The organism is Paenarthrobacter sp. PAE-2, from assembly GCF_026013155.1.
Classification (GTDB): Bacteria; Actinomycetota; Actinomycetes; order Actinomycetales; family Micrococcaceae; genus Arthrobacter; species Arthrobacter ureafaciens.
This window is the reverse complement of record NZ_JAPDNV010000004.1, coordinates 113466-168316: the sequence shown is the minus strand read 5'-3', so window position 1 is coordinate 168316 and position 54851 is coordinate 113466. Positions and strand designations below refer to the sequence as shown.

General features: G+C 64.1%; 61 protein-coding genes (2 of these 61 cut by a window edge). 12 read left to right on the top strand and 49 right to left on the bottom strand.

Translation table 11 applies throughout. From position 1 onward, the window contains the following. Positions 1–38, bottom strand: the beginning of a protein-coding gene (pheS, locus tag OCL88_RS03945; RefSeq protein WP_062096013.1) for a phenylalanine--tRNA ligase subunit alpha. It extends 1024 nt beyond the left edge of the window; 38 of the gene's 1062 nt are visible here — the first part of the coding sequence; the start codon lies at positions 36–38; its stop codon lies off the left edge, out of view. Between the two features lie 162 nt (positions 39–200). On the opposite strand from pheS, the gene OCL88_RS03940 reads away from it, so the two are divergent. Next, entirely contained in the window at positions 201–644 is a 444-nt protein-coding gene (locus tag OCL88_RS03940; RefSeq protein ID WP_264961696.1) for a hypothetical protein, read from the top strand. Then, the gene (locus OCL88_RS03935; RefSeq protein WP_264961695.1) at positions 641–1273 is read left to right on the top strand and encodes an SIMPL domain-containing protein; all 633 of its coding nucleotides are present in this window, start codon (positions 641–643) and stop codon (positions 1271–1273) included. Before OCL88_RS03940 ends, OCL88_RS03935 begins: the two co-directional genes overlap by 4 nt. 3 nt (positions 1274–1276) lie before the next feature. Here the strand turns inward: OCL88_RS03935 and pcp are convergent, their stop codons facing one another. Then, positions 1277–1918 carry a pyroglutamyl-peptidase I gene (gene pcp, locus OCL88_RS03930; protein WP_264961694.1) on the bottom strand — a complete coding sequence of 214 codons (642 nt, stop codon included), beginning with the start codon at positions 1916–1918 and terminating at the stop codon, positions 1277–1279. Between the two features lie 75 nt (positions 1919–1993). On the opposite strand from pcp, the gene OCL88_RS03925 reads away from it, so the two are divergent. Further along, positions 1994–3085 carry an Rv2578c family radical SAM protein gene (locus tag OCL88_RS03925; RefSeq protein WP_264961693.1) on the top strand — a complete coding sequence of 364 codons (1092 nt, stop codon included), beginning with the start codon at positions 1994–1996 and terminating at the stop codon, positions 3083–3085. A 38-nt stretch (positions 3086–3123) separates the two neighbouring features. Here the strand turns inward: OCL88_RS03925 and OCL88_RS03920 are convergent, their stop codons facing one another. Then, the gene (locus tag OCL88_RS03920; protein WP_264961692.1) at positions 3124–3558 is read right to left on the bottom strand and encodes a (deoxy)nucleoside triphosphate pyrophosphohydrolase; all 435 of its coding nucleotides are present in this window, start codon (positions 3556–3558) and stop codon (positions 3124–3126) included. Between the two features lie 132 nt (positions 3559–3690). On the opposite strand from OCL88_RS03920, the gene OCL88_RS03915 reads away from it, so the two are divergent. Next, positions 3691–4893 carry an MFS transporter gene (locus OCL88_RS03915; protein WP_264961691.1) on the top strand — a complete coding sequence of 401 codons (1203 nt, stop codon included), beginning with the start codon at positions 3691–3693 and terminating at the stop codon, positions 4891–4893. Between the two features lie 3 nt (positions 4894–4896). Here OCL88_RS03915 and OCL88_RS03910 read toward each other — a convergent pair whose 3' ends face one another. From OCL88_RS03910 to infC, 4 genes are all read right to left on the bottom strand, one after another. After that, the gene (locus OCL88_RS03910; RefSeq protein WP_264961690.1) at positions 4897–5808 is read right to left on the bottom strand and encodes a TrmH family RNA methyltransferase; all 912 of its coding nucleotides are present in this window, start codon (positions 5806–5808) and stop codon (positions 4897–4899) included. Between the two features lie 26 nt (positions 5809–5834). Beyond that, positions 5835–6515 (bottom strand): 50S ribosomal protein L20, encoded by a 681-nt coding sequence (gene rplT / locus OCL88_RS03905; RefSeq protein WP_166184027.1) that lies wholly within the window; start codon positions 6513–6515, stop codon positions 5835–5837. Positions 6516–6635: 120 nt separating this feature from the next. Beyond that, positions 6636–6830, bottom strand: a complete 195-nt coding sequence (gene rpmI / locus OCL88_RS03900) for a 50S ribosomal protein L35 (protein ID WP_021474310.1) — start codon at positions 6828–6830, stop codon at positions 6636–6638. Positions 6831–6948: 118 nt separating this feature from the next. After that, positions 6949–7932, bottom strand: a complete 984-nt coding sequence (gene infC, locus OCL88_RS03895) for a translation initiation factor IF-3 (RefSeq protein ID WP_410868072.1) — start codon at positions 7930–7932, stop codon at positions 6949–6951. A 363-nt stretch (positions 7933–8295) separates the two neighbouring features. Between infC and OCL88_RS03890 the strand changes: the two genes are divergently transcribed. After that, complete coding sequence (locus OCL88_RS03890; protein WP_031217149.1) at positions 8296–8682, top strand: DUF1844 domain-containing protein; 387 nt, start codon at positions 8296–8298, stop codon at positions 8680–8682. 127 nt (positions 8683–8809) lie between these two features. Here the strand turns inward: OCL88_RS03890 and OCL88_RS03885 are convergent, their stop codons facing one another. The 8 genes from OCL88_RS03885 to OCL88_RS03850 all read right to left on the bottom strand — a co-directional run bounded on the left by OCL88_RS03885 (position 8810) and on the right by OCL88_RS03850 (position 14980). Continuing rightward, positions 8810–10120 carry an MFS transporter gene (locus tag OCL88_RS03885; RefSeq protein ID WP_264961689.1) on the bottom strand — a complete coding sequence of 437 codons (1311 nt, stop codon included), beginning with the start codon at positions 10118–10120 and terminating at the stop codon, positions 8810–8812. A gap of 53 nt (positions 10121–10173) precedes the next feature. Next, positions 10174–11061 carry an SseB family protein gene (locus tag OCL88_RS03880; protein ID WP_264961688.1) on the bottom strand — a complete coding sequence of 296 codons (888 nt, stop codon included), beginning with the start codon at positions 11059–11061 and terminating at the stop codon, positions 10174–10176. Further along, the gene (gene priA, locus OCL88_RS03875) at positions 11061–11804 is read right to left on the bottom strand and encodes a bifunctional 1-(5-phosphoribosyl)-5-((5-phosphoribosylamino)methylideneamino)imidazole-4-carboxamide isomerase/phosphoribosylanthranilate isomerase PriA (protein WP_264961687.1); all 744 of its coding nucleotides are present in this window, start codon (positions 11802–11804) and stop codon (positions 11061–11063) included. Before priA ends, OCL88_RS03880 begins: the two co-directional genes overlap by 1 nt. Before the next feature lie 30 nt (positions 11805–11834). Beyond that, on the bottom strand, positions 11835–11993 hold the full coding sequence (locus tag OCL88_RS03870) for a hypothetical protein (protein ID WP_021474316.1): 159 nt from the start codon (positions 11991–11993) through the stop codon (positions 11835–11837). Further along, entirely contained in the window at positions 11994–12758 is a 765-nt protein-coding gene (hisH, locus tag OCL88_RS03865) for an imidazole glycerol phosphate synthase subunit HisH (RefSeq protein ID WP_021474317.1), read from the bottom strand. Next, on the bottom strand, positions 12755–13381 hold the full coding sequence (gene hisB / locus OCL88_RS03860) for an imidazoleglycerol-phosphate dehydratase HisB (RefSeq protein ID WP_264961686.1): 627 nt from the start codon (positions 13379–13381) through the stop codon (positions 12755–12757). The genes hisH and hisB overlap by 4 nt, the downstream gene beginning before the upstream one ends. 60 nt (positions 13382–13441) lie before the next feature. Continuing rightward, a complete protein-coding gene (locus OCL88_RS03855; protein WP_264961685.1) occupies positions 13442–14545 on the bottom strand; it encodes a histidinol-phosphate transaminase in 1104 nt (367 codons plus the stop codon). Between the two features lie 78 nt (positions 14546–14623). Beyond that, entirely contained in the window at positions 14624–14980 is a 357-nt protein-coding gene (locus tag OCL88_RS03850; protein WP_264961684.1) for a LysM peptidoglycan-binding domain-containing protein, read from the bottom strand. Between the two features lie 340 nt (positions 14981–15320). Between OCL88_RS03850 and lexA the strand changes: the two genes are divergently transcribed. Then, a complete protein-coding gene (gene lexA / locus OCL88_RS03845) occupies positions 15321–16067 on the top strand; it encodes a transcriptional repressor LexA (RefSeq protein ID WP_264961683.1) in 747 nt (248 codons plus the stop codon). On the opposite strand, the gene OCL88_RS03840 is transcribed toward lexA, so the two are convergent. Both OCL88_RS03840 and hflX read right to left on the bottom strand, forming a co-directional pair. After that, positions 16064–18121, bottom strand: a complete 2058-nt coding sequence (locus tag OCL88_RS03840; RefSeq protein WP_264961682.1) for an ATP-dependent DNA helicase — start codon at positions 18119–18121, stop codon at positions 16064–16066. The genes lexA and OCL88_RS03840 overlap by 4 nt on opposite strands. Beyond that, positions 18114–19676: a GTPase HflX gene (hflX, locus tag OCL88_RS03835; protein ID WP_264961681.1), complete on the bottom strand. Its 1563-nt coding sequence runs from the start codon at positions 19674–19676 to the stop codon at positions 18114–18116. The genes OCL88_RS03840 and hflX overlap by 8 nt, the downstream gene beginning before the upstream one ends. 550 nt (positions 19677–20226) lie before the next feature. On the opposite strand from hflX, the gene OCL88_RS03830 reads away from it, so the two are divergent. Beyond that, complete coding sequence (locus OCL88_RS03830; RefSeq protein WP_264961680.1) at positions 20227–20841, top strand: class I SAM-dependent methyltransferase; 615 nt, start codon at positions 20227–20229, stop codon at positions 20839–20841. On the opposite strand, the gene dapF is transcribed toward OCL88_RS03830, so the two are convergent. The 6 genes from dapF to OCL88_RS03800 form a co-directional block, all read right to left on the bottom strand. After that, on the bottom strand, positions 20822–21790 hold the full coding sequence (gene dapF, locus OCL88_RS03825; protein WP_264961679.1) for a diaminopimelate epimerase: 969 nt from the start codon (positions 21788–21790) through the stop codon (positions 20822–20824). The genes OCL88_RS03830 and dapF overlap by 20 nt on opposite strands. 37 nt (positions 21791–21827) lie before the next feature. Further along, the gene (gene miaA, locus OCL88_RS03820) at positions 21828–22751 is read right to left on the bottom strand and encodes a tRNA (adenosine(37)-N6)-dimethylallyltransferase MiaA (RefSeq protein WP_264961678.1); all 924 of its coding nucleotides are present in this window, start codon (positions 22749–22751) and stop codon (positions 21828–21830) included. Positions 22752–22765: 14 nt separating this feature from the next. Next, positions 22766–24334, bottom strand: coding sequence for a tRNA (N6-isopentenyl adenosine(37)-C2)-methylthiotransferase MiaB (gene miaB, locus OCL88_RS03815; RefSeq protein WP_410868071.1), 1569 nt, complete (start codon positions 24332–24334; stop codon positions 22766–22768). Then, positions 24334–24876: a regulatory protein RecX gene (locus OCL88_RS03810; protein ID WP_410868070.1), complete on the bottom strand. Its 543-nt coding sequence runs from the start codon at positions 24874–24876 to the stop codon at positions 24334–24336. The genes miaB and OCL88_RS03810 overlap by 1 nt, the downstream gene beginning before the upstream one ends. Then, a complete protein-coding gene (gene recA, locus OCL88_RS03805; protein ID WP_166184007.1) occupies positions 24866–25906 on the bottom strand; it encodes a recombinase RecA in 1041 nt (346 codons plus the stop codon). The genes OCL88_RS03810 and recA overlap by 11 nt, the downstream gene beginning before the upstream one ends. 256 nt (positions 25907–26162) lie before the next feature. After that, a complete protein-coding gene (locus OCL88_RS03800) occupies positions 26163–26384 on the bottom strand; it encodes a DUF3046 domain-containing protein (protein WP_043426191.1) in 222 nt (73 codons plus the stop codon). A 41-nt stretch (positions 26385–26425) separates the two neighbouring features. Here OCL88_RS03800 and OCL88_RS03795 point away from each other — a divergent pair, with 41 nt between their 5' ends. After that, positions 26426–26971, top strand: a complete 546-nt coding sequence (locus OCL88_RS03795; protein ID WP_264961676.1) for a MarR family winged helix-turn-helix transcriptional regulator — start codon at positions 26426–26428, stop codon at positions 26969–26971. An 85-nt stretch (positions 26972–27056) separates the two neighbouring features. On the opposite strand, the gene OCL88_RS03790 is transcribed toward OCL88_RS03795, so the two are convergent. The 7 genes from OCL88_RS03790 to OCL88_RS03760 all read right to left on the bottom strand — a co-directional run bounded on the left by OCL88_RS03790 (position 27057) and on the right by OCL88_RS03760 (position 34755). After that, positions 27057–27491 (bottom strand): helix-turn-helix domain-containing protein, encoded by a 435-nt coding sequence (locus OCL88_RS03790; RefSeq protein ID WP_021472656.1) that lies wholly within the window; start codon positions 27489–27491, stop codon positions 27057–27059. Between the two features lie 137 nt (positions 27492–27628). Further along, on the bottom strand, positions 27629–28138 hold the full coding sequence (locus OCL88_RS03785; RefSeq protein WP_264961675.1) for a CinA family protein: 510 nt from the start codon (positions 28136–28138) through the stop codon (positions 27629–27631). Next, positions 28135–28737, bottom strand: coding sequence for a CDP-diacylglycerol--glycerol-3-phosphate 3-phosphatidyltransferase (gene pgsA, locus OCL88_RS03780; RefSeq protein ID WP_031216628.1), 603 nt, complete (start codon positions 28735–28737; stop codon positions 28135–28137). Before pgsA ends, OCL88_RS03785 begins: the two co-directional genes overlap by 4 nt. A 23-nt stretch (positions 28738–28760) precedes the next feature. Beyond that, a complete protein-coding gene (locus OCL88_RS03775; RefSeq protein WP_264961674.1) occupies positions 28761–31628 on the bottom strand; it encodes an FtsK/SpoIIIE family DNA translocase in 2868 nt (955 codons plus the stop codon). Between the two features lie 90 nt (positions 31629–31718). Next, complete coding sequence (locus OCL88_RS03770) at positions 31719–33410, bottom strand: ribonuclease J (protein ID WP_264961673.1); 1692 nt, start codon at positions 33408–33410, stop codon at positions 31719–31721. 27 nt (positions 33411–33437) lie between these two features. Then, positions 33438–34349 (bottom strand): 4-hydroxy-tetrahydrodipicolinate synthase, encoded by a 912-nt coding sequence (gene dapA / locus OCL88_RS03765; RefSeq protein ID WP_021472651.1) that lies wholly within the window; start codon positions 34347–34349, stop codon positions 33438–33440. 61 nt (positions 34350–34410) lie between these two features. Further along, the gene (locus OCL88_RS03760) at positions 34411–34755 is read right to left on the bottom strand and encodes a hypothetical protein (RefSeq protein ID WP_166184000.1); all 345 of its coding nucleotides are present in this window, start codon (positions 34753–34755) and stop codon (positions 34411–34413) included. Between the two features lie 118 nt (positions 34756–34873). Between OCL88_RS03760 and OCL88_RS03755 the strand changes: the two genes are divergently transcribed. After that, the gene (locus OCL88_RS03755) at positions 34874–36109 is read left to right on the top strand and encodes a DUF1624 domain-containing protein (protein WP_264961672.1); all 1236 of its coding nucleotides are present in this window, start codon (positions 34874–34876) and stop codon (positions 36107–36109) included. Here OCL88_RS03755 and OCL88_RS03750 read toward each other — a convergent pair. The 9 genes from OCL88_RS03750 to OCL88_RS03710 form a co-directional block, all read right to left on the bottom strand. After that, positions 36085–36573 carry a hypothetical protein gene (locus tag OCL88_RS03750; RefSeq protein WP_264961670.1) on the bottom strand — a complete coding sequence of 163 codons (489 nt, stop codon included), beginning with the start codon at positions 36571–36573 and terminating at the stop codon, positions 36085–36087. The genes OCL88_RS03755 and OCL88_RS03750 overlap by 25 nt on opposite strands. A 4-nt stretch (positions 36574–36577) precedes the next feature. Continuing rightward, a complete protein-coding gene (gene dapB, locus OCL88_RS03745) occupies positions 36578–37336 on the bottom strand; it encodes a 4-hydroxy-tetrahydrodipicolinate reductase (RefSeq protein ID WP_264961669.1) in 759 nt (252 codons plus the stop codon). Between the two features lie 79 nt (positions 37337–37415). Further along, on the bottom strand, positions 37416–37871 hold the full coding sequence (locus tag OCL88_RS03740) for a molybdenum cofactor biosynthesis protein MoaE (protein WP_021472646.1): 456 nt from the start codon (positions 37869–37871) through the stop codon (positions 37416–37418). Further along, positions 37861–38364: a MogA/MoaB family molybdenum cofactor biosynthesis protein gene (locus tag OCL88_RS03735; protein WP_021472645.1), complete on the bottom strand. Its 504-nt coding sequence runs from the start codon at positions 38362–38364 to the stop codon at positions 37861–37863. Before OCL88_RS03735 ends, OCL88_RS03740 begins: the two co-directional genes overlap by 11 nt. Then, positions 38361–38945, bottom strand: coding sequence for a cyclic pyranopterin monophosphate synthase MoaC (gene moaC / locus OCL88_RS03730; protein ID WP_264961668.1), 585 nt, complete (start codon positions 38943–38945; stop codon positions 38361–38363). Before moaC ends, OCL88_RS03735 begins: the two co-directional genes overlap by 4 nt. After that, entirely contained in the window at positions 38933–40147 is a 1215-nt protein-coding gene (glp, locus tag OCL88_RS03725; RefSeq protein ID WP_264961667.1) for a gephyrin-like molybdotransferase Glp, read from the bottom strand. Before glp ends, moaC begins: the two co-directional genes overlap by 13 nt. Before the next feature lie 66 nt (positions 40148–40213). Then, entirely contained in the window at positions 40214–41818 is a 1605-nt protein-coding gene (locus tag OCL88_RS03720; RefSeq protein ID WP_410868069.1) for a molybdopterin-dependent oxidoreductase, read from the bottom strand. Continuing rightward, positions 41815–43005: a sensor histidine kinase gene (locus tag OCL88_RS03715; protein ID WP_264961666.1), complete on the bottom strand. Its 1191-nt coding sequence runs from the start codon at positions 43003–43005 to the stop codon at positions 41815–41817. Before OCL88_RS03715 ends, OCL88_RS03720 begins: the two co-directional genes overlap by 4 nt. Beyond that, a complete protein-coding gene (locus tag OCL88_RS03710; RefSeq protein ID WP_264961665.1) occupies positions 42992–43726 on the bottom strand; it encodes a response regulator transcription factor in 735 nt (244 codons plus the stop codon). The genes OCL88_RS03715 and OCL88_RS03710 overlap by 14 nt, the downstream gene beginning before the upstream one ends. 165 nt (positions 43727–43891) lie before the next feature. Between OCL88_RS03710 and moaA the strand changes: the two genes are divergently transcribed. Then, the gene (gene moaA, locus OCL88_RS03705; protein ID WP_264961664.1) at positions 43892–45019 is read left to right on the top strand and encodes a GTP 3',8-cyclase MoaA; all 1128 of its coding nucleotides are present in this window, start codon (positions 43892–43894) and stop codon (positions 45017–45019) included. A gap of 4 nt (positions 45020–45023) precedes the next feature. After that, positions 45024–45290 (top strand): MoaD/ThiS family protein, encoded by a 267-nt coding sequence (locus OCL88_RS03700; RefSeq protein WP_264961663.1) that lies wholly within the window; start codon positions 45024–45026, stop codon positions 45288–45290. On the opposite strand, the gene OCL88_RS03695 is transcribed toward OCL88_RS03700, so the two are convergent. From OCL88_RS03695 to truB, 8 genes are all read right to left on the bottom strand, one after another. Then, positions 45287–45742, bottom strand: a complete 456-nt coding sequence (locus OCL88_RS03695; protein WP_264961662.1) for a DUF1579 domain-containing protein — start codon at positions 45740–45742, stop codon at positions 45287–45289. The two genes, OCL88_RS03700 and OCL88_RS03695, sit on opposite strands and share 4 nt — an antisense overlap. 19 nt (positions 45743–45761) lie before the next feature. After that, complete coding sequence (locus OCL88_RS03690; protein WP_264961661.1) at positions 45762–47105, bottom strand: M16 family metallopeptidase; 1344 nt, start codon at positions 47103–47105, stop codon at positions 45762–45764. A gap of 75 nt (positions 47106–47180) precedes the next feature. Continuing rightward, complete coding sequence (locus OCL88_RS03685; protein ID WP_264961660.1) at positions 47181–49430, bottom strand: polyribonucleotide nucleotidyltransferase; 2250 nt, start codon at positions 49428–49430, stop codon at positions 47181–47183. A gap of 233 nt (positions 49431–49663) precedes the next feature. After that, positions 49664–49933 carry a 30S ribosomal protein S15 gene (gene rpsO, locus OCL88_RS03680; RefSeq protein ID WP_021472634.1) on the bottom strand — a complete coding sequence of 90 codons (270 nt, stop codon included), beginning with the start codon at positions 49931–49933 and terminating at the stop codon, positions 49664–49666. Between the two features lie 156 nt (positions 49934–50089). Further along, the gene (locus OCL88_RS03675) at positions 50090–51073 is read right to left on the bottom strand and encodes a bifunctional riboflavin kinase/FAD synthetase (protein WP_264961659.1); all 984 of its coding nucleotides are present in this window, start codon (positions 51071–51073) and stop codon (positions 50090–50092) included. Between the two features lie 83 nt (positions 51074–51156). Beyond that, entirely contained in the window at positions 51157–51621 is a 465-nt protein-coding gene (locus OCL88_RS03670; protein ID WP_264961658.1) for a hypothetical protein, read from the bottom strand. Between the two features lies 1 nt (position 51622). After that, complete coding sequence (locus OCL88_RS03665; protein ID WP_021472631.1) at positions 51623–51976, bottom strand: hypothetical protein; 354 nt, start codon at positions 51974–51976, stop codon at positions 51623–51625. Positions 51977–51978: 2 nt separating this feature from the next. Next, complete coding sequence (truB, locus tag OCL88_RS03660; RefSeq protein ID WP_264961657.1) at positions 51979–52944, bottom strand: tRNA pseudouridine(55) synthase TruB; 966 nt, start codon at positions 52942–52944, stop codon at positions 51979–51981. Between the two features lie 34 nt (positions 52945–52978). On the opposite strand from truB, the gene OCL88_RS03655 reads away from it, so the two are divergent. Beyond that, positions 52979–54133, top strand: a complete 1155-nt coding sequence (locus tag OCL88_RS03655) for a pyridoxal phosphate-dependent aminotransferase (protein WP_264961656.1) — start codon at positions 52979–52981, stop codon at positions 54131–54133. 31 nt (positions 54134–54164) lie between these two features. Here OCL88_RS03655 and OCL88_RS03650 read toward each other — a convergent pair whose 3' ends face one another. Together OCL88_RS03650 and rbfA are read right to left on the bottom strand one after the other, a co-directional pair. Then, on the bottom strand, positions 54165–54647 hold the full coding sequence (locus tag OCL88_RS03650; protein WP_193591637.1) for a nucleoside deaminase: 483 nt from the start codon (positions 54645–54647) through the stop codon (positions 54165–54167). 77 nt (positions 54648–54724) lie between these two features. Continuing rightward, positions 54725–54851, bottom strand: partial view of a 30S ribosome-binding factor RbfA gene (rbfA, locus tag OCL88_RS03645; protein ID WP_264961655.1) — the end only. The gene runs 377 nt beyond the window's last position; the window shows 127 of its 504 coding nt (coding positions 378–504); its start codon lies beyond the right edge, outside the window; its stop codon occupies positions 54725–54727.

Below are 54851 nucleotides of genomic sequence, written 5' to 3'. Positions count from 1 at the left end.
GGGTTCGGGACGGCGGCGCCTGGCAAAGTGTCAGTCATCTACTGTTCTTAGCTACGAGTCGGAAGCGGCCGGCGTGGCGGCTGCAGGACAAACGGTGGTGGACGCCGCGTGGCGAACACCGCCTTCCAGTCTAGTTGAACCGCTCCGCCTTGCCGGTCTTTGCCCTGCTGCCGGGCAAGGCCCGGGGTTAGCATGGCTTCATGACTCCCGGGCAGCGCCTGCGCCAGATCGCGAACGTCGTCAATCTCAGCACGCCGCTGGGCCTGATGGTAGCGGTCGCGTCCAAGTCGCCGCGGCGTCCCGGTCCACGCGGACTGATCATCGCTTCCGACTATGGATGGAAGCTTCCCAAGGCGGGGGCTTTCACCATGGGGAACGTCGTTCTCTACAGGGCTGGTCGCGACGTAGCCGGCCGCAACGAAGTGTTGCTTGGCCACGAGGAACGTCACAGCACCCAGTACGCCTACTGCCTGGGCCTGCCCTTCCTGGTCTTCTACGGGGCGGCTGCCTGCTGGTCCGTACTGCGTACGGGCAACCCGGGCCTGGCCAATATCTTCGAACGCCAGGCCGGACTTGAGGCCGGCGGCTACATCAGCCCTCCTGGCCAAAACCGGCATGCCGGAGAAGGAATTGAGGCAGCATGAAACGCACCATGACGGTAACGGGAACGGGAAGTGCTTCGGCAACTCCGGACACCGTGACATTGACGCTCGGTGTCGAGGCCCGCCGTGACACGGCAGAAAGGGCCTATTCCGACGCCGGAGCTGCCGCCACCGCTGTTGCCGCAGCATTGCGGTCCGAGGGGGTACTGGAGGCCGATGTGCGCACGAGCGGACTCAATCTTCGCGCGGATTCGGTGTGGGCCGAAGGCCAGGGACAGAAGGTGACGGGCTACGTAGCCACGGCGACCCTGCACGTGGGCCTTCGCTCACCATCAAGCGCTCCCGCCGTCATCGCTTCTGCGGTTGCCGCAGGCGGCGACGCCATCAGGATCAACGGCCTTGAACAGGGCTTCGCCGATGCGTCAGGCCTGATCGCTTCAGCGCAGGAAGCTGCCTGGTCCGATGCCTTGGCCAAAGCACAGCGCTACGCACGACTGGCGGGAGCTGAGCTCGGCGGGGTCATCTCCGTTTCAGAGCAGGCACCGGCCGGGGCACCGGTCCCGGTGGGCGGGCTGGTACGCGCCTACGCTGCCGAGGCACTGCCCGTGGAAGCCGGCACATCGTCGGTGTCCGCAAGTGTCAGGGTGGAATGGGAGTTGGTCGCCGGCTAAGGCTTAGTGGATCGCCCCGGCAGCAAACTGCTCATCAACCGTGGTTTGCAGGGCAGTGCGGACAACCGCGGAAATCCCCCGCACCATGTCATCCAGGGCCATGGTGGGGACGCTGCTTCCGGTAGGTACCTGCTCCGGCAGGTAGGGCACATGGACAAAGCCCGCCCGGATTCCGGTCTTCCCTGCCGCCGTCTTCATGAGCGAGTAGAACACGTGGTTGCAGACGTAGGTCCCGGCCGTCTGCGAGACCTCCGCCCTGATGCCCTCAATCTGCAGGTTCCGCAGGGCCGCTTTGATGGGCAAGGTGGTGAAGTATGCGGCCGGTCCACCCTGGACTATGTCCTGGTCGATGGGCCTGTTCCCTTGGTTGTCAGGTTTTCGCGCGTCATCGACGTTGATGGCCACGCGTTCAAGGGACATCCGCGAACGGCCTCCGGCCAGTCCTACGGCCACGACAATCCGGGGGCGGATCGCGTCGATGGTTTCCTCCAGGACGCGTGCTGATTCACCGAACACGCACGGCAACTCCAGAGTCTCAACATCAAGGCCGTCGCCGCGCAGCATCGCAGCCGCGCCCTCTACTGCCGGCCAGGAAGGATTCACGGAATCGCCGCCAAAGGGTTCGAACCCGGTCAGGAGGATCATGGGGCAACAGTAGCAACCCGGGGATCCTCCTGAGGACGCTTGACTTAAATTCGAACATACCTTCGAATTGAACCCATGAGATGGAACGCACAAGCACTTTCACCTACCAGTGACGGCTTGTCCGGAAACAGTGAAGGCGGAACTCCAGGCCCTGCCCCGGTCACGGATGCCCTCCTCCCACTGGCCGGGCTGGTGCGTTCCATCTCAACACCCGAATTCTCCGGAGTCACCTTCCACGAGGTCACCGCCAAGTCAGTGCTCAACAAGGTGCCGTCCGGTTCAAACATGCCCTTCGAATGGACCGTCAATCCTTACCGTGGCTGCAGCCACGCCTGCGTTTATTGCTTTGCCCGCAAGACCCACACCTACCTGGATTTCGACTCCGGCCGGGACTTTGATTCCCAAGTGGTGGTGAAGATCAACGCAGCAGAGGTGCTGCGCAAGGAGTTGGCGAAGCCGTCATGGCAGCGGCATCAGGTTGCGCTGGGGACCAACACCGACCCCTACCAGCGTGCCGAGGGCCGGTACGCGTTGATGCCGGGAATTATCCGTGCCCTGGCCGACTCCGGTACGCCGTTCTCGATTCTGACCAAGGGCACCCTCCTGGCAAGGGACATTCCCCTCCTCAAGCATGCAGCCACCCAGGTTCCCGTGGACCTCGGGATCTCGCTCGCAATGACCAACCCGGACCTCGCCGAACTGATGGAGCCTGGAACGCCGTCGCCCCGGGCACGCCTTAAGCTCATAGCAAGGCTGCGCGACGCCGGCCTGGGCTGCGGCGTCATGGCGATGCCGATCCTTCCATGGCTGACCGACTCCGATGAAGCACTCGACTCGCTTTTTTCGGAACTGGCGGCTGCCGGTGCCACAGGGGTCACAGCCGGCGCCCTCTACCTCAAGCCAGGCACCCGCGAGTGGTATCTGAAATGGCTCGCCGCCAACCATCCGGAGCTGGTGGGCCGCTACCGCCGCCTCTACGGTCAAGGCGCTTACGCCCCGAAAGACTACCGGGTGTGGTTGTCCGGCCGGATCAATTACTTCAAGGCGAAGTACGGATTCAAGGGCACGTCCGGATTCAGTCACCGGAACGCCAAACCGGCGGTTTCCAGCCGCACTGATGCCGAGCATCAGGCTGCACACACTCCGGACCAACAGCCGCTGTTCTAGAACGCCAGTTTTTGCAGACAACCCCGCCTGCGCCGTGGCTAGCCCGCCGCTGCGACCCGGTCCAGCAAGGCCTGCACAATGGGCAAATCTGCGGGGATCCATGGAAGTTCCATGAGCTCCCCGTGCCCGTCAAGACGCACCCAGCGGAGCTCGTCATGATCCTCGAGCGGTTGCGGCTCCCCCTCTGACACTTCCGCGAACCAGACCCTCATCACCGCATGCTCGTTCAGTGGCCAGCCGGATGGACTGCCGGATTCCACTTCACGGCCAAGACGCACTGTGATGCCCAGTTCCTCGCCTAGTTCGCGATGCAGGGCAGCCTCAGCGGATTCGCCCGCCTCGACTTTTCCGCCGGGGAACTCCCACATCCCGGCGAATTTAGGCGGCGCTGTACGCCGGGCGGCCAAAAGCCTGGAGGGTTTTTCCAAGGAGTCGACGACGGCCGCCCCAACGACGTTGATCATTACAGTCACCGCACCAGTCTAGGGTGGCCGGGGCCATGGGGATTATCACATAACACGACTGCAAACCCTCCGGAGCATTAAGCTTGACTCTGGACTTTCTCCACTCTCCCAGGCCCCCAAGGCACCTCAAGAAGCAGGCTCATGACTACAACCGTGTCTCCACCCGTCCAGCGATCCGCCAAGCGTCACCTCGGGCTGGCCATATTGTCGCTGGCCATGGGCGGATTCGCCATTGGCACCACCGAGTTCGCCATGATGGGCCTGCTGAAGGAAGTGGAAGAAGGACTTGGGATCAGCACCCCGGAGGCCGGCAACCTGATCTCCGCCTACGCCCTTGGTGTGGTCGTTGGAGCGCCGGTCTTTGCAGCTTTCGGCGCCAAACTGCCAAGGAAGCACCTGGCCCTGGGTCTCATGCTGTTCCTGTCGGTGGCCAACCTGACATCCTTCATCGCTCCCGACTACGGGCTCATGCTGGTGTCCCGCTTCGCCTCGGGCCTGCCCCACGGCGCCTTCTTCGGCGTCGCTGCCGTGATTGCCGCGAGCCTCGTGGCGCCCACCAAGCGCGGCTGGGCGATTTCCATGGTCATGGCCGGGCTGACCGTCTCCAACGTCATCGGCGTCCCGCTGGCCACGTGGGTTGGTCAGACGTTCGGGTGGCGGCTGCTGTTCGTCATCGTGGGCGCCATCGGCCTCGGCACGGTGGCGATGGTTTGGAAATTCGTGCCCTTCGAACCCGTCCATCCGGAGGCGAGCATCCGCCGCGAACTCGGCGCCCTCAAGCGGCTGCAAGTCTGGCTGGCACTGCTGATCGGCATCATCGGTTTCGGCGGGTTCTTTGCCGTCTACACCTATATCGCCCACACCATGACCAGCGTCGCAGGCATACCGGAGAACTTCATACCCGCAGTCGTCGCCCTGTATGGCGTGGGCATGGTGGTGGGCAACATCATCGGCGGACGCATCGCCGACCGTTCCGTCATGGGCACCATCTACTTTGTAATGCCGGGCATTGCTGTTGCCTTGGTGGTCTACGCGATTGCGGCCAACTGGGCCTGGTCCGCGTTCCTCATGGCCTTCGTCGTCGGTGGCATCGGCTCCATGCTGACTCCCGCCCTGCAGACGCGGCTCCTCGACGCCGCCCCCGGCGCGGCTTCCCTGGCGTCCTCTTTGAACCATTCCGCGCTCAACATCGCCAACGCCCTGGGGGCTTTCCTGGGCGGCACAGTCATTGCCTGGGGATGGGGCTACGTGGCACCGGCGCTGGTCGGTGCAGTGCTCGCCGTTCTCGGCCTGGGCGTAGCCGTGATCAGCGGGCTCGTGGAACGCAGGAAGCCCCTGGCCTGAGCCTTAGGGCCTCCGAACGCCGGCACCTTGCTGGGAGCGGGCGCTGGCGTAGAGGCAGACGGTAGCTGCAGTACCCAGGTTCAAGCTCTCTGCCGCCCCGTAGACAGGCACAGCAACCCTGTGGTCAGCCAAGGCCAGCTCGGCGTCGGACAGTCCCTGTGCCTCATTCCCGAAGAGCCAGGCGGTGGGGGCTTCCAAGGCGTAGTCGGATGCTACGTCGGTGTTGCCCAGGCGACGGGCTGCGTTCTCATCCTGCAGCTTGTCCAGGTTGACGGTGCCGTATCCATCAGCGGCCAGGATGCCGATCCCCCGGGCCTTGCACAAGGCCACCAATTGCTCCACGTCAGCGCCAAGCACCACCGGGAGGTGGAACAAAGACCCCGCGGTGGACCGGACGGCCTTGGGATTGTAGATGTCCACGCTTGATCCCGTGAGGATCACCGCGTCGGCCCCCGCAGCGTCTGCTGCGCGCAGTACTGTGCCGGCATTGCCGGGGTCCCGCACCTGGCACATCACGGCGAGGAGGCGTGGGCCGGCGTCGAGCACTTCCTCGAGGGGCACGTCCACGAAGCTGCACACCGCAACGATCCCCTGGGGGTTTACGGTGTCCGTCATGGCGGACAGGACCTCATCGCTCGCGAGGCGAAGCAGGGTGCCTTTGGCAAGATCGGCAAGTTCTGGCAGCCGGTCCAGGCACGCTTCGCTGGCAAAGACCTCATGGACGACGGCGTCGCCCCCTGAGGCGAGCCGCTCACGGTGCAGGGTCAGAGCCTCCCGTACGGCCTGGGGCCCCTCTGCGAGGAATCTCTTGCGCTTTAAACGCGCCGGGCGCCCGGCAAGCTTCGCAACGTCCTTCACCCGATCGGCTCGGGGGTTGGTCATCGGAAAATCTTGCGGGCGCCCGGTTTCGTTCATATAAAGAACTTTAGTGGCAGTTGCGACTAGTTCTTGATCTGCTGGCGTGCTTCGCCACCGGCAGGCTCAAAGCCTGCAGCCTTTGCAGCTTCAACGGTGGAGAACCAGTACTCTGCAGCGGTGTTCTCGTACCAGGTGGAACCCGGAACGTGGTACTTCTTGGACTCGGCGTTGCCCTTGATGGCGTAGCCTTCCGGAGCACCTTCGCCGTCAACGGCAGCAACAGCGCCGTCGATGGCCGGCTTCTCGGAAACAACAGCCTTGACAGCCGTAGCGGTAGCGGCGGCCGGAGCAACCTTGGCTGCCTTGGGAGCAGCAACTTCAGCCTTGGCGGCCGGAGCGGAGGTATCGGACGGCAGTGCAGCCTTGGCAACGTTCACCAGAGCGGTGAAAGCGTTGGCATCGGAGACGGCAAGTTCTGCCAGCATGCGGCGGTCAACCTCAACCTCAGCGGCCTTGAGGCCCTGGATCAGGCGGTTGTAGGTGAGGCCGTTGGCGCGGGATGCAGCGTTGATGCGCTGGATCCAGAGGCGACGGAAGTCACCCTTGCGCTTGCGGCGGTCGCCATAGCTGTAAACAAACGAGTGCAGCAGCTGCTCTTTTGCCTTACGGTAAAGGCGCGAACGCTGACCGCGGTAACCCTTGGCGCGTTCGAGGACAACCCGGCGCTTCTTGTGGGCGTTGACCGCCCGCTTCACACGTGCCACGTGCGTACTCCTTCAGAAATCTTTATCCCAAGCTGCTACTACCGGAAATCCCGGCGGGCCTGAGAAGGCTTTTGGTGTAGTTGGCAACTGCCGGTTGGCAGTCGCCGAAGAACTTGGAACTTAGACGCCGAGCATCTTTTTGATGACCTTGGCATCGCCCTTGAAGACGATCTTGTCGCCGGCAAGGCGACGGGTCAGCGTGGAAGCCTTGTGCTCAAGGTAGTGGCGGCGGTTGGCCTGCTGGCGCTTCAGCTTGCCGGTACCGGTCAGCTTGAAGCGCTTCTTAGCACCGCTGTGGGTCTTCATCTTCGGCATGGGAACCGATCTCCTTACGTCTCCGCGGACAGTATCCGCAGTTCTTTCGTGCAGCCGGCCTACGAGGGCCGGCGTGCTGGTTGCTTGCCCTTGGAAGCAAAGCTCCCAGGGCGTCGAACTAGTTGGTCTTGCGTGATGCAGGCTTCGGCGTGGCCTTGGGAGCCGCCGGGCGTGCTGCCGGCTTCGGAGCTGCAGGCTTGGCCATCGGCTTCGGCGCTGCCGGAACGGCAGGCTTCGGCGCCGCCGGAACAGCCGGCTTGGGTGCTTCCTGGGCCGGGGCCTCAGCTGCGGGAGCTTCCTCGGTCACAGCCGGGGCGGCTTCCTCAACCGGGGCTTCCACTGCAGGTGCTTCTACCGCAGGGGCTTCCTCGACCGGGGCTTCAGCTGCGGGAGCTTCCTCGGCCACAGCCGGGGCGGCTTCCTCAACTGCCGGAGCCTCAACTACCGGAGCTTCGGTTTCCTGCACCGGCTCTTCGCCGGCCGACCGGAGGCCTTCGGGCAGAAGGTCTCCGAGGGACTGGGTCATCGGAGCCTGGCCGCCGGAGGTATCCACGCGGGCAGCCGCCTTGGCTTCGTTCTGGGCCTTGGCCTCGGCACGCTGGGCAGCGCGCCGCGCTTCTGCCTTGGCTTCGGCCTTGTTCTTCAGCGGACCAATCACCATGACCATGTTGCGGCCATCGATGCGCGGGCTGGACTCCACAACGCCGACCTCGGCAACGTCTTCAGCGAAGCGCTGCAGGAGGCGGATGCCCATCTCGGGACGCTGCTGCTCGCGGCCACGGAACTGGATCATGGCCTTGACCTTGTCTCCGGCACCGAGGAAGCGGAGGGCGTGCCCACGCTTGGTTTCGTAGTCGTGCTTGTCGATCTTCAGGCGGAAACGGATTTCCTTGAGAACCGTGTTGGTCTGGTTCTTGCGGGCCTCGCGCGCCTTGACTGCGGCCTCGTACTTGTACTTGCCGAAGTCCATCAACTTGCAAACAGGGGGCTTAGCCTGCGGGGCAACTTCAACGAGATCGAGATCGGACTCCGCAGCCAGACGCAGGGCGTCCTCGATACGGACAATTCCTACCTGTTCGCCGGCAGGGCCGACCAGCCGCACCTCGGGGACGCGGATACGCTCATTGATTCTTGGCTCGCTAATGTTAAAGCTCCTGTGGTTGTGGTGAGTTCGCCGGCAAAAAGAGAAGGCCTCCAATTGCCGGTGCAATCGAAGGCCTCGAAGATCGGGAGCAGTCCCCACGTAAGGGGGGCTACGCATTTCAGGGCATCGCCCGGAAATGTCCGACCAGGTACCCGGCAACCTCTGGTTCCCGAAGGAAAACGGCTGACGCGGGTGGGAGAGAACTCCGCTTGCAAACTGAAAATCAATTCTACAGAAATAACCCGCCAAGCGCACATTCACGCGGCGGGAGGACTCATGCTGAATAACGACTTCCAGTCGGTCTGTGACAAGCTTACCAGTATGAGCACTGAAGACAGCAATTCCCGGAACTCCTTCGGCAGCGACGCCGCCGCCGGTGTTTCCCAGCAGATCCGAGACATCGCCGAGGTCCCCGCGGTGGAGGTCATCACCACAGGCGCGGTACACCTCATGAGCGCAGCCGCCGTGAAGGTGGGCCTGGCCGATGATCCACATGCCGAAGACCTCAAGGACCTCGATGAAGCACGTAAGCTCATCACCGCCCTTGCCGGGCTCGTGACCGCGGCCGCTCCCGAGATCGGATCCCAGCATGCCGGACCGTTGCGTGACGGCCTGCGTTCCCTTCAATTGGCCTTCCGTGAGGCTTCCCTCATCCCCGATGCCCCGGGCAAGGGCCCGGGCGAAAAGTTCACCGGACCGGTGAACTGACTCCATCACAAGGTTGATCACGACGACGGCGACCCCACCTCGCAAGGTGGAGTCGCCGTCGTCGTTAACCCGACCGCGCTGTGATCGGGAAACGCTGAACCTTCGGAAGCGTCCTTCCGGCAGCCGCTCAACGCGGAACGCGGGCGGCGCGCCGCCGCAGGGACAGGAGCAGCAGGCCGGTCAGGCAGAGCACAACACCGCCGATTCCGACGGCGGCGAAACCACCCCCTGGGCCGACAGTGTCAATGAAGATACCCGCCATTGGCGCGCCCAAGGCAACACCACCGGTCAGTGCGGAGCCGTACCAGCCCATGGCCTCGCCGCGCCGCTCCTCGTCCACGAGGTCGGCCACCTTTTCCGATGACGCAGACAACACCGGAGCACACAGCAGACCCGGCAGGATAGCCAGGAGTGCCAGCGACCACGTGTCCGTGGCGAAGCCCATGGGAATGGTCAACGCCGCCATCCCCAGCAGCAGGAGCATGGGCGGAATGGGGCGGTTCATGGCGCCGTACACCAGCCCGCCAACAACGGAGGCCGCGCACCAGAAGAAGAAGACAATGCCGATCTGGTTCTCGTGGCCGCCGCGTTCCAAAAGGCCGACGATGCTGACATCCGAACCACTCAGGACCATCCCGGCGCCGGCAGCTACGGCGAAGAGTGCCGCCACGGAAACTGTGAACCACGCGAAGTTCCGCGCAACCCGGCTCCGAAGTCCAGCGGTTCGGGACACCGCGGGGGCCATCTCCGATGCAGCCTCCTGGACGTGGCCGGGCGCCGAAGCAACCATTGCCGCCTCGGCCGCGGAAAGCTCATCAGCCGCACGCTCCGCCGACTCCTCAGGACTACATGCCGTGTCGCTGCGGGTGGGCGGGTTGAACCAGATCAGGAACAGTCCCGCGGCTGAGACGGACAGGCCTACCGCGGTCAGGCCCAGGGCCGAAAAGCCGCTGGTGGCGATGACGGCACCCACCGCGGGGCCAATCATGAACACCAATTCCGTGGCGATGGAATCCAGGGCGAACGCTCCCCTGCGCTGTTCGCCGTCCACCATGACGCCCAGCGACTGCCGAACCACACTGAAGATCGGCAAAGTGAAAAGGCCTCCGACAAACACCAGGGGCAACAGCCAGGCGTAGGACACGTGCGGCACCAGCGACCAGATGACAGCTTCGGAAACGATCGAAGGGATCAGGGCTTTGCGAAGGCCCACCATGTCCACGCGGCGTCCACGCCACGGTGCACCCAGGGCGATGCCGATGGTCATGATCGCCGCGGCAGCGCCCGCAGCCGCGTAGCCCTGGCCCAACGTGAGGACGATGTGAAGCGTCAACAGCACGCCTGCTGCCGAGTGCGGGATGCGGGCAATCATCCCTACCAGCAGGAGCCTCCGCACAGGGCGGTTGGCCAGCATCTCTTTGTAGAGAGCAAAGTTCACAGCTTGGTTCCTCGTGTTCCCCCGGGGCAGTCCCCGGAGAACGGGTAGTGCCGTTAGTGCAGCCCGGGCTTCTGCGCCGCGCGCTGCAGTTTGACTTCGATGGAATCGACGCCTTCGGCGAATGACTCCAGGTTGGCCCACGCTTCGTTCAATCCGGCCACCAAGGACTGCACGGCCGCTGCGTCAAGTCCGTCCTCGAGGTACAGCACGACGCGAAGTTCGGGGCCGGCACCGCCGCCGGCAACCTGGCGTCCGTCCGCCGTGAATGAGGCGACCCCGGCACCGGGCCGGGTCTCCAAGCCCCGGACAGCCGGGAAAGCCGCCGCAGAAGAAGCGAGAGCCGACTCCAGTTGATCATCCTGGTACGACGGCGTCCAGTCCCGCTGCTGTGCCAACGCCCACACGGCCGGACGGCGGACCACGAACGTGAACTCCGACCCGGGATCCAGGACCAGCAACTGGGCGTCCTCGGAAACTGCGGAAAGGGCAGCACGGGCAGCGTAGACGGCTACCGGCCGTGCCCCCGCGTGCCACTTCTCGAGCGCGGCCGACGAGGTGAACACGGGCATTGCCGTTCGCCCGTCCGGTGCTTTGAGGGTTACCAACGCCATGTCGGCCTGCTTGTCGGCGTGGAGGCCATCCACCCCTTCAGCTTCCTCGGCGAGCGTGGCGACCACCGGAACGAAGACCCTCGCGGTCGCGAGGGATGCAACGACGGCGGCCTCGCTGCCCGAACCGTCAAGAAGGGACCGGAGAGCGGCAAGATAGCCGGCGTCGGCGGATCCGTCGTCATCCTCGAAGTTGTGGATTCTCGCGGCGTCCCCGCTCAGGCTGCGCCCGGCCCACGGTCGCCCTGCGGAATCAGTCGCTCCCCCGGCACCTGCCAGTGCCGCGGCGATGTGGCCCGGCAGTTCGCGTCGGGGTGCTTGGTTGTCCGGCATCAGCGGCGCCCGGCAACATCCAGGGCTTCGGGCAGGGTGAAGGCGCCGGCGTACAGAGCCTTACCCACGATCGCGCCCTCAACGCCGAGCGGGACCAATTCACGGAGGACCCGGAGGTCCTCCAAGCTAGAAATGCCGCCCGAGGCAACCACCGGTTTGCCGGTCTTTTCCACCATCTGGCGCAGAAGGTCAACGTTGGGGCCCTGCAAGGTGCCGTCCTTGGTCACATCAGTCACCACGTAGCGCGCGCAGCCGGCATCTTCCAGCCGGCCCAGCACCTCCCAGAGGTCGCCGCCCTCTTTGGTCCAGCCGCGTCCTGCAAGGGTGGTTCCGCGGACATCGAGTCCGACGGCGATCTTGTCGCCGAAACGCTCAATGGCGCGGCGGGTCCACTCCGGGTTCTCAAGGGCGGCCGTGCCGAGGTTGACCCGGGCCACACCGAGGCCGAGTGCCCGTTCCAGCGAGTCGTCGTCACGCAGGCCGCCGGACAGTTCCACCTTGACCGTCAACTGCGAGACAACCTCGCTGATGAGGTCGGCGTTGTTCCCGCGGCCGAACGCGGCATCCAGGTCCACCATGTGAACCCATTCGGCGCCGGCTTCCTGCCAGTTCAGGGCAGCTTCCAGCGGCGTTCCGTAACTGGTTTCGGATCCTGCTTCGCCTTGGAGGAGGCGGACCGCCTGGCCGTCGACGATGTCGACGGCGGGCAGGAGTTCCAGTACAGGCTGGGCGGAGGAAGTCATGAGTGTCCTTGATGTTGGTGGGAGCGCGGCTTATTTACCGGGGAGCGTCAGGAGATACGCAGCGAGCAGGGACATCCCGGCCAGCACGTAGAAAGATATGGAAACCCAGCGGGGCTTCTTCTGTTGGTGGAAGGAAATGCCGCCACCCACCAGAAGCCCGGCCAGGCCCATGAGGACTACGGACCACATTCAGGCGGCGCCTTCGGATCCGTCGCTGCCCGCGGGCGCGGTGCTTTCGGCCTGTGGCTTCCTCAGGCCGTCCACCCAGTTGCGCAGCAACCGTGCCCCGGCGTCACCGGACTTCTCAGGGTGGAACTGCGTAGCGCACAGCGGCCCGTTCTCCACGGCGGCAATGAAGCGGGCACCGTGTTCGGCCCACGTCACCTTCGGTGGTGCCATCCGCGGCTGGACGACGTCGAAGTTCCATTCCTGGACGCCGTAGGAATGGACGAAGTAGAAACGTTCGCCTTCCACGCCGTCAAAAAGCCTGGACCCCTCCGGCACGTCCACAGTGTTCCATCCCATGTGGGGAACAACCGGGGCCGGGAGGAGTTCTACTTTGCCCGGCCACTCGCCCATGCCTTCGGATTCGGTGCCGTGCTCCACTCCTGCCTCGAACAGGACCTGGAGGCCAACGCAAATGCCCAGCACGGGACGTCCGCCGGCCACACGACGGCCGATCATGCGGATACCGTCAACGGCTTTCAATTCCTTCATGACGGTTTCGAAGGCACCCACACCGGGGACCACCAGACCGTCGGCATTAAGGACATCTTCCGGCTTGGAGCTGAGGATCACATGCGCTCCGGCGCGTTCGAGTGCACGCACGGCCGAGCGCACGTTGCCGGAACCGTAGTCCAGTACGGTAACTGTCGGCTTGCCCTCGGGAGACTCCGGCTTGGCCGTAGCCGATGCATCGGCTACGGCTCCGTCCTTGAGGATCTGGTTGCTCATAGTGCTCCCTTCGTGGAGGGTATGCCCTCCACGCGCGGATCGGACTCAACAGCGGCACGCAGCGCGCGGGCGAAGGCCTTGAACTGGGCCTCCACGATGTGGTGGGGATCCCGACCGGCCAGGACGCTCATGTGGAGGCAGATGCCGGCGTGGAGAGTGATTGCCTCGAAGACGTGACGTGTCAGGGATCCAGTGAAGTGTCCGCCGATCAAGTGGTATTCCTGCCCTGCCGGTTCGCCGCCGTGGACGAGGTAGGGCCTGCCGGATACATCCACGACCGCGTGCGCCAGCGCTTCATCGAGGGGAACGGTGGCTTCGCCGAAACGACGGATTCCGGCCTTGTTGCCCAAGGCCGTGCGCAGGACCTCTCCGAAAGTGATGGCCACGTCTTCCACCGTGTGGTGGGCATCGATGTGGGTATCGCCCGTAGCCTTCACGGTCATGTCGATGAGCGAGTGCTTGCACAACGCCGTCAGCATGTGGTCGTAGAACGGCACCGACGTGCTGATATCGGAGACGCCGGAGCCGTCGAGGTTGATCTCCACCAGCACGGAGGATTCGCTGGTGGTGCGCTCCATGCGCGCGGTACGGGCAGCGGACGGCGTTGAACCGGTTTCGCTCATGGGGGGAACGTCCTTCAAACAGAGGGGTGGATCTATGGACAAGTCTAGTTGGGCCAGGGACTACTTGGATTCCAGAAAGGACTCCAGCGCTTCCAGGAAGGCCGTGGTTTCCGCCTCGGTCCCGGCCGTGACGCGCAGGTGGCCGGGGATACCGACGTCCCGGATCAGCACGCCGGCATCAAGCAAGCCCTGCCATACCTCGTGCGGGTTCTCCAAGCCGCCGAAGAACACGTAGTTGGAGTCCGACGCCGCGGGCTTGAGGCCCATTCGAAGGAGCTCTGTGACGATCCGGTCCCGCTGCACCTTAATATCCTCGACGTCGGCCATCAGGGCTTCACGGTGACGCAGAGCGGCGAGGGCCGTAGCCTGCGTGACGGCAGAGAGGTGGTAGGGCAAGCGGACAAGCCTGATCGCATCGGTCACCTCGGGAGCAGCCGCCATGTAACCCAACCGGGCTCCGGCAAGAGCGAAAGCCTTGCTCATGGTCCGGGAGACGATCAAGCGCTCCCTCCCGGGCAACAGGGTCAAGGCGCTCGGGGTGTTGTCGTGGGCGAACTCGTGATAAGCCTCGTCCACGATCACGATTGCCTGGCTGGATTCACCCGCTTCATAGACAGCCTCCACGACGTCCAGTCCAAGGCCGGTACCCGTCGGGTTGTTCGGGGAGCAAAGGAAGACGATGTTGGCGCCGGTTTCGGCGACCTGCCTGGCCGCTGAGGCTGCATCCAGACCGTAGTCATCCGCCCGGACACCGCGGACGTATTCAGTATCGGTTCCGCTGGCAAGCAACGGATACATGGAATACGTGGGCGGGAAGCCCAACGCTTTACGGCCCGGGCCCCCGAAGGCCTGGAGTATTTGCTGCAAAACTTCGTTTGAGCCGTTGGCCGCCCAGATGTTACCGGGAGTAAGTCCATGGCCGAGGTACTCTGCCAGCGCTTCCCGGAGTTCGGTGAATTCACGGTCCGGGTAGCGATTCAGCCCGGTGGCCGCCGCCGCGACGGCTTCGGTGATGGCCGCCTGAACATCGGCAGGAACACCATGGGTGTTTTCGTTCACGTTGAGCAAAATCGGGACATCAAGCTGCGGAGCGCCATAGGGGCTCAGTCCACGCAGGTTGGTCCGGAGGGGAAGTCGGTCGAGTCGCTCAAGCTGGTCAGTCACTACAACAGTTTAAGGGTCCGGCCGAAGTGCCCTGTAACTGTGACACCGAGCCCGGTCCTTGGAAACCTTTCCGGTGGGCTAGCCGGCAGGGACGAACAGCTGCTGGCCGGGCTGGATCCGGCCTCCGCGGAGATCATTGAGCTCGATGATTTCCGCAATCACGTCGCGGGGGTCCCGTTGGGGCGCAGCAGCTCCCGCGATTCCCCAGAGGGACTGACCCGGCTGAACCGTCACACTCACTGCGACAGGAGGCTGAAGCTGCGCCTGGCTGTCCGATGCCTTTGCCGGCGAGTTGAGGAAGCCCGCCAGGCTGAGGAGCGCGGCAACCAGGAGCATTGCGGGAATGCCGAAGAAGACCATCCTGCCGCGCCGCGTCAGCTTAATGCGCGCGGGGGCGGGGATGGAGCGGAAATCGTGGAACGTAACAGCGGACATGAGCCTGAGCCCTCCTGAAGGATTGCCTGCGCCGGCGGTGAACCGCACAGACTTGCCAATTCTCTGTGTGCACCCGCCCCGGCGTTCGAACATCCTTCGAACATCGGCAACGGTTTATAGAACACATATTCGAACCTTGCTATGACATTTTTAGCACTTATCAACGAATGGTGTCGAGACTCGCTAGAACAAATGTTTGATAAACGCCCGTGCCTGACCTACGTTTGAGTGAAGAAACAGGCACAGATTCAGTGCATCAGGAGGGTCTGACATTTTTGGGCCCGGCATCTTCGGGCATCAATGGACCAGGCCCGGGCGGAACGGAAGGGCATTGGCGAACATGGCAGCAAAAGCCACAGGAGGCAGGGCATCCCTGCGCAGCCAACAGGCCCCCAAAGCCCCCAAGAGCCCCACCGTCCGGCAGAAGAAAATCCTCGAGACCATCCAGCGGTCGGTCAATGACAACGGGTATCCACCCAGCATGCGCGAGATCGGGGATACCGTAGGCCTCGCCAGCCTCTCCAGTGTTACCCATCAGCTATCCCAGCTTGAGAAGCTTGGTTACCTCCGCCGTGATCCCAGGCGTCCGCGTGCCATGGAGGTCCTCATGCCCCTGACGTTGGACAGCGGCGCCGGCATTCCCGGGGTGGAGGCTCCCGGCACACTGCTCAGCAGCGGCGGTTTGGATGTCACCTCGCTGGCGACTGCCAGTGACACCGCCATGGTGCCCTTGGTAGGACGGATCGCGGCCGGCGGCCCGATCCTCGCCGATCAATCCGTGGAGGACGTCGTCCCGCTCCCCCGGCAATTGGTTGGCCACGGCGAACTGTTCATGCTCAAAGTCGCGGGTGACTCGATGATCGATGCCGCGATCTGCGACGGCGACTGGGTGGTGGTCCGCCGTCAGAACGACGCCGTCAACGGCGACATCGTGGCCGCCCTGCTTGATGACGAAGCGACCGTTAAGACCTTCCGCCAGCGCGACGGGCACACCTGGCTGCTCCCCCAAAACACGCAGTACGAACCCATCCTCGGCGATCAGGCCACCATCATGGGCAAGGTCGTTTCGGTGCTGCGCTCCCTCTAAGGGTCCTGCTTCGCCAACCGCCCCAAAGCTCCCTGCACTACCTTGCGGTCCGTCGTCGTCCAGAATGGCGGGAGTGCGGCACGCAGGAAGCCGCCGTACCTTTCCGTGGAGAGCCGGGAGTCGAGAACGGCAACCACGCCTTTGTCCCCTGTCGACCGGATGAGGCGCCCGGCGCCCTGCGCCAACCGAATGGCCGCATGCGTTGCTGAGACCGCCATGAATCCGTTACCACCGGACTGTGCCACCGCCCGGGAGCGTGCGGTCATGAGCGGATCGTCCGGCCGCGGGAAGGGGATGCGGTCGATGACAACGAGGCGGCAGGAACCACCCGGAACATCCACCCCCTGCCACAGGGACATCGTGCCGAAGAGACAGGTGTCCGGTTCATCGGAGAATTGCTTCACAAGCGCCGCCATGGTGGATTCGCCCTGGCACAGGATGTCCACGTCCAAACGCGACCGCATGGCATCAGCCGCCTCTTCCGCCGCGCGCCGCGAGGAGAAAAGGCACAGCGCTCCCCCACCGGATGCCCGAATGAGGTCTTCGAGTTCGTCCAGGGCTTCCGGCGACGTGCCCCTGCCCGGCTTCGGCAAGTGCTGGGCGACATACAAAACACCCTGCTTGGGGTAGTCGAAGGGGGACCCGACGTCCAGCCCCGTCCAGCTGGGCGCGCCGTCCCCCACCAGTCCCAATCCGCCGGCGGCCGGTTCGAAGGCCGAACCGATGGCAAGCGTAGCGGAGGTCAACACGACTATGTGATCGGCAAACAGTCCTTCACGGAGACGCCCTGCGACGCTCAGCGGTGCGACGTTGATGAGCGCAGGTGCGGAGTCATCGGGCTGGGAGTAGCCCTGCTGCGGATCGAAAGCAGCGTTCCTGGAGAACCAGACCACCTCCCGGTTTTCCTTCGCCGTGAGCAGCCTCTCGCAGAGTTCCAGGATGAGCATCAGGCGCGACCGCGCAAGCTGCCGTCCGCCGTCGACGGCGTTGGAGGAGTCCGTTTTGGAATCGGACAGCGCGGCGCGCGTGGCGTCCCGCAGCTGGTCGAGGCAGTCGAGCAGCTCGTCGTTCAAGCCGTTCGGCTGCAAGCCGCTGGGAACCCCCACCAGCGCCAGATCCAGGCGATCCGCAGCGGCATTCAAGGCGTCGACGGTAATGGCTGTGTGCTTGCGGGCACTGGACGCAGCGGCGTGGACCATGGCCACCGATAGCTGCCCGGATACCGCTCCGGTAACCCGGTCCTGCAGTTCATGGGCCTCATCGACCACCACGACGTCATACTCGGGCAGCACGGCCAGGCCCTCGAAAGCACTGACGGCAAGCATCGCGTGGTTGGTGACCACGACGTCCGCTTCCGCGGCCTTGGCCCGTGCCAACTCGCTGAAGCACTCCTCGGCGAGGGGACACTTCTGCGCCCCCAGGCATTCCATGGACGTGACCGAAACCTGTCTCCACGCCCTGTCCGTAACGCCGGGCATGAGCTCATCCCGGTCGCCTGTGGCCGTCTTGCCGGCCCACTCCCGCAGCCGAAGGACTTCCTTGCCCAACTGCGACGACGCCCCGCCCACCGAGGCCGCAAAGTGCGGCACGCTGGTGTCCTCTCCGAGCGAGAAAAGCTGCCCCTCGGAGGGTTCCTCGCTGGGGAAGCCTCCTTCGAGCTTCTGCAGGCAAACGTAGTTCGCCCGTCCTTTGACGAGCGCCACGTTGACCGGGCGCTCCAAGGCGGGAGTGATGGTCTCCAGCAGGCGGGGCAGATCCCTGCCCACGATCTGGGTCTGGAGTGCCAAAGTGGCGGTGGAAACCAGCGTCGGCTTGTTGCTGTCCATGGAATGGGCAATCAACGGGATCAGGTAGGCCAGCGACTTACCTGTGCCCGTCCCTGCCTGGACCAGCAGATGTTCGCCGGACTCGATGGCCCGGGTCACATGCTTTGCCATTTCCTGCTGCCCGGGGCGGCTCTGGCCACCCAAACCGGCAACAGCCTTCTCCAGCAGTTCGAGGGTAAACCTCTCCCCTGCCGATTCAGCGGTCTCCGCCGCCACCTGCTCAACCATTGGTGACGAATGACTCCAACTCGGCGGCCAAGCCTTCGTGGACCATCGCCACCACCCGCGTACCGCTTTCCTCGTGTTCGATGCTGAGGATATCGGCATCGGGGCTGTGCAGCCTGTTGATCAGTTCGCCGCGCTCATACGGGATGAGCAGCTCCAACCGGACTCCCGGGCGCGGAATGGCCTGGCTGATGGTTTCCAGGAGCTCCTGGATCCCCTGCCCCGTGCGGGTGGAGACAACCGCGTGGCGTGGCTCCTTCTGCTTCAGGCGCTCCACTACGAACGGATCCGCCACGTCCACCTTGTTAAGGACAATGATTTCCGGAACCTTGCGGGCATCAACCTCGCTGAAGACGGCCCGGACTGCAGCGATCTGGCCTTCAGGGTCCGGGTGCGATGCGTCGACGACGTGCAGGATCAGGTCCGCGTCCGCCACTTCTTCCAGCGTGGAACGGAACGCTTCCACCAACTGCGTCGGGAGGGAACGGACGAACCCAACGGTGTCCGCCAAGGTGTACCCGATGCCGTCCGGGGTCTGCGCCTTCCGCACAGTGGGGTCAAGCGTGGCGAACAGTGCGTTCTCCACCAGGACGCCGGCGTCTGTCAGGCGGTTGAGCAGCGAGGACTTGCCGGCGTTCGTGTAGCCGGCAATTGCTACCGACGGCACGGAATTACGACGGCGGTTGGCGCGCTTGGTCTCGCGCGCCGGCTTCATCGCGGCGATTTCCCGCCGCAACTTCGCCATGCGGGTCCGGATCCGGCGGCGATCAAGTTCGATCTTGGTTTCACCGGGGCCACGGGAGCCCATACCGGCCCCGGCGCCACCCACCTGGCCACCGGCCTGGCGGGACATCGATTCGCCCCAGCCACGAAGCCGCGGGAGCAGGTATTCCAGCTGGGCAAGCTCCACCTGTGCCTTGCCTTCACGGCTCTTGGCGTGCTGGGCGAAGATATCCAGGATCAGCGTCGTGCGGTCCACTACTTTGACCTTCACGATGTCTTCAAGGCCTCGGCGCTGTGATGGGGAGAGCTCGGTGTCCACCACAACGGTGTCCGCGCCCGTTGCCGCCACAATAGCTTTCAGTTCCTGGGCTTTTCCGGAGCCGAGAAACGTCCCGGGGTCCGGCTTGGTGCGGCGTTGGACGATTCCGTCGAGGACTTCCGAACCTGCCGTCTCTGCCAGCGCAGCCAGCTCACGGAGCGAGTTCTCGGCGTCAGCCAAGGTGCCTTCGGTCCACAGTCCGGCGAGGACCACCCGTTCGAGGCGCAACTGCCGGTATTCAACTTCGGTGACGTCTTCGAGTTCGGTTGAAAGGCCTGCTGTTCGGCGCAGTGCCCGACGCTCGGCCAGGTCTTCCTGCTCGCCGTCGTAAACGCTGTGCTCTTCCTCAAGCGCGGAGATTGCCTGGGCCTTGCCAAGGACGCCTTTGGCGTCGGTATCCCCGGATGCCCCTGCGGGTACATCCTTGGACAGAATCCGGTCGATGACGGCCTGGATTTCTTCAGGACTCATGTCCTGGGCGTCGGAATCGGATCCGGAGTGCTTCTGGGTGGTCATGGTCTCCTTAGACTGTTCGGCAATTCCAGAATAATGCTGATTGGTGTCTTTCGCGTGAGTATTCGCGCTGGGCTGACGGGCCTGGGCCAAAAAGGGCCTCCTGTTGGTTCGTATGGCAGCGGATAAGGGTGCTGCCCGACTCTGTGGTGGTCCGCGGTGGAGGGTCCGTCAGGTCCGTGTGAAGAAAGCCTGATACTCCGGCTTACCCGGCGTGGACATCCCGCACCCGTCCGGAGGAACCGGAAAGGCGACACTGGAGCGCTGGAAAGCGGAGTTGAAGTGATCTTCCGAGGGCCGTGAAACCCGCCGGGCGGAATGGCCATGCGTGTCATGTGTACGCAGGCGAACGTCGCGGGGCGGTGCCGATGATTGGCGGGCTGTTCTGCCGGATATTCGGCAGGCTACTCAAAGATCAAGAACATGCCTCCAAGACTATCAGCCGTGTCAAATTGGCCCGGCCACGGTGGAGGCGACGGCAGGGGCAACGTCTGGCTTGGGCCCAGGCACCACAGTTTCCCATGCCGCCCAACGCCAACTAATCTGGCAAATTATGGAGTCTGCACACTATTTCAGCGCCCAACCGGCCGGACCGTTTACCCGCAAGCCCCTCACCGTGGAACTTGCAGGCGCACCCAGGCATCTGCAGACCTCCACAGGCATCTTCAGTCCGGACGGCATCGACAAAGGAACCGCTGTCCTCCTGGGCGAAGTGCCGGATCCTTCGCCGCAGGGGAACCTGCTGGATATTGGCTGCGGTTGGGGTCCCATCGCGCTGACCATGGCCCTGAAGTCGCCGTCGGCCCAGGTGCATGCGGTTGACGTCAATGAGCGCTGCATCGCGCTGACCAACGAGAACGCTGCATCGCTTGGCCTCGGGAACGTCAAGGCGAGCCTGCCGGAGGACGTGCCGGCCGACGTCGAATTCGACACCATCTGGTCCAACCCGCCGATCCGCATCGGCAAGGATGAACTGCACCGGCTCCTGCTGACCTGGCTTCCGCGGTTGGCGCCGGGCGGCAACGCGTGGCTCGTGGTTCAAAAGAACCTTGGCTCGGATTCCCTGCAGCGCTGGCTGGCCGGCGAACTGGACGATTCCTTTGCGGTGTCCCGGGAAAGCACGTCCAAGTCCTTTAGGATCCTCAGGGTCAGGCGAGCGTCCCGCTAGCCACAATAACCGCGGGGCCGCTGAGCTCGACGCGCTCGCGGCCGTCCCCGCCCGGGAAGAACTTCACGTCAACCACGCCGCCCGGCACATTGACGTGCCAAGCGTTCGGTGCCGTGTTCCCGGCCCAGTGACGGATGGCGACGGCGGCCGCGCACGCTCCGGTGCCGCATGACTGGGTTTCGCCCACACCACGCTCGTGCACCCTCATGGTGATGGTGCCGAAGCCATCGTGAACCAGCGGCTCTGCCGGAACCACGAATTCGACGTTGGTCCCGTTGGCCGGCTTGGGGTCAACCACCGGGGCCTTGAAAAGCTGCGTTGCGGCGAGCTCGCTAAGCTCCGCCAAAGCGACCACTGTATGCGGATTGCCCATGCTCACCGAGAGTCCCGGTCGGGCTACTTCCAGGCCATCGGCGCTGACCAGCGCATCCATGGCCTTCGACGTGGCCTCGGTCGGGAAAACGAACTCCCACGGACCCATATCCACTGCGTAGCCATTGTCCGAGCGCGCGATCTTCTTGATCCCGCCGCGGGTACCGATAGTCAGTGCCTCACCCGGTCCCAGGTCCACCAAACCCTGGTCTATGAGGAAGTGCACAAATACACGCACTCCGTTGCCGCACATCTCGGACAGGGAACCGTCCCCATTGCGGTAGTCCATGAACCATTCAGCGGAAGCGTCCTGCTCCAGCAGCGCCCGGCCTTCGGGAAGGTCGCGTGAAGGAACAGCGCGGATCAGCCCGTCCCCACCGATGCCGCGGTGCCTGTCGCACAGGGCGGCCACCTGTTCCGGGGTGATGTCGTGGACAGCACCGGGATCGGCGATCAGCACAAAGTCGTTTCCCGTGCCATGGCCCTTCGAAAACGCCACACCTGACAGGCTGGCGGCGGTCATGGGGAGCTCGGCAGCGGCGGACTGCCGGGCGGAAACTGCGGGGGTCTGATCCATGGGACTAGGCTACCTGCCACGGGTGGACGGCCAGAAATTATCCTGCCTCCGCAAGGGCCACAGCTTTGGCCACCAGATCCGTGTCCTTCCAGTCAAGCCAGCTGATCCGGGGATCGGCGCGGAACCATGTGAGCTGGCGACGCGCAAATTGCCGGGTAGCGATGATCGTGGCCTCTGCCGCCTCTGCAACGCTCCAGTCGCCGTCGAGCACTTTCAAGAACTGTGCGTAGCCCAGCGCGCGGGAAGCGGTCTTCCCCCGCCTCAATCCGGCAGCGTCAAGGCGTTCCACTTCCTCCAGGAGCCCAGCATCAACCATCCGGTGGACCCGCGCTGCCAAGCGCTCCCGCAACTCTTCCCGATCCACGGAAAGCCCGATCTGGAGTGCCGGCTGGAAGTACTGGCGTTGCGGCATGAAGGAACTGAAGGGCCGGCCTGTCAGTTCATATACTTCCAGTGCCCTGATGACGCGCCGGGCATCCCCCAGCCGAGCGGCCGAGTCCGGATCCACTGCCTGAAGCCGTTCCCGTAATGGCATGAGTCCCCGTGCTTCGTATTCGCCCTCCAGACGCTTGCGCAGCTCCGGATCGGTACCCGGGAACTCCAGGACGTCCAAGGCCGCACGCACGTAGAGACCGGAGCCGCCAACCATGATCGGCTGCTTTCCCCGGTGCCGGATGTCACGAATGGCAGCCCTGCATTCCTGCTGGAAGTCGGCCACGCTGGCTTCTTCAGTCACTTCCATGGTGTCCAGCAGGTGGTGGCGAACGCCTTTGCGTTCTTCCACCGTGATTTTGGCCGTGCCGATGTCCATGCCCCGGTAGAACTGGAGGGCATCTGCATTAATGACCTCCCCGTCGAGGGCCAAGGCAAGTTCCACCCCCAGGTCCGACTTGCCCGAACCTGTGGGGCCCACGACGGCGATGACAGGAAAAGACGGCACATTACTGCCAACGACGGACATGGATCTACCCCTGGCTAGGCCCGACGGGCCGGAATGGCGGGCATGCCCAGCGAAACACCGGCCTTTCCGGAACCGGTACCTGGCGCCGGTACACCGCAGGACTCGGCCTGCGAACGGTCCCAAGCGTCGCCTGCCCTGGACCGGCGCAGGATGTAACCCTCGGGTCCGGCAGGGTCCGCAACCAAGTGGAATGCCGCGGCCTCAGTAATAGTGACTTTGACGAAATCGCCGGGACGGGGTGCTTCTGCGCCCTCCGGGACGGAGAAGTGCACCAAGCGTTGGTCTTTGGCACGGCCGGACAGGCGGTGCGTCTCCCCTGCTTTCCGGCCCGACTGGGCGGTCACCAGGACCTCGACCTGCCTGCCAAGCTGCTTGGCATTCTCCTCGGCTGCAATGCGGTCCTGAAGCGCGGTCAAGCGCTCGTAACGTTCCTGGACCACGGCTTTGGGGAGCTGTTCGGGCAACTCGGCAGCGGGGGTTCCCGGACGCTTGGAGTACTGGAAGGTGAAGGCCGACGCGAAGCGGGACTTCTCCACGACGTCCAGGGTGGCCTGGAAATCTTCTTCCGTCTCACCCGGGAAACCCACGATGATGTCCGTGGAGATGGCTGCTTGCGGAATCCGGTCCCTGACCTTGTCCAGGATGCCCAGGAACCTGCTGGAACGGTACGAGCGCCTCATGTCCTTAAGGACCTTGTCGGAGCCGGACTGGAGCGGCATGTGCAGCTGTGGCATGACGTTGGGTGTCTCCGCCATGGCCTCAATAACGTCATCAGTGAAGGCGGCGGGGTGGGGACTCGTGAAACGGACGCGTTCCAGCCCTGCGATCTGGCCGCATGCACGCAACAGCTTTGAGAACGCCTGGCGGTCACCGAATTCCACGCCGTAGGAGTTCACGTTTTGGCCGAGAAGAGTTACTTCCACGGCGCCGTCGTCAACCAGTGCCTGGATTTCGGCAAGGATCTCGCCGGGGCGGCGGTCCTTCTCTTTGCCGCGGAGTGAAGGCACGATGCAAAACGTGCAGGTGTTGTTGCATCCGACCGAGATGGAAACCCATCCCGAGTACACGGAATCACGCTTGGTGGGAAGCGTGGACGGGAACACATCCAGGGACTCGAGGATTTCAAGCTGGGCTTCGTTGTTGTGCCGTGCCCTGTTCAGGAGGGCGGGAAGGGCGCCCACATTGTGCGTACCAAAAACGGCGTCCACCCACGGTGCTTTGCGCACAATGGTTTCCCGATCCTTCTGGGCCAGGCATCCACCCACCGCGATCTGCATTCCGGGGTTGGCTGCCTTGACCTGGCGGAGTTGTCCCAGGTTTCCGTAGAGCTTGTTGTCCGCATTCTCCCGCACCGCGCAGGTGTTGAACACGATGACGTCGGCAAACTCCCCGTCCGCCGGAACATAGCCGGCTTCTTCCAAGAGACCGGACATGCGCTCGGAATCATGGACGTTCATCTGGCAACCGAAGGTCCGGACCTGGTACGTCCTGGGCTCCACGGAGGGTGCAGCCTCCTGAAGCGACCCAGGTACCAGGGAAGGCTGCGTGGAATCTTGTGCAGGGGATGGAATGGTCAAACTCACTACTCAAGGGTACCGGCTTCTGCCAGCACCTCACCGACGATACTGAAGGCCAGTGAAGGGGAATAGCCCTTGCGCGCGAGCATGGAGGCCAACCGGCGTGTGTACTTGTCCCGCTCAGCCCGGTCGGTCAAATCCATGCCCGGCCTCAACTTCCGCTGGACAAGCTCGCGCGCTGCAAGTTCCTCGTCCTTGTCCGAGACCTGGGCCAAGGCTTCCTCGGCATCTTCGAGTTCGATGCCTTTGTCAGCCAGTTCCCGTCGCAGGGCGCCCTTGGCGAGCTTCTTGGTCTGCGATCGGCTTCGTACCCACATGCGGGCGAACTCAGCGTCGTCGATGAGCTGGACTTCCTCAAAGCGATCGAGAACAGCCTCGGCAACGTGCTCAGGCACTTTACGTTCGGCAAGCTTCCGTGCCAGTTGGAGCCGGCTCCGCGGCGCCATCGTCAATTGCCTCAAAACGATGGCGCGCGCCACAGATTCCGGGTCCGGTTCCGGATCGGCAGCAACCGGCGAATCCGGATCCGGCCCGTTCCTAACCGTCAACGGCCTTCAGCTTGGGCGATTCCTCTTCGGGCTTCACGCCGACGCCAAGCTTTTCCTTGATGAGGCGTTCCAGCTCTTGGGCAAGCTCAGGGTTGTCTCGCAGGAAGCGGCGTGAGTTCTCCATGCCCTGACCGAGCTGATCGCCGTCGTAGGTGAACCAGGATCCCGACTTCTTGATGATTCCGTGTTCCACGCCCATGTCGATGATGCCGCCTTCGCGCGAGATCCCCTGGCCGTAGATGATGTCGAACTCGGCAACCTTGAAGGGCGGAGCCATCTTGTTCTTGACGATCTTTGCCTTGGTCCGGTTACCGACGGAATCGGCGCCTTCCTTCAGCGTCTGGATGCGGCGGACGTCGATACGCACTGAGGCATAGAACTTCAGTGCCTTACCACCGGTGGTGGTTTCCGGCGATCCGAAGAAGACGCCGATCTTCTCACGGAGCTGGTTGATGAAGATCGCGGTGGTCTTGGTCTGGCTCAAGCGACCGGTGATCTTTCGAAGGGCCTGGCTCATGAGGCGCGCCTGGAGGCCAACGTGGGAATCGCCCATCTCGCCCTCGATTTCAGCGCGGGGAACCAGCGCAGCCACGGAGTCAATGACGATGATGTCCAGCGAGCCGGAGCCCACCAGCATGTCCATGATTTCCAGCGCCTGTTCACCGGTGTCCGGCTGTGAAACCAGCAGGGCGTCCGTGTCTACGCCAAGCTTCGCGGCGTAATCGGGATCCAGGGCGTGTTCGGCGTCAATGAAGGCCGCGATGCCGCCGTTACGCTGTGCATTGGCTACAGCATGCAGGGCGACGGTGGTCTTACCGGAAGACTCCGGTCCATAGATTTCCACGACCCTGCCGCGCGGGAGCCCGCCGATGCCAAGCGCCACGTCCAGGGCAATGGAACCGGTGGGAATGACCTCGATCGGAGCGCGGGTGTCATCACCCAGGCGCATGATGGAGCCTTTGCCGAACTGCTTGTCGATCTGGGCAAGCGCTGCCTCGAGCGCCTTCTCACGATCCGGGGTTGCCGCCATGGTTCACACCTCTGATGCTTTCTCGCTGTGGAGTGGCCTGAACGGCCGCTTTCCTGTCACGTCTGACGCTAGTGCGGCGCTCTGACATTTTTAGCTGCCCGCTTGGCCTATGTGGAAAACAAGGGCCGCCGGAGCGTGGAATGCGTCCTTCAGGATCAATTTTCCTCTCACAGGAGCATATCCAAATCCGAACAGATATTCGAACAACGCGACGGCGTGTCCCGACCCGGCATCGATCAGCAGGACTGGGTTACGCCTAACCGGTGGGTTTGATGTCCCTGCCAAGCCTGCGCTCGGGCGGCACGTCCTGCACGTCGCAAACTGCCAGCCAAACATCGCGGGGGTCGAAACCCGAGGCAAGGGCGTCCGTAGCGGTGCGGCCGCCAACTCCGGCCAGCACCAGGGATCCGGCAAGCACCCGGGAATATCCCGCCCCGAATTCGTCGTCCATCAACCGCCAGAAATCACTTGCCCTCACGGATAGAGTCTCTCATGTTGCCGGACCCTAGAATGGTTGCCATGAGCAATCCTCTCCCCCATGCACCGGCCACCGCCGTCCAACGCGACGAAGTGGATGATGCCCTTCAGCAGGTTGAGCACCAGCTGAGCTTGCTCTGGCGCCGCGCCCGTTCCATCTCACACCAGCTTTCCCGCCAGGTCCATCCGGACATGGAACCCGCCGCCTATGGACTGCTGACCATCATCCGCCGCGAGGGCCCCATCCGCCTGACAGACCTGGCCTCCTGCGTGGGTGTCGGCAAGCCTTCCGTGAGCCGCCAAATCGCCTTCCTGGAGAGCCTCGGGCTTGTCTATAAAGAGGCAGATCCGCAGGATGGCAGGGCCCAGTCCATCCGATTGACGGACAAGGGCGAAGAGAAGATGCACCAGGTGCAGGACGCCCGCCGGCAGGCTTTCCGCGAACGCCTGGGGACATGGCCGCTGGAGGACGTGCGGACCCTCGCCGAATACATGGAAAGGCTCAACGCCGTGTACGGAGAGGGGCTGATCAAGGAGGCCCCAGCTAGAGACGGCACTGCCAAAGACCCCGGGGACGCAGCGCAATAGCAGATCCGGCGGAACCGCTACCCGTGCCACCAACGCGAAAGGTCCCCAGCCAGTGGCTGGGGACCTTCGACGTACTAGGGGACGGTTACCGCGCTCCGGACAGCATGCCCTGGCCGAAGTCGTCGGTGAGATCGAGATCCCGACCGTAACGCTGGGAGAATTCCTGCGGAACCGTGTCCGGTACCGCAACTCCCTCTGCAACTGCGACGCGGTCGCTCACTTCGCGCAGCATGCTGGACAACGGTACGTCCAGTGCGGTGCAGATAGAAGACAGGAGCTCGGACGAAGCTTCCTTTTGGCCGCGTTCAACTTCACTCAAGTATCCGAGTGAAACGCGGGCGCTGTGCGAGACCTCGCGGAGGGTGCGGCCCTGACGCTGGCGGACATCGCGCAGTACATCACCGATTTCGTGGCGTAGTACGACCATTTTGCGCTCCTTCTGTTCGCTCTGTGCCTGATCAGCCAAGCCCACATCCTTCCAGCGGACAACGCCGTTCACGGATACGGGCTGCTTTACCATCTGTATCGCCTTGCTCCCTCGTTCTTCCGGTTCGCTGGTTGGCGGACCGGGTTGGTTTCTACATCCTAGGCGCCCCGACCATTTCGAAGCGACACAATGACACAACTATTGGCAATCAGTTTTTGTTCCCGACTACTTTACGAACGGTAACCATCCCCTTCCAACCCGCCAAGCAGCCTCGCCAACGCCGCAGCACAAGCTTGGTTCCTAATGGATTGCCTGTCCCCCCGGAACGAGTATTCAAACGCCCTCGATCCGGATTCCGTGGCGATTCCGATGAAGACCGTCCCCACGGCCTTGCCGTCATGGGCGTCCGGCCCTGCGACTCCGGTAGTGGAAATGCCGATGTCCGCCCCGCAGGCCCGACGGGCTCCCGTGGCCATTGCTGCCGCCACGTCTCCATCAACGGATCCAACGGCGTCGAGGAGATCCTGCGGGACGCCCAGGACCGACGCCTTCACGGAGTTCTGATAGGCGACTACACCGCCCTGCAGCATCCCCGATGCGCCGGGAGTATTCGCCAGGGCAGCGGCCACCATTCCGGCCGTCAGCGACTCTGCCGTGGCCACTGTCCGGTGCCGTTCGAGCGCCAGCCGGACAGCCGCCGTCGCGGTTTCCGCTGCGTCGGCACCTACGGCGGCGCTCACGCTTTCCGCCCGGCGGCCCGAAGCTTGAGAGCCTGGATGACATATTCGACGCCGGTCCAGAGCGTGATGGCCAGCGCAGCCATCATCACCCAGAACGCGACGTCGACGAGCCATGGGGCAATCGCTTTCAGGGGCATGGTGTACAGGAAGATGGCCACGGTCTGCACAACCGTCTTGAGTTTGCCTCCGCGGGAAGCGGGCATCACGCCGTACCTGATGACGAAGAACCGCAGCGCGGTAATACCCCACTCCCTGACCAGGATGAGGATGGTCACCCACCACGGCAGCTCCCCCAGGACGGAGAGCAAGACGAGCGCTGAACCGATCAGCAATTTATCCGCAATGGGATCGGCGATCTTGCCGAAATTGGTGATGAGGCCCCGCGCCCGGGCGATGTCGCCGTCGAGCTTGTCGGTATAGATCGCCACAGCGAAAGCCACGACGGCGGCCCACCGCCAGAGACCGTGCCGGCCATCGTCCGCGAGCAGGAACCACACGAAAAAGGGCACCAGCACGATGCGGAGCATGGTGAGGATATTGGGCAGGTTCCACACTTCGGAACCCCTAGACGTGGCGTTGTCGCCCTCGGCTGTAGTCACTTCTCTAGGCTACCGTCTGGACGTCAGCGGCCTGTGAGCGACCAAGCGTCTTCGCCGCCTTCGTCGTCATCGGAACCATCGGCCCCGTCGAAATAATCGATCGCCTGGGTGCGGTTGTCGAGGTCTGCGGCAACGACGTCCTCTGCATAGCCGCCGATCGCAATGTTGGCGTTGGCGTTATCGCTCAGGGCGGCAGTCTGGGCGTCGGGAGCCGCAGGGGCCTCCTGGCCCTTCATGGCAGCCAGCACGGCGGCGAGATCGTCCGGCTTGACCAGGACGTCCCGGGCCTTGGAGCCCTCGGAGGGGCCCACGACGCCGCGGGACTCCAGGAGGTCCATGAGGCGTCCGGCCTTGGCGAATCCGACGCGGAGCTTGCGCTGGAGCATGGACGTGGAACCAAACTGCGTGGTGACCACGAGTTCCGTGGCCTGCAGAAGGACTTCGAGATCGTCTCCGATGTCATCGTCAATCTGCTTTTTGGGAGCCTCGGCGGCAACGTCATCACGATAGACGGCCTGCAGCTGTCCCTTGACGTGTTCCACCACCTTGTGGATTTCCGATTCGGATACCCAGGCACCTTGGACACGCATGGCCTTGGAAGCGCCCATGGGCAGGAACAAGGCATCGCCTTGACCGATCAGCTTCTCTGCACCTGGCTGGTCCAGCACGACGCGGGAGTCGGTGACGGAGGACGTGGCAAAGGCCATTCGGGACGGGACGTTGGCCTTGATGAGGCCGGTGACGACGTCCACGGAAGGACGCTGGGTTGCCAGCACCAAGTGGATACCGGCCGCACGGGCCAACTGCGTAATGCGGACGATCGAATCTTCGACGTCACGCGGTGCCACCATCATGAGGTCCGCGAGTTCGTCCACGATCACCAGCAGGTACGGGTAGGGCTTGATGATCCGCTTGGAATCGACCGGTGGCGTGACCTTGCCCGCACGGACCGCCTTGTTGAAGTCGTCGATGTGCTTGTAGCCGTAATTCGCGAGGTCGTCATAGCGGGCATCCATTTCACGCACTACCCACTGCAAAGCCTCCGCAGCCTTCTTGGGGTTGGTGATGATGGGCGTGATCAGGTGGGGAACGCCTTCATAGGCGGTAAGTTCCACGCGTTTGGGGTCCACCATGACCATGCGGACTTCATCGGGAGTTGCACGCATCAGGATTGACGTGATCATGGAGTTCACGAAACTCGACTTGCCGGCGCCGGTGGCACCGGCAACCAGGAGGTGGGGCATTTTGGCGAGGTTGGCCACGACGTAGCCACCCTCGACGTCCTTGCCGACACCCATCACCATGGGATGGTCTGTCCGCCGCGCGTTCTGGCTCCGCAAAACGTCCCCCAGGGACACGGTTTCGCGGTCCGTGTTGGGGATTTCGATGCCGATGGCGGACTTGCCCGGAATGGGGCTCAGGATACGGACATCACTGGAAGCAACGGCATAGGAGATGTTCTTGGACAGCGCCGTAACGCGCTCCACCTTGGTTCCCGGGGACAGTTCGATCTCGTACCGGGTGACCGTGGGTCCACGGCTGAAGCCCGTCACCGTGGCGTCGACATTGAACTGGGTCAGGGTGTCCGTCAAGGCAGCAACGACGGCGTCGTTCGCTTCCGTGCGTTCCTTCGGTATGGACCCCGGCGTGAGGTAGTCGGAGGCAGGAAGCGTATAGGTGACATCTCCGGCCAAGGACAACTGTTCCGTGCGCTGCGGGATGGGAGTTTGGGGCAGCGGGGCTCCGGCGGGCTTGGCCGGAACCTGCGCCACGGGAGTTGTCATCTCCGGACTCAGCACGGGGATGGCCTCGGTGGGATTGTCGGCACCCGGGGTGGAGCCCGCGCCCGGCGCAGCGGCCAGGCCCTGTGCGGCTTTGATCTTTCCAACGGCGATTTCGGCCTGGGTAGGCCGCCGCACGCCCGGCGGGACGCGCGGGGCGGCATCGGCGGAAGATTCGTCGTCGTCCACGATGGCGTGCTCGAAGGCCTCGTCGCCCACGTAGCCTTCCAGGTGTGGATCTGCTTCCTGGTCCTTGCCGAAGAGGCGTGTGCGCTTCTTCTTGCCGGCTTTGGCCGGCTTGCCTTCTCCGTAGAGGTAGCTGCGGTCATGCGCTTCCTGGCTTGCCCGGGCTTCCTCCAGGTCCACGCCCATGAGGTGTTCGTAACCCGAGCGGATACGGGCAGGAATGGCCCCGAAGGGAGTGGCGGTCACAATCAGCACCGACACAAACGCGAGGAGGCTGTACAAGAGGACAGGTATGGCTACGTGGATGGCCGCCAGTGGTGAGGCAGCGAGGAAACCGACCATTCCGCCTGCGCGGCGGAGCCCGTCAAATCCTTCGCCCACGGAAGGCTGTCCCCCGATGACGTGCGCCAAGGCCGATCCCGCCAGCGTCATGACCAGGAAACCAATTCCCACACGGTTGTTTCCGCGGCCATCCTGCGGCTTCCGGAAAAGCCGGAACGCGCAAATGAAGAGCATCAGCGGCAGGAGCAGGGACATCCAGCCAAACGTGCCATTGACCACGCTGTAGACGATGTCCGGCAACCAGCCCGTCCATCCCCACCACGCGAAGGTCGCAACAGCAATACCCAGCACCAGGTTGAACAGGGCAGCGCCGTCCCGCCGGTCCTCGGGGTCAAGGTCGCTGACGTCCGAACCGATACGGCGCACTCCCGCGCCGACCACGTGTCCGATGCCCTGCCATGCACCGGACAGCATCCGGACCGGGAAAGGCGCTTGGGGTTCGACGCCGGACTGTTTGGTCCGCGTGGATCCGCTGCGGCTGCTTTTGGCCGCCGCGCTGGATTTGGTTGCAGCTGAGCCCCGGCCGCTACCGGTTTTACTGCTTGAGCTGCCTCGTGGCGTGGAGGAGGTACGGGTCGCCATACCTGCCACGCTACCGCAAGGGGGCCTGAAATCCGCGGATTTCAGGCCCCCTTGGGACTGCATGTTGCCTGCTGCCGGCTGCCTGGCGGCCTATGCCTCCAGGACCACGGGAATGATCATGGGACGCCGGCGCAGCTTGCGGTTCACCCATGTGCCGATAACCCTCCGGACCACCTGCTGCAGCTGGTGGTTGGTGTGGTCAGCGTGGTTCAGGACGGCTTCTTCCAGCGCGGCATTGATCTTCGGGATGATCTCGTCGAAGACGGAGTCATCCTCAGCCACACCGCGTGCATGGATTTCGGGACCGGAAACGATTTTGCCGGTGGTCCGGTTGATGACGGTGATGACGGAGATGAAGCCTTCATCGCCAAGAATGCGCCGGTCCTTCAGATCGGCATCCGTGATCTCGCCGACGCTCGAGCCGTCGACGTAGACCAAGCCAACCTCCACTTGTCCCACGACTTTTGCCTTCTGGTTCCTCAGGTCAATGACCGTGCCGTTGTCGCTGAGGATGACATTCTCCGTGGGGACGCCGGATGCCGCCGCAATATTTCCGTTGGCAATCAGATGGCGGGTTTCACCGTGGACGGGCATGGCGTTCAAGGGCTTGAGGATGTTGTAGCAGTACAGCAATTCGCCAGCGGCCGCGTGGCCCGAGACGTGCACCTTCGCGGTTCCCTTGTGAATGACCGCGGCCCCAAGCTTCAGCAGGCCATTGATGATGCGGAAGACAGCATTTTCGTTGCCCGGAATGAGGCTCGAAGCCAGGATGACGGTGTCGCCTTCGCCCACCTCAACGCGGTGATCGCCGTTGGCCATGCGCGACAACGCCGCCATGGGCTCCCCTTGAGAGCCTGTGGACATGAGGACCACACGGTTATCCGGCAGGTCATCGATGTTCTTGATGTCCACGAGGATTCCCGGCGGGACATCAAGATATCCGAGCTTGGCGGCGATAGCCATGTTGCGGACCATGGAACGGCCAACAAAAGCCACATTGCGGCCGTGTTTGGCGGCGGCGTCCAGGACCTGCTGTACCCGGTGGACGTGGGAGGAGAAGGATGCGACGATGATGCGCTTCTGCGCCTGGCCGAACAGCAGGTCCAGCGTGGGACCGATCTCCTTTTCGGCCGTGGTGAAGCCGGGAACATCGGCGTTGGTGGAGTCGGCCATGAAAAGGTCAACACCTTCTTCACCCAGGCGGGCGAAGTGACGCAGATCGGTGATCCGGCCGTCCAGCGGCAACTGGTCCATCTTGAAGTCGCCGGTGTGGAGCACAGTTCCGCCCTCGGTGCGGATGAACACTGCCAGGGCGTCGGGAATGGAGTGGTTGACCGCCACGAACTCGCATTCGAACGGGCCGAACTGTTCCACCTGCCCCTCGGTAACGGTGAGGGTGTAGGGCTTGATCCGGTGCTCCTGCAACTTCGCCTCCACCAAGGCAAGGGTCAGCTGGGAGCCAATGAGCGGGATATCGGCCTTGAGGCGGAGCAGATAGGGTACGGCGCCGATGTGGTCTTCGTGTCCGTGCGTCAGGACAACGCCGACGACGTCGTCCAAGCGGTCCTCGATGTAGGAAAAATCGGGCAGGATCAGGTCGACGCCGGGCTGTGTTTCTTCCGGGAAGAGGACACCGCAGTCAACCACCAGCAATTTGCCGCTGATTTCGAAGACCGCCATGTTGCGGCCAATCTCCCCCAGTCCACCGAGCGGAACGATCCGCAGCGTGCCGTGTGGCAGTTTGGGCGGAGTAACCAGTCCAGGAAGGGCGGTTTGGGTCATATTTTGCTTCTTTCCGGCGGAACCGTCCTAGACGTTGAAGTCCATTCCGGCCTCAGCCAAGTCCCCGCGGATGGTGTCGATCTCGGCCTGGTCCGGCTCCACGAGGGGCAAACGGACAACCGAGTTGGGCAGGACTCCCTGCCACTTGAGAATCTGCTTGGCGGCTACTGCGCCTTGGACCCGGGTCATGGTTGCGCGCACCACGGGCTCCAATTCAAAGTTGATGGTCCTCGCTGTCGCGAGGTCGTTCGCGTTCATGGCATCAATGAGCTCACGGAAGCGCCGGGTGGCCACATGCGTGGTGACGCCCACAAGGCCGGCAGCACCCATCGCCATCCACTGGAGGGTCAGGCCGTCATCGCCCGAGTAGAAGACGAGGTCCGTTTCAGCCATGACCCGGGTGGCGGCGGCGAAATCGGCCTTGGCGTCCTTCACGGCAACGATGTTCTGGTGCTGAGCCAGCGCGATCATGGTCTCGGGTGCGATGGCAATGGAGGATCGGCCCGGAATGTCATACAGCATGACGGGCAGGTCCGTGGAAGAAGCGATCGTCTCGAAATGCGCCCGCACGCCGGCCTGGCTGGGCTTGTTGTAGTAGGGAGTGACGATCAAAAGACCATCAACACCCAGCTGGGCGGCGCGCTGCGACAAATGCACCGAGTGTGCGGTGTCGTTGGTGCCGGTTCCTGCGATGATGGCGGCCTTGCCTCCAACGGCTTCCTTGACGGCACGGAACATGCCGAGGTTTTCCTCATCAGTGAGGGTTGAAGTCTCCCCCGTGGTGCCGGTGACCACGAGGCCGTCGCAACCGTCCTGTACGAGCTTTTCTGCCAGCGCTGCGGCTTGGTCGTAGTCGACCTTGCCATCCTCGGTGAACGGGGTGACCATGGCGGTCAGCAGGGTACCAAGAGCGGGAATGCGCGCGCGGGAGTCAGACATAGGAAAAACGTTACCCTGTCCCGCGCCGGTTACGGGAATGCGGCCCGCGTGATGGTCGTCATCACCGGACGTTGGGACTCGCGGGGGCTCCGGCCGCCTCCTCCGAACAGTAGCGCGATACGGCCAACTCCTTGAGGTGCTCAGCCCAGGTCACCAGCCGCTGGGTGGCCCGCACATATTCGAACAGCTCCAGTGGCGTCAGGGCGTCGAGGTCCGTCTCGGTCAACCTGCGCGCGAGTTCGGCGCCGGGAGCCTGTTCACCGAGCACCACACCCTCGTGGCGCCACTGCACATCCTCGGGCGGTTCGCCTGCCACGAGTTGCCTGAACAGGAAGTCCACCACTCCTGGACTCATGGCCTTCATGGGCCCGCGCATGCCGTCTGCGGATCGGGAAGCGTCGTTCATGCCGCCATATTATTCGAACATATATTCGAAAACAAGGCCTCGGCTTGGGGAGGCGTCATGGCACGTCCGGGGAGCTTTCGATAATTCAGGCCGCCGTCGGCCATGAGACGATCACTTCATGACTTCCCCGGACACGACGCCGAACAGCATGGCTTCGCCGGGCCGCAACTTCTCTCCGCGTCTCACGGGCATCGACGCGGCGCGCGGTGCCGCGCTTCTGGGCATGATGGCCACCCATCTCCTGCCGACCTTCGGACCTGCACCGGGTTGGGAACCAACATGGATCGGCCTGACCTTCTCCGGAAGGTCGTCAGCGTTGTTCGCGGTCCTCGCCGGAGTCGGTCTTGCCCTCGCCACGGGCAAACAGGCACCGCGCCGAGGAGCTGAGCTGGGTGCCGCCAGGAGTGGCGTAGCGCTGCGCGCGTTGGTGATCGCCGTCGTAGGGCTGGCGCTGGGCGGGCTGGAAGTCAACGTAGCCATCATTCTTGTGCACTATGCCGTCCTGTTCCTGTGCATCCTGCCGTTCCTTGGACTTGGCGTCCGGGCGCTGGGTGCGTGGGCGGCGGGATGGATACTGCTCTCCCCGGTCCTCGGCTACCTCGTCAGGCCGATGCTGCTTGAAGCAAACCCGCCCTTGCAGCTAGGGCACAACCCCAAGGTCGAAGACCTGCAGACCCCCGGGGCGCTCCTCGCAGACCTCTTCTTCACGGGTTACTACCCCGTGTGCCAGTGGATCTCGTACCTGCTGCTCGGTTTGCTGATCGGCAGGCTCGCGTTGTCCAAGCAGCGGGTGCAGGTCCTCTTGCTTACCGTCGGAACAGCCGTGGCCATCGTGTCGAAAGTCCTGGGCATCCTGGCCATGGAAGCCTGGGGTGGGCGGGCTGCCTTGAGTACGCTGCCGGGCGTCCGCGGCTACCCCTTGGAGAGCATGCTCCAAGTAAACCTGACGGGCCTGCGCCAAACGGACTCGTTGTGGTGGCTGGCCACCTCATCACCACACGCCGGAACCACGCTTGACCTGCTCCACACCGGCGGAACTGCCGCCGCGGCAATAGGTTTCTTCCTGCTGCTGGGCAGCTGGTCGGAAAGGATTGGCGTACGGTTCCTGCTGGTCCTCAGCGGTCCGGGAGCCATGACGCTGACGCTGTATTCGCTCCATGTGTGGGCGGTGTCCTGGTTTGTGGACCAGCCCCTTCCAAGCGGCTGGACGAACGAAAGCATGTACTGGGCGCAGGCACTCACAGTGATCGCCGTAGGTGCCGTCTTTGCACTGCTCCGCCGCCGCGGACCCTTGGAGTGGCTGGCCCACCAGGCCTCACGTCTGGGGAGCTACCGCCCGGCGGCCGTCGACTGATCGCGGAACAGTTTCACGGCGTCGCGCATCGATGCCCGGGCGCGCTTCCTGTCACCCGAAGCGTCATACGCACAACTGAGTCGGAACCATGAGCGCCAGTCCTCCGGGGCTGCCTCGGCCTCGGCCTTGTACTTTTCGAATTCAGCGTCCGCCGCGGAGCGGACGATCCTTCCGCCCGGAGTGCGCGGCAGGTTATCCACCGGAAGGCCGCCCTCGGCTTCGAGGACTTTGGCCATCTGTTCGGTCCGCGCACCGAAGAGCAGCTCGCGGATCAGCGCCCACGCACCAACCACGGGCAGGACGAGGTAGGCCGCACCTATCCCCTTGGCCACGGGGTTGGGGTCCCCCAGCAGCAACAACGAGCGTTGCAGGGAAACCACCAAGTACAGCACCAGCAGCAGGGTGATGGCGCCAACCCAGATCTTGGTCCTGTTGTTCTTGAGGGCGTGCCAGAAGTTCGACATGCTCCTAAAGCCCCAGGTCCAGGTACCCGTCAAGGCCCACAGTAAGGCCGGGGTGGGCAGCAACCTTGCGCAGGCCCAGCAGGACACCGGGCATGAAGGAGGCACGGTCAAAGGAGTCGTGACGCAAGGTCAGCTGCTCGCCGGGGCCGCCCAGGAGCACCTCCTGGTGTGCCACCAGGCCGCGCAGGCGGACGCTGTGCACTCGGACTCCGTCCACGTCGCATCCCCGGGCTCCCTCAAGGGCGGACTCCGTGGCGTCCGGGCTGGACGGCAGACCCGCTTCCTTGCGTGCCTCAGCGATCAACTGCGCTGTCCGTACTGCTGTTCCCGAGGGGGCATCCACCTTGTTGGGGTGGTGCAGCTCAATGATTTCCACCGATTCGAAGTACTTCGACGCCTTGGCGGCGAACGCAGATGCCAGTACCGACCCGAGGGCGAAGTTCGGAGCGATCAGGACGCCGGTGCCCCGCTGCTGCTCCAGCAATTCGCGCAGGGAGTCCAAGCGTGACGCGTCCCATCCCGTGGTTCCAACGACGGCGTGAATGCCGTGCTCGACGGCGAACCGGACGTTGGCTTCGGTGGTGTCGGGGACTGTCAGGTCCACGATGTACTGCGCTCCTGCCTCAAGCAGCCTCTCCAAGGAATCGCCGCGGCCAAGGGCGGCTACCAGCTTCATGTCCTCGGCTGCTTCAACAGCTTTGACGGCTTCGATTCCCATGCGCCCGCGGGCGCCAAGTACTGCTACGGCAAGTTGTTCGGTCATGGCATCAACACTACCGCCGGGGCCCGGACAGGACGGAACCGTTACCAGGCCGGCGAACGTCTGCCAGGCAGAGCCCCGGCTACTCCCCCGCGCCGACCCATTCCACGGTGCCGTCGCTGAAGAACTGTTCCTTCCAGATGGGCACCTGGGCCTTGATCCGGTCAACCAGCTCGGCGCAGACGGCAAAGGCCTGCCCACGGTGCGCGGCAGCCACGGCGCACACCAAGGCGGGGTCTCCGACTTCCAAGGAGCCCACGCGGTGCGCGGCCCAGATCCGGACGGGTTGTTGGGCCTCTCCGGAATGCTCGGCCACGAGCGCGGCCACTACCTCGGACATGGTGCGGTGGGCAGTGGGATGCGCACTGTAGCTCAAGCGGTCCACGGGTTTGCCGCCGTCGTGGTTGCGTACCACGCCGCTAAAGCTGACTACGGCCCCGGCCGTATCGGATTCGACGGCGGCTATAGCCTGGTCCACGGAGATCGGCTCGGCGCTGAGCACTGCACTGACAACTTCGAAGTCTGTTTCAGTGGCCATGGTTTCCTTCCAATTGTTCACAAAGGTGTCCGAGAAGCGGGTCCAGCACGGACAAACCGTCCATGACCCCTTTCGGCGAACCGGGGAGGTTGATGATGAAGGTCTTGCCGGCGGTCCCGGCATGGCCGCGGCTCAGCATGGCCATGGGTGTTTTTTCGCTGCCTGCACGCCTGATCCCTTCCATGATTCCCGGGATTTCGCGGTCCAGGAGTGGCAGGGTCATCTCGGGCGTATGGTCGTCCGGGCTGAGTCCCGTCCCGCCGCTGGTGATAATCACCGAGGGCCCTTGGGTCAGGAGCGCACGCAGCGCCGCGCCCACCGGCTCACCGTCCGGTACCACCATGGTCGGAAATACATCGAAGCCGTGCTCCGCCAGCCAATCCTGGATGACCGGGCCTGTCCCGTCACGGTAGGTTCCGGCCGCCGCTCGCGTGGAGGCGATCACGACGCCGGCCTTCCGGGGTCCGTGCGCGCCAGGCTCGCAGGCGCTCATGCCTGTCCTCCCGCGGAAGGGTTGGCAGCAGCCCCGGCGCTGGATATTGCAGCATCGGAAGTTCCAGTGACTCCCGGTTGGCCCCCAAGGCTCCAACTGCCGCTCTTGCCGCCGCTCTTGGCCAGCACATGGATGTCTGTGAGGACCGCGTGCTTGTCCACAGCCTTGATCATGTCGTAGACGCTCAACGCGGCCACCGAAGCAGCCGTCAGGGCTTCCATCTCGACTCCGGTCACGCCCCGGGTCTTGACCGTGGCGAGGATTTGGACAGCATCCCGCCCCAGTTCAAAATCCACGGTGACTTTGGAGATGGGCAGCGGATGGCACAACGGAATGAGCTCGGGAGTCTTCTTGGCTGCCATGATTCCGGCGACGCGTGCAACCGCCAGGGCATCGCCCTTGGGCAGTTCGCCCGCACCAAGGAGGGCAAGAACCTCGGGCGTGCTCCGCACTGTTGCTGCGGCTGTGGCCTCGCGGGTGGTGACAGCTTTGTCAGAGACATCAACCATCTGGGCCGTACCGTCCTGGCGCAGGTGTGTCAGGCCACCGGATTCATGGGAAGTTTGGTTCACAGCACCCATACTTCCACTTCGTCTCCTGCTTGTAATTCCGTGACGTCGACGGGCACCTGGATCAATGCGTTGGAGCGGGCCAGCGCATGGACGAGGTGCGAACCAGCGCCGCCTTCAAGACGGACTACACCGTTTTCGATGATCCCGCGCCGCACTTGGTGCTTTCCTTTGGGCGAGGTCAACGGTTCGGCGAGACGTGCCGGCAGCATCTGCCTGGGCCTCGGCGCACCGAGGACTTCCGATAGCGCAGGCCGGAGGAACATTTCGAACGACACGAGGCAACTGACGGGGTTCCCGGGAAAGCCCAGGAAAGGGACGTCGTTGAACGTTCCGATTCCCTGCGGCCCGCCCGGCTGCATGGCCACGGGCACGAATTCGACGTCTTCGCCTGCCATTGCCTGGCGCACCACCTCGTACGCGCCTTTGCTGACCCCGCCGGTAGTGACCACAAGATCCACGGCACTTCCGTTGTCCGTGTGCTTCCGCAGGACATCGAGCAGCCCGGCAGGATCGTCGTCGGAGATTCCGTTCCGCACCACCTCAAGCCCAGCCTGGCGCATGGACGCCTCCAGAAGCGTTCCGTTGGAGTCGTAGATTTTGCCCGTCACCAGCGGATTCCCGGGTTCTACGACCTCATCGCCGGTGGTGACCAGCAGTACCCGCAGGGGACGACGCACTTCCACACTCGTCAGACCGAGCGCCGCCAGCAAGCCCAGTTGCGCCGGCCCCAGTGATGTCCCGGCTGCCAACGCCAAGGCACCTTCTGCGATGTCGCTTCCGGCATCCCGGATGAAGGTCCCGGGAGCCGTGGCAGGAAGCCGGACCAGCGCATCAACCGCGCCGGCGGCAGGAAACACTGAAGGAACCGCCCGCTCGATCGGGACGACGGCGTCTGCCCCCTGGGGAAGCATGGCGCCGGTCATGATGGGAACGGCAAAGCCACGTTTCAGTGCCGCAGGCCCGGCACCGGCCGGAACCGGCGCGCCCACCCTGAGCTCCGCGCCGCCGTCGGGGATATCCGCCGCGAAAACGGCAAAACCGTCCATCTGGGAGTTGGCGAACGGCGGCAGCGACACCGGTGCCCGCAGGTCTGCTGCGAGCGCTCTTCCTAGGGCATCCAGCAGCGGCAGTTCCTCGGTGCCTTTCCGGGCTGCTTGCCTGGCGAGCAGTTCCACGACGGCGCCGCGGTGGGCAGCAACGGATCTTGGCACGGGCGTCCTCCTGTGTTCAGGGTCATTCTCAGGTCCGTACGATCCGGACCTACCCAGCGTAGGGCCTCAGGCGACCTTCACGTTGATGGTGTGGTAACCCGTGGCGCCGTCGGGAGCTACGGACGAGCGCTTCTCGACCTGCGGTTCGCCGGCGGAGTCCGTCGCCCGGACCTGCACCTCGTAGTCGCCGGGGGCGAGGTCCAAGGCCAATTTCCACTGGTACCAGGTGTCGGCGGAGATCCCGGGAGCAAGCTCAGCCACTTTCCAGTCCCCGCGGTTGACACGCAATTCCACCCGGCTGACGCCCCGGTGCTGGGCCCAGGCGACCCCGCCGAACTGTACAGTCCCTGCTGTGGTGGTCCGCCCGCTGCGTGGCACATCGATCCGCGACTGGGTTTTGATGGGACCCCGGTCGCTCCACCCGCGTGTTGTCCAATAGGCTTTTTCGTCCCCGAAGCGTGTGACCTTCAATTCGGTGACCCACTTGGTTGCGGAGACGAATCCGTACAGGCCAGGGACCACCAGGCGAACCGGGAATCCGTGTTCGAGGGGCAGCGGTTCGCCGTTCATGCCCACGGCGAGGAGGGCATCCCTGTCATCGGTGAGCGCTTCAAGCGGCGTGCCGGCAGTCCACCCGTCGTTGCTCGTGGACAGGACCATGTCCGCCCCCGGTTTTGGAACGGCGAGCGCCAGCAGCTCCCTGACGGGCCAACCGAGCCAGAGCGCGTTGCCAATCAGGTCCCCGCCCACCTCGTTGGATACGCAGGCGATGGTGATGTGCCGCTCCGTCATGGGTTTGGCGAGGAGGGTCGCAAAGTCGATCTCGATCTCGCGTTCAACGAGCCCTGTGACTTTGAGCTTCCAAGACGGCGGGTCAATGGCCGGTATGGTCAGTGCGGTGTCGATCCTGTAGAAGTCGGGGTTCGGCGTGACCAAGGCGCTGATGCCCTCCACCGGGAGCGAGGCCCCGGCTGGAATCGTTTGCGGCGTTGTGGCGGGCCTCGGGAGGGTCATGGACCCGCGGAACCCGGACGCGACGGCGGTCGCCCGGGTAAGGACGGCCGTCACCGCTCCGGCGGCTACTGCTGCCATGGACCAGCCGCCCAAGGCGTTGAGGAAGCTGCGGCGGGCCAGGGATGTGCGGGGCGCAGCCTCCACCGGCCGGTCCCACGCGTCCAAGCGGCGGATCAACGCCCGGAGCACCAGCATGGTCACGACGGCCGCAAGCACAGGGGCGAAAGCCGCCGGCGGGGTGGACTGCGCCCGGGTCAGGACGGCCGTCAATCCGACGACGCCGGCCAGCCCCGCCAGTGCGAGTCCCCACCCGGTCCGCCGGCGTTCGAGCACCCCGGCGGCAGCGGCCAGGATGGCAGCACACACGACGATGGACACCACCAGCACGATCTTGTCCGCCGTGCCGAAAAGCCGGATGACCACGTCCTTGACGACCGGCGGTACCGCGTCGATGACCGCTCCCCCAAGGGCCGTGACCGGTGAGACGAGCGGGCTGAGAAATGCTGCCGTCACCTCGCCTGCCGCGATGCCTGCTCCGCCGGAGACCACGCCGGCGCACGCGGCCCACCACGCACTGTTGCCGACGGCGGCCCGGCCCTTCACGGCGTCGCGCCCTTTCATAGTGCCCGGCCCTTTCGTGGTGTCCGTTACTTTCATGGTGTCCCTCCCTGGTGTGCGCCGGCTCCAGCGGACTCTCCTGCCGGCAGGGCCAGCGCAAAGCGGCAACCGCCGTCGACGTTCTGCACCTGGACCGTTCCGCCGTGCGCCTTGACGATTCCGGCAACCATGCTCAGCCCGATCCCCGCGCCGCTGTACATACCCTGGAGCCCCGCCGGCGCGCCACGTGATGGGTCCCTCTGCCACCCGGTTTCGAACAAGTGCGGGATGTCCTCCTCCGGAATCCCGCCGCATTGGTCCTGGACAGCCACTACGGCGTATCCGTCCTCGCGCCCTACCGAGACGTGGACCTCCGTGCCGCTGCCCGTGTAGATGACCGCGTTATGCAGCACGTTACGCAAGGCCCGGGCCAGGCTGGGACCGTCAGCCACTGCCATGCACTCCCGGTCGCCGCCGCCGTCGAGGGTCACACCGCGGCCGGCGGCCAAGGGCGCGAGATCGGAAAGCGCATCGCTCACGAGGTCGTAAAGGTCAAGGGCTTCGGCCCGCAACTGGAGTGACCCTGCCTGGATTTTGGAAAGCTCCAGGAGGTCGTTGACCATCGCCGTCATTTGTTCTGTTTGTCCGATGATCTTCCGGTAGTAACCCGGTACGTCGGCGGCCATGCCATCCTCGAGTGCTTCGGTCATGGCACGGATACCTGCCAGCGGCGTCCGGAGGTCATGCGAAATCCAGGAAACCAGCTCCCGGCGCGCAGCCTCCACGGCCGCTTCCCGGCGCCGTGATTCGGCCAGGCTTCGGCTGCTCGCTTCCAGCTCTTGTGCCAGCCGGGCGAGTTCGGAGGTCATGGCCGGAGCAGCGCGCTCCGCGCCATCCCCTGCTTCCAACGTTTCACCCCGTCCAATCCTCCGCGCGGCCTCCACCAGGCGCGAGGCATTCCTGGAAACCCCGACTCCGAGCATCAAGGACAGCACCACCGCAACCACCGAGGCCACGGCCAGGATGTACCAAATGATTTCGAGGTCCCTTGCCGAGATGACCATGGCGTTGAACGCGCTGACCATGCCGGCCACCAGGACTGCCACGGTGCCCACCACCACCAGGCAGATCTGCGCCAGTACAGACGCACGGCGCAGGAGCCGGAGCAGGAAGAGCGTGAAAGCGCCAATAACCAATGCCCACAGGAGCACCCAGCCAAGGATGGTGGCCAGTTCAGTGCCCTGCATGCCCGGCTCCTGAATCGAACCGGTAGCCAACTCCCCATACGGTCTTCAAGAGTTCAGGCTTGGTGGGATTCTCCTCGATCTTCTCGCGCAACCGGCGCACATGGACCGTCACTGTGGAGAGGTCGCCGAAGTCCCAGCCCCACACCGCTTTGATGAGTTCCTCCCGGCTGAACACCTGGTTGGGCCGCCGCAGGAGGAACGCCAGGAGGTCGAACTCACGCACGGTCAAGGTCAAGGCCGCGCCGTGATGGGTGACTGTGCGGGACGCAGGATCCAGCACGAAGCCGGCCAACTCCACGGTCGGCTCAGGAGAGTACTCCTTGATGCTGCGCCGCAGCACGGACTTGACCCTCAGGACCAGTTCGCGGGGTGAAAAGGGTTTCGTGACGTAATCGTCGGCACCCATCTCCAATCCCAGGATCCGATCGTCCTCGGTTCCCAAAGCGGTAAGCATGATCACCGGTACGCTCATGGCCACCCTCAAGCGGCGGCACACTTCCACACCGTCCAGCCCGGGGAGCATGCGGTCCAGGAGCACCAGGTCGGGCTGACGCTCCGCCGCCAGCTTAAGGGCCGTGAAACCGTCAGCGGCGAGGTCTACCTGGAAGCCGGCCCGGGTCAGGTAATCCCGCACGACGCCGGCGATTGTTTCCTCGTCCTCGACCAGGAGGATCCGGCGGTTGCCGGGCTCCGCCTCGGGTGTTGCCGCATTTGTGCTCACATTTTCAGCATAGGTTCGCCGGACCCTCCCAGCACGGGAATTGGGTCCCTGGGGCCAAAGCGTAGGGATTTTGTAAGAACTGGCAAGGTGGCTTGAGCGCTTCCGGAGAGTCCGCTGAGTGGAACTGGTGTCACGCATCACGTCCCGGTGGCGTAGCCTGAATTCATGAGTGTTCAGCTGGGCATGCCGCCGCTTCCCTCGGGCGGCACGGCAGGAACGGGACAGGTTCCGCCCCCGCGGCCCGCCGATGTGCCGACGGGGTTGTGGGACCGTTACGGACGCCGCGCCACCGACATGCGGCTTTCCCTGACCGACAAATGCAATCTTCGGTGTACCTATTGCATGCCCGCCGAGGGACTTGAGTGGCTCTCCAAGCAAGCCGTCATGACCAAGGACGAGATCGTACGGATCGTGCGTGTCGGCGTCGGGGCCCTGGGCGTCCGCGAACTGCGCCTGACCGGCGGCGAACCCTTGGTACGGGCCGACCTGGTGGACATCATTGCTGCCCTTCGCGCAGAACATCCGGACCTCCCCATCTCCATGACCACCAATGGCGTCGGCCTGGACAAGAAAGCCGCTGCCCTGAAGGCCGCGGGCCTGACCCGCATCAACGTTTCCCTCGACTCCCTGCACGAGGAAACGTTCACCAAGCTCACCCGGCGGCCCTTCCTGGACCGCGTCCTTGCTGGCGTGGATGCGGCCTGGGAAGCAGGGCTGGGACCGGTCAAGCTGAACGCTGTCCTGATGCGCGGCATCAATGACGCCGAGTCCCCGCACCTGCTGGCATGGGCGTTGGGCCGTGGTTACGAACTGCGGTTCATCGAGCAGATGCCGCTTGACGCGGACCACGGCTGGACGCGCCGCAACATGATTACGGCCGCCGAGATCCGGGAGATGTTGTCGACTGAGTTCGTGTTGAGCGCGGATCCGCGCGAACGCGACGGGGCTCCGGCGGAACGTTTTGAAGTACGACGCCGGGATGCGGCTACCGGTGAACCGTCAGGTGAGGTCCTCGGAACAGTGGGCATCATCGCGTCCGTCACCGAACCGTTCTGTGCCGATTGCCGCCGGACCCGGATCACCGCCGAAGGCAAGATCATGAGCTGCCTCTTCTCCCACGAAGAGTTTGACCTTCTGGGCCTCCTCCGCGCTGGAGCAACGGACCAGCAACTCGCCGAACGGTGGCAGGACGCGATGTGGGTCAAGCCCAAGGCCCACGGCATGGACCACACGGGCCTGGGTGCACCTGACTTCGTGCAACCTGACCGCAGCATGAGCGCAATCGGAGGCTGATACCTTGCTCGTCCGCTACTTCGCTGCCGCGCGCGCCGCGGCAGGCGTTGAAGAAGAAATCCACCACCTTCCGGAAGGCACCAGCCTGGAAGCCTTGCTGGAAGCGGCGCTCGCCGTCGAACGTCCCCAGCCTCCCGAAGGCACCCCGACGCTTGCGCGGATTGTGGCAAGGAGCAGTTTCCTGAGGAATGAGGTTGCCGTCAGAGACCACTCCGCGCCGCTGGGAGTGGAGGACGTCATCGACGTCCTGCCGCCTTTCGCCGGCGGTTAGGCCTTCCGGAAGACGCTCTTGAGCAGCGGGCTGAACGCGGTTCTGCCTTCCAGGCGCAGTTCCGCGGTGTGAACCAGGGTTCCTTCTTCCACGCGGAACGTGTGGCGGGCCACGCCGTCGGCCGTTCGCCGCTCGAAACCCAAGATGCCCGATGTCCAGTGGCCGCGGACCGGCGCTGAGGGCGCATGCCCACGGCTGTCCACGTAGTACCACAGGGTGCCGCCGTGCACCGGATCCACCGTGAACATCCCGTGGCCTTCAAGGTGGGCGCCGCCCGGCTCCTTGTGCCTGTAGCTCTGGACGACGGCATGCCCGCCGGCTGCAGCCGTGAACACAGCCTCGGCCTCAGCCGTACGTGCCGGCCCCCACGCCGAGGACGCTATCTCCGTGATGCCCCGCCAGCGCCCCAGGAAGGGGCGCAGGACCTCTGCGGCGTTCTTTGGTGTGTCCACGGCGACTCCAGCGGTTGCTTTAGAACCCGAACGTTTCGTTCTCGTCAAAGGGTCCCACGACGGTGATGGTTCGCGGCGCTGCGGCGAGCTCTTTGGCGAGTTCCTGGACTTCGTCCACCGTGACCGCCCGGATACGTTCCAGAGTCTCGTCGATATCCTGGAACTCTCCGGAGACCAGCTCGGCCCGGCCAAGGCGGGACATCCGCGAACCGGTGTCCTCCAGGGCCAGGACGATGCCACCACTCAGTTGGCCCACTGCTTTGCGCAGTTCCTCCTCCGTGATGCCGTCGGCCGCGAGCTTGTCCAGCTCCACGCCCAGCAGTTCGAGGACCTGGCGGACCTTGGAGGGGGTGCAGCCTGCGTACATGCCGAAGTATCCGGCATCGGCGTAGGCCGCTGAGAAGGAATACGTTGAATAGACGAGCCCGCGCTTCTCCCGGATTTCCTGGAACAGCCTGGAGGACATCCCGCCGCCGAGGACGGCGTTGAGCACGCTCATGACGAAGCGGCGGTCATCCGTGGCCACGATCGTAGGGCAGCCCACGATGATGTTGGCCTGCTCCACCGGGCGCTTCACGACGTGCAGTCCCGCTGTGCCGGTAATGACGGCACGATCGGTGGGACGGCGGTCGACGGGAGCTGCCCCGGGGTCGAGATTCCATCCCGCCGCCTGCAGCGCCTTCAGGACAAGATCGCACACGACGTCATGGTCCAGGCCTCCGGCAGCGGTAATCACCAGCTCCTCCGGACGGTAGTAGCGCTGGTAGTGCGCCCATACGGAGTCCCGGGCGACGGCCTTGATGGCATCGGGCGTTCCCCCGATAGGGCGGGCCAGGGGGTGGCTCCCCAGAACTGCCGCCACAAACTTCTCGTGGGCGACGTCCGTTGGATCGTCACTGTCCATGGCGATCTCTTCGAGGATGACGTCGCGCTCCTGCTCAAGTTCCGCGGGGTCGAGGACGGCGCCCGTGATCATGTCGGCAATGACGTCGATGGCCATGGGCAAGTCTGAGTCCAGCACCCGCGCGAAGTAGCAGGTGCTCTCCTTCGCGGTCGCCGCGTTGGACTCGCCACCCACCTCGTCGAACGCCGAGGCTATTTCCAGTGCGGTCCTGCGCTTGGTTCCCTTGAACAACAAGTGCTCCAGGAAGTGCGTTGAACCATGCTGGCCCTCGGCCTCGTCGCGCGAACCAACTGCGACCCAGAACCCGATGGTGGCAGAGCGCTGGCCCGGCATTGCCTCGGTAAGCACCCGGACGCCGCCTGGCAGGACGGAACGCCTCACGACAGAGCCGCCTTCGGCTCCGTGAATCAGTTCGCCGCCGGGAAGTGTTTGCTCCAAGGGCAAGGGTACGACAGTCATTAAAACCTTTCAGATAAGCCGGAAGGGCCGGTGGACTTTACGGCCCACCGGCCCTTTCAGGGTACTGCTTGCAGACTACTCTGCGGACTCTTCAGCGGTCTCCGCCGGTGCGTCGCCGGAAGCTGCTTCTTCCTCGGCCACAACCGGGGAGAGGGAGAGCTTGCCGCGGTCGTCGATCTTGGTGATCTCAACCTGGACCTTCTGGCCCACGGAAACAACATCATCAACGTTGTCCACACGCTTGCCGTTGGCCAGCTTGCGGAGTTCGGAGATGTGCAGGAGGCCGTCCTTGCCCGGAGTCAGGGAGACAAAAGCGCCGAACGTGGTGGTCTTCACCACGGTGCCCAGGTAGCGTTCGCCGACCTCGGGAACCTGCGGGTTGGCGATGGCGTTGATAGCAGAGCGTGCTGCGTCTGCAGACGGGCCGTTCGTCGCGCCGATGTAGACCGTGCCGTCGTCCTCGATGGAGATATCCGCGCCGGTGTCTTCCTGGATCTGGTTGATCATCTTGCCCTTGGGGCCGATGACTTCACCGATCTTGTCCACGGGGATCTTCACGGCGATGACGCGCGGTGCGAACTCGGAGAGCTCGTCCGGGGTGTCGATTGCGGCGTTGATGACCTCGAGGATGTGGAGGCGGGCTTCGCGGGCCTGCTTCAGGGCTGCTGCCAGGACCGATGCCGGGATACCGTCGAGCTTGGTGTCCAGCTGGATGGCCGTGACGAACTCGGAGGTACCGGCAACCTTGAAGTCCATGTCGCCGAAGGCGTCTTCGGCACCGAGGATATCGGTCAGGGCTGCGTAGCGGGTCTGACCGTCAACCTGGTCCGAAACGAGGCCCATGGCGATGCCTGCCACAGGAGCCTTCAGCGGCACGCCGGCGTTCAGCATGGAGAGCGTCGAAGCACACACCGAACCCATGGAGGTGGAACCGTTGGAGCCAAGGGCCTCGGATACCTGGCGGATGGCGTAGGGGAATTCCTCGCGGCTGGGCAGGACCGGAACCAGGGCGCGCTCAGCGAGTGCACCGTGGCCGATTTCGCGGCGCTTCGGGGAACCCACGCGGCCGGTTTCACCGGTGGAGTACGGCGGGAAGTTGTAGTTGTGCATGTAGCGCTTGCGCGTCACCGGCGACAACGAATCGATCTGCTGTTCCATCTTCAGCATGTTCAGCGTGGTGACACCCATGATCTGGGTCTCGCCGCGCTCGAAGATGGCCGAACCGTGCACGCGGGGCAGAACCTCAACCTCGGCGGTCAGCTGGCGGATGTCCGTCAGGCCACGGCCGTCGATGCGGATCTGGTCCTTCAGGATGCGCTGGCGGACGACGTGCTTGGTGACCGAACGGAATGCTGCGGACAGTTCCTTCTCGCGGCCTTCGAATTCGGCGGCGAGCGAGCCCAGGACTTCGTCCTTGAGTTCGTCGGAGGCGTTGTCGCGTTCCTGCTTGTCCGCGATCTGGAAGACAGCGGCGAGCTTCTCGGCGGCAGCGGCCTCGACAGCGGCGTAAGCGTCGTCCTGGTAGTCAAGGAAGACGGGGAACTCAACGGTCGGCTTGGCAGCGCGGGCTGCCAGGTCTGCCTGCGCGTCGCACAGTGCCTTGATGAACGGCTTCGCAGCCTCAAGGCCCTCGGAGACAACCTCTTCGGTGGGAGCGGTAGCGCCCTGTTCCTTGATGAGATCCCAGGAGTTGTCCGTGGCTTCTGCCTCGACCATCATGATGGCGACGTCGTCACCAGCTACGCGGCCGGCAACAACCATGTTGAAGACGGCGTTCTCAAGCTGGGAGTGCTTGGGGAAGGCCACCCACTGGGAACCCTGCTCGTCAGCGATGAGCGCAACGCGGACGCCGCCGATCGGACCGGAGAACGGCAGGCCGGACAGCTGCGTGGACATGGAAGAAGCGTTGATGGCAACGACGTCGTAGAGCTCGTCCGGGTTGATGGCCAGGACGGTGACGACGATCTGAACCTCGTTGCGGAGGCCCTTGACGAAGGCCGGGCGCAGCGGGCGGTCCATCAGGCGGCAGGCCAGGATGGCTTCCGTGGAAGGACGGCCTTCGCGGCGGAAGAACGAACCCGGGATGCGTCCGGCAGCGTACATGCGCTCTTCGACGTCAACGGTCAGCGGGAAGAAGTCGAAACCTTCGCGCGGCTGCTTGCCTGCGGTGGTTGCGGAGAGAAGCGCGGTGTCGTCGTCGATGTACACCATCGACGCGCCGGCAGCCTGCTTGGCGAGGCGGCCGGTTTCGAAGCGGATAACGCGCTTGCCGAAGCGGCCGTTGTCGATTGTGGCTTCTGAGAACTGGATTTCGGGACCCTCCATGGGTCACCTCCGTTTCTGTTGGCGGAAGTCGCCGCACCAACCCAGGCCCCTTCTTTATTACTGGCCTGTACGACACCCGGTCATCGATCGAGATCCACGGGCTGCAGCGTCAAACGACGCCCCTCCCGGGAATCACTACCGAGGACCGCGAATGCGCGATGCGGTTGATTCCTGTTTTTAATTGTGGTGAAGAAAGCGGCCCGCTCCGCGAAGGACCGGGCCGCCAAGGCAGACTAGCGGCGCAGGCCGAGACGCTCGATGAGCGAACGGTAGCGGGCGATGTCGGTGTCCTTCAGGTAGGAAAGCATGCGCTTGCGGCGACCAACCAGGGCGAGGAGACCGCGCTGGGTGTGGAAGTCGTGCTTGTGCTGCTTCATGTGCTCAGTCAGATCCTTGATCCGCTGAGTCAGGACTGCAACCTGGACCTCGGGCGAACCGGTGTCGCCTTCAGAGGTTGCGTATTCCTTGATGATGGACTGCTTTACAGCGGCGTCAAGTGCCACGTGAACTCCTAGAGTTGTGCCGTGCTTCCCGCCCAACACTTCGCTGGCGGGTTGCCTTGGGTGCGTCGCCGCACACAAAAACAGGTCCAGCTGCCACGGACTGCGGCCGGAACCACTCATCAGTTTACCGGCAGGTCAGTGTTGTTGTCGAAAGCGCTAACCCCGCACCAGCAACTCGTGCGCTTGGGCGACGTCGAGGTTCATTTGTTCCACCAGGGCTTCCGGCCCTTGGTAGGCCACCATGCCCCGCAGGCGCCGGGTGAATTCCACCGCCACCGTTTGCCCGTAAAGGTCGAAGTCCTCCACCGCTTCCCGGGGGCGGTCTATCACGTGGGCCTCCACCTGGCGGCTCACACCGTCGAACGTGGGATTGGAACCGACGGAGATCGCTGCAGGCCAACGGGTCCCGGATTCATCGATCAGCCAGCCGGCGTAGATGCCGTCGGCGGGAACGTACCCGGTGGAATCATGGGACAGGTTCGCGGTAGGAAAACCAAGGTCGCGGCCCCGCGCGGCACCATGGACCACCTCGCCGCGCATACGGTGCGGGCGCCCCAGGACCGCTGCGGCGGTGACGACGTCGCCTTGCGACAATGCTTCGCGCACCCACGTCGAGGAGCACCGGCGGTCCGCGTCGCCGTCGTGATGGAGGGGGAAGCCGCCGGCTCCGTACTCGTTGACTACCTGGACGCTGAACCCCAGCTTCTCCCCCAGCTCTTGCATGGTGCCGACGTCTCCGCCGTTACCGGCACCGAAGCGGAGGTCGTGGCCCACCACCACATGTTCGGCATGAAGGCCTTCCACCAGCACGTCCCGCACGAATTCCAGCGGGGTCATGGCGGCGAGCTCCAGGGTGTACTTCATCACCAACACCGCATCCAAGCCGGTGGAGCCCAAAGCCTCAAGCTTATCCTGCAGTCCCATGATCAGCTCGGGGGCAGACTCCGGACGGTGGACCTGCGCCGGGTGGGGATCGAACGTCACTGCCACTGCGGGGATGTTGTGCCGCCGGGCGGTCTGGGTGACTTGCGCGAGGACATGCTGATGACCGCGATGAACGCCGTCAAAGTTGCCGATGGTAACGACTGTTGGGCCGAAGTCGCGCGGGACCTCGGTGGGATCGTTCCAAATGTGGACCATCAACCTCGCCTTTTACTGCTGATTTTCGTTGCACCCGGCAACCATCCGGCGCCGGAACAATCTAAGGTTACCCGCAATACGCCTCAGGCCCGGGACGGAGAATCCGACGGCCTGCGCCGGTTCAGCCACAGCAGTCCCAGGATGGGCAGCACGAGCGGCACGAAGCCGTAGCCGCGTCCGAAGACCGACCACACGGTGTCATGCGGGAAGGCCACGGGATCGAACAGGCTCATCGCCCCCACGACCAGCACCCCGATAAGTTCAACGAGGACAGCGGCCAGCGAAACCTTGAACCAGGTTCGTCCCGGCTTGGCGAGCGATACGGTGGCCACGATGTACACGACGGCGGCAAACGCCGACAACAGATGCGCCAACGGAGCTTCGGAGAACTTGGTAGCGATCTGGTAGCCCGCACGCGCTGTCGCCGAGAGGGCAAAGACACCGTACACGGCAATCAACAACCGTCCTGGGCCGGTGTTACGGGTGTCCTTCTGACCGGTTCCGGCGGTTTCGGACTCAATCCCAGTCACGATGTGTTCTTCCTTCATGTCAGTACCAGATCTGGTTCATGCGGGCAGCCATCACCAAAGCCGTGACGCCCACGGCGGCCAGGACAAAGTTGCTCCAGCGGGTGCGTTCCAGGATGGACCAGTACACAGCGCCCACGGGAACTATGAGGGCTGTTGCGAGGTAGCCCCAGAACTCCCAGGGCTCCCCCGCGATCTGCTCCCCCATGGCGACCCGCACGATGGAACCCACCAGGTAGACCAGCAGGGCCAGCTCCACGGCAAGGACGGAGAAAATTGTGGCGTCGTTGGGCGCCTTTTTCATCAGGCCGGCCACAACACACATGATCGTGGAGATGAGGCCCACTATGAGGATGGAGTAAAAGTATCCGTCCATTGTCAGTTGTTGCTCTCCGTTCCCGCGTCAGGGGCAGCAGCCGAGGCCGCCGGGGCCGCCGCCCCGGTTCCCGGCGCGAAGACCAGCACCGGTCTTGCAAAGGCTCCCGTGTCCGCCAGGAGGGCAACCAGTTCGCCCGACGGCGCGAAGGCCGCGGCGGGATTCTCCACCGTGGCAGCCTCCGGGGTCCCCGCGCCGGGTCCGGCGGCGATGCGGCGACCGAAGGAAATCTCCGTTGCCTCGTCTTCGCTCAAGTCGCGGTTGGACATCAGCGACCGTGCCGCGGCGGACATCTCCAGAACCTCAAGGTCTTCGGCAAGCTGTTCCAGTGTCCGTGCCTGGTCGATCGTGTACGGGCCAACCTGGGTCCGCCGAAGCTTCGTCAGGTGGCCCCCGACCCCGAGCGCATTTCCCAGGTCCCGCGCCAAGGCGCGGATGTACGTGCCGGACGAGCATTCGACCGTGACGTCGACGTCCACTACCCTGCCGCCGTCGATCCTTTCGATGCCGTGGACATCGAAGCGATGGATGGTCACCGGACGGGCGGCAAGCTTGACTTCCTCGCCGGAGCGGACGCGGGCGTAGGACCGTTCGCCGTTGACCTTGATGGCGCTGACGCTGCTGGGCACCTGCTGGATGGGGCCGGTCAGGGCAGAGACGCCGGCAGCGATGGCGGCATCGGTGACATCGACGGCGGTCCGCGTCTCGGTAACGTCGCCCTCGGCGTCGTCGGTGATAGTGGTTTCGCCCAGTCGGATGGTGGCCGTGTAGGTCTTGGAGGTACCCACGATGTACGTCAGTAGCCGCGTGGCCTTATTTATGCCAAGGACAAGGACACCCGTGGCCATGGGATCGAGCGTGCCCGCGTGCCCCACTTTCCGGGTACCTGCCAGCCGCCGCATCCGGCCAACCACATCGTGGCTGGTCCATCCCTGCGGTTTGTCAACGATCACCAGTCCAGAAAGCACGCTTACCAGTATATCGGTGGCTAGGATGGCTCCCATGCCCCAGCTTGCCGAGCACGTCCGCGATGTCCCCGTCAACCAGATCCGCGAAATCACCGAGGCGGCCTGGGCCACTCCCGGGGCGGTGGTCCTGAGCATCGGCGAACCCGGTTTCCCGCTGGCAAGGCATGTGATCGAGGCGGGCATGGCGTGCCTGGATCGTGACGAGACCAACTACACGCCCAACGCCGGGATCCCCGCCCTGCGGGAGGCGTTTGCCGCACGTTTCCGCGAAACGCAGCACGTAGCCGTGGGATCCGAGCGGGTCTACGTCGTGGACGGGGCGCAGCAGGGCCTGCACTTCGTGATGAGCATGCTGCTCTCCCCCGGCGATGAAATCCTGATCCCCAATCCCGGGTACCCCACCTTCGCCATGACCAGCCGCCTCCTCCACGCCGTGCCGGTCGAATACCCGCTCTACCCGGAGAACGACTTCCAGCCGCACATCACGGACATCGAAGCGCTCATCACCCCGCGGACCAAAGTGCTGATCCTCAACTCGCCGTCGAATCCGCTGGGCGCCGTTATCCAGGAAGACACCATGCGCCAGCTGGTTGACCTGGCCGTACGGCACGATCTCTGGATTATTTCCGATGAGTGCTACGAAGCGTTCACCTTCGACGTTCCGCATGTCAGTCCCGCGCGCTTCGATAGCGATGTCCCGGGCCAGGCACGCGTTTTCACGTCGCTGACGTTGTCCAAGACGTACGGACTGACAGGCTTGCGCATCGGCGCCTTGGTGTGTCCCCCGGGCATGGAGAAGCTGATGAACAACGTGATGGAGTCGATCGTCTCCTGCGTGGCGTCGCCATGCCAGTACGCGGCCCTCGCGGCGCTGACCGGGCCCCAGGACTATGTCGACACCGCCCGCGACCACTACAGGAGCAACTGTGATGCCGCCTCGGCCATCCTCACGGCGAAGGGCATACCGTTCCTGGGGGCGCAGGGAGCTTTCTATCTCTGGGCGGATGTCTCGCACGTCAGCGGCGGGGACGTCCGGGCGTGGACCCGCGCTTTCCTGGCCTCATCCGGCGTGGCTTTCGCCCCGGGCACTGCCTTCGGGTCGATCGGCGAAGGCTGGATCCGCATCGCTCTGTGCGGCAAGCAACAGGACCTGCTCGACGGCGTCGGACGGCTTCCCGCCAAGGCCTGAGGCGGATGCCCGACGGCGGAGCGCAGCAGCGTCAGTAGTCGACCCGCCCCGCATAGTTCCGCCACGCCTCGAACGGGGAATCTGACGCCGTCAGCGGGGTGTGCTCCACCGGCAGCAGCTCGGGACGGGTACCGGCAAAGTATTCATAGAAGAGGGCATCGTCAAAGCCCGCACGCGCCGCGCCGTGGCGGTCCGCTGCGTAATAGACGTGCCCGATCCTCGCCCACAACGTCGCCGACAGGCACAGCGGACAGGGTTCGCAGCTTGCGTAGAGCACGGAACCGGTGAGGTCGAAATTAGCCGTATCAGCCGCCGCGCGACGGATGGCCACGACTTCGGCGTGCGCCGTGGGATCGTTGTCCAGGGTCACGCGGTTGACGCCTTCATGAACGGCCCCGTCCGGAGTGACCACCACGGCACCGAAGGGGCCACCGCCGTCGGAGACGTTCCTGATCGCCAACCGGATGGCCTGTTCAAGGTACTCGTTGCGTTGTTCTTCGCTGTGTGCTGGCATGCCTCGATCCTAGCGAGTGCGGAGACGAAAAAATGCCCCCGGGAACAAGGTCCCGGAGGCATTTTCCGATAACACGGCTAGCGGTTGCTGTCTTCGTCCAGGTCGTCATCGGCGGTGAGGTCGATGTCCTCTTCGTCGAAATCGTCTTCGTCAACGTCATGCGCTGAGTCGCTCTTGTACGGGTCTGCCTCGCCTGCGTGCTTG

Bases quoted from the DNA above. Each gene is read 5' to 3' on its own strand.
- OCL88_RS03690 (WP_264961661.1), bottom strand. From the start codon at position 47,105: ATGACTGTCGTACCCTTGCCCTTGGAGCAAACACTTCCCGGCGGCGAA.
- moaC (WP_264961668.1), bottom strand. From the start codon at position 38,945: ATGGGTGCTGTGAACCAAACTTCCCATGAATCCGGTGGCCTGACACAC.
- OCL88_RS03790 (WP_021472656.1), bottom strand. From the start codon at position 27,491: ATGGTAAAGCAGCCCGTATCCGTGAACGGCGTTGTCCGCTGGAAGGAT.
- OCL88_RS03880 (WP_264961688.1), bottom strand. From the start codon at position 11,061: ATGCCGGACAACCAAGCACCCCGACGCGAACTGCCGGGCCACATCGCC.
- rpmI (WP_021474310.1), bottom strand. From the start codon at position 6,830: ATGCCGAAGATGAAGACCCACAGCGGTGCTAAGAAGCGCTTCAAGCTG.
- dapF (WP_264961679.1), bottom strand. From the start codon at position 21,790: ATGGATCAGACCCCCGCAGTTTCCGCCCGGCAGTCCGCCGCTGCCGAG.
- OCL88_RS03735 (WP_021472645.1), bottom strand. From the start codon at position 38,364: ATGAGCGCCTGCGAGCCTGGCGCGCACGGACCCCGGAAGGCCGGCGTC.
- OCL88_RS03935 (WP_264961695.1), top strand. From the start codon at position 641: ATGAAACGCACCATGACGGTAACGGGAACGGGAAGTGCTTCGGCAACT.
- OCL88_RS03750 (WP_264961670.1), bottom strand. From the start codon at position 36,573: ATGTCGAACTTCTGGCACGCCCTCAAGAACAACAGGACCAAGATCTGG.
- OCL88_RS03830 (WP_264961680.1), top strand. From the start codon at position 20,227: ATGGAGTCTGCACACTATTTCAGCGCCCAACCGGCCGGACCGTTTACC.
- pcp (WP_264961694.1), bottom strand. From the start codon at position 1,918: ATGATCCTCCTGACCGGGTTCGAACCCTTTGGCGGCGATTCCGTGAAT.
- OCL88_RS03685 (WP_264961660.1), bottom strand. From the start codon at position 49,430: ATGGAGGGTCCCGAAATCCAGTTCTCAGAAGCCACAATCGACAACGGC.
- miaA (WP_264961678.1), bottom strand. From the start codon at position 22,751: ATGTCCGTCGTTGGCAGTAATGTGCCGTCTTTTCCTGTCATCGCCGTC.
- dapB (WP_264961669.1), bottom strand. From the start codon at position 37,336: ATGACCGAACAACTTGCCGTAGCAGTACTTGGCGCCCGCGGGCGCATG.
- OCL88_RS03675 (WP_264961659.1), bottom strand. From the start codon at position 51,073: ATGGTCCACATTTGGAACGATCCCACCGAGGTCCCGCGCGACTTCGGC.
- OCL88_RS03720 (WP_410868069.1), bottom strand. From the start codon at position 41,818: ATGAAAGTAACGGACACCACGAAAGGGCCGGGCACTATGAAAGGGCGC.
- OCL88_RS03840 (WP_264961682.1), bottom strand. From the start codon at position 18,121: ATGGTTGAGCAGGTGGCGGCGGAGACCGCTGAATCGGCAGGGGAGAGG.
- moaA (WP_264961664.1), top strand. From the start codon at position 43,892: ATGAGTGTTCAGCTGGGCATGCCGCCGCTTCCCTCGGGCGGCACGGCA.
- OCL88_RS03770 (WP_264961673.1), bottom strand. From the start codon at position 33,410: ATGACCCAAACCGCCCTTCCTGGACTGGTTACTCCGCCCAAACTGCCA.
- OCL88_RS03655 (WP_264961656.1), top strand. From the start codon at position 52,979: ATGCCCCAGCTTGCCGAGCACGTCCGCGATGTCCCCGTCAACCAGATC.
- lexA (WP_264961683.1), top strand. From the start codon at position 15,321: ATGGCAGCAAAAGCCACAGGAGGCAGGGCATCCCTGCGCAGCCAACAG.
- OCL88_RS03740 (WP_021472646.1), bottom strand. From the start codon at position 37,871: ATGGCCACTGAAACAGACTTCGAAGTTGTCAGTGCAGTGCTCAGCGCC.
- priA (WP_264961687.1), bottom strand. From the start codon at position 11,804: ATGACTTCCTCCGCCCAGCCTGTACTGGAACTCCTGCCCGCCGTCGAC.
- hisB (WP_264961686.1), bottom strand. From the start codon at position 13,381: ATGAGCGAAACCGGTTCAACGCCGTCCGCTGCCCGTACCGCGCGCATG.
- hisH (WP_021474317.1), bottom strand. From the start codon at position 12,758: ATGAGCAACCAGATCCTCAAGGACGGAGCCGTAGCCGATGCATCGGCT.
- OCL88_RS03910 (WP_264961690.1), bottom strand. From the start codon at position 5,808: ATGAACGAAACCGGGCGCCCGCAAGATTTTCCGATGACCAACCCCCGA.
- OCL88_RS03925 (WP_264961693.1), top strand. From the start codon at position 1,994: ATGAGATGGAACGCACAAGCACTTTCACCTACCAGTGACGGCTTGTCC.
- OCL88_RS03670 (WP_264961658.1), bottom strand. From the start codon at position 51,621: ATGAAGGAAGAACACATCGTGACTGGGATTGAGTCCGAAACCGCCGGA.
- OCL88_RS03755 (WP_264961672.1), top strand. From the start codon at position 34,874: ATGACTTCCCCGGACACGACGCCGAACAGCATGGCTTCGCCGGGCCGC.
- hflX (WP_264961681.1), bottom strand. From the start codon at position 19,676: ATGACCACCCAGAAGCACTCCGGATCCGATTCCGACGCCCAGGACATG.
- recA (WP_166184007.1), bottom strand. From the start codon at position 25,906: ATGGCGGCAACCCCGGATCGTGAGAAGGCGCTCGAGGCAGCGCTTGCC.
- OCL88_RS03870 (WP_021474316.1), bottom strand. From the start codon at position 11,993: ATGTGGTCCGTAGTCCTCATGGGCCTGGCCGGGCTTCTGGTGGGTGGC.
- OCL88_RS03665 (WP_021472631.1), bottom strand. From the start codon at position 51,976: ATGGACGGATACTTTTACTCCATCCTCATAGTGGGCCTCATCTCCACG.
- OCL88_RS03760 (WP_166184000.1), bottom strand. From the start codon at position 34,755: ATGAACGACGCTTCCCGATCCGCAGACGGCATGCGCGGGCCCATGAAG.
- OCL88_RS03890 (WP_031217149.1), top strand. From the start codon at position 8,296: ATGAGCACTGAAGACAGCAATTCCCGGAACTCCTTCGGCAGCGACGCC.
- OCL88_RS03940 (WP_264961696.1), top strand. From the start codon at position 201: ATGACTCCCGGGCAGCGCCTGCGCCAGATCGCGAACGTCGTCAATCTC.
- OCL88_RS03715 (WP_264961666.1), bottom strand. From the start codon at position 43,005: ATGCAGGGCACTGAACTGGCCACCATCCTTGGCTGGGTGCTCCTGTGG.
- OCL88_RS03795 (WP_264961676.1), top strand. From the start codon at position 26,426: ATGAGCAATCCTCTCCCCCATGCACCGGCCACCGCCGTCCAACGCGAC.
- OCL88_RS03650 (WP_193591637.1), bottom strand. From the start codon at position 54,647: ATGCCAGCACACAGCGAAGAACAACGCAACGAGTACCTTGAACAGGCC.
- dapA (WP_021472651.1), bottom strand. From the start codon at position 34,349: ATGTCTGACTCCCGCGCGCGCATTCCCGCTCTTGGTACCCTGCTGACC.
- OCL88_RS03915 (WP_264961691.1), top strand. From the start codon at position 3,691: ATGACTACAACCGTGTCTCCACCCGTCCAGCGATCCGCCAAGCGTCAC.
- OCL88_RS03850 (WP_264961684.1), bottom strand. From the start codon at position 14,980: ATGTCCGCTGTTACGTTCCACGATTTCCGCTCCATCCCCGCCCCCGCG.
- OCL88_RS03775 (WP_264961674.1), bottom strand. From the start codon at position 31,628: ATGGCGACCCGTACCTCCTCCACGCCACGAGGCAGCTCAAGCAGTAAA.